The organism is Hydrogenophaga sp. T2, assembly GCF_049843535.1.
Taxonomy (GTDB): Bacteria; Pseudomonadota; Gammaproteobacteria; order Burkholderiales; family Burkholderiaceae_C; genus Hydrogenophaga; species Hydrogenophaga crocea.
In genome coordinates, this window is the sequence record NZ_JBBHZJ010000006.1 from 1 (window position 1) to 55,476 (window position 55,476).

53 protein-coding genes (1 of these 53 only partly in view) are annotated in these 55,476 nt (G+C 70.3%); 15 read left to right on the top strand and 38 right to left on the bottom strand.

From position 1 onward, the window contains the following. Together WDZ95_RS14645 and WDZ95_RS14650 are read left to right on the top strand one after the other, a co-directional pair. Positions 1–654 (top strand): TonB family protein (locus WDZ95_RS14645; RefSeq protein WP_425779419.1); only part of this gene is annotated, 654 nt, incomplete at its 5' end. A 286-nt stretch (positions 655–940) separates the two neighbouring features. Further along, complete coding sequence (locus WDZ95_RS14650; RefSeq protein WP_166228745.1) at positions 941–1,600, top strand: peroxiredoxin; 660 nt, start codon at positions 941–943, stop codon at positions 1,598–1,600. On the opposite strand, the gene WDZ95_RS14655 is transcribed toward WDZ95_RS14650, so the two are convergent. From WDZ95_RS14655 to WDZ95_RS14710, 12 genes are all read right to left on the bottom strand, one after another. Further along, on the bottom strand, positions 1,601–2,047 hold the full coding sequence (locus WDZ95_RS14655) for a hypothetical protein (RefSeq protein WP_425779422.1): 447 nt from the start codon (positions 2,045–2,047) through the stop codon (positions 1,601–1,603). A gap of 82 nt (positions 2,048–2,129) precedes the next feature. Further along, the gene (locus WDZ95_RS14660) at positions 2,130–2,912 is read right to left on the bottom strand and encodes a trypsin-like peptidase domain-containing protein (protein ID WP_425779423.1); all 783 of its coding nucleotides are present in this window, start codon (positions 2,910–2,912) and stop codon (positions 2,130–2,132) included. Next, positions 2,909–3,859 (bottom strand): glutathione synthase, encoded by a 951-nt coding sequence (gshB, locus tag WDZ95_RS14665; RefSeq protein WP_425779425.1) that lies wholly within the window; start codon positions 3,857–3,859, stop codon positions 2,909–2,911. Before gshB ends, WDZ95_RS14660 begins: the two co-directional genes overlap by 4 nt. Next, positions 3,856–5,046, bottom strand: a complete 1,191-nt coding sequence (locus WDZ95_RS14670) for a benzoate/H(+) symporter BenE family transporter (protein WP_425779427.1) — start codon at positions 5,044–5,046, stop codon at positions 3,856–3,858. The genes gshB and WDZ95_RS14670 overlap by 4 nt, the downstream gene beginning before the upstream one ends. A gap of 112 nt (positions 5,047–5,158) precedes the next feature. After that, on the bottom strand, positions 5,159–7,030 hold the full coding sequence (locus tag WDZ95_RS14675; protein WP_166228755.1) for a potassium transporter Kup: 1,872 nt from the start codon (positions 7,028–7,030) through the stop codon (positions 5,159–5,161). 138 nt (positions 7,031–7,168) lie between these two features. Further along, positions 7,169–8,461: a glutamate--cysteine ligase gene (gene gshA, locus WDZ95_RS14680; protein ID WP_166228757.1), complete on the bottom strand. Its 1,293-nt coding sequence runs from the start codon at positions 8,459–8,461 to the stop codon at positions 7,169–7,171. A gap of 58 nt (positions 8,462–8,519) precedes the next feature. Next, positions 8,520–9,674: an acyltransferase family protein gene (locus tag WDZ95_RS14685; protein ID WP_425779430.1), complete on the bottom strand. Its 1,155-nt coding sequence runs from the start codon at positions 9,672–9,674 to the stop codon at positions 8,520–8,522. A gap of 2 nt (positions 9,675–9,676) precedes the next feature. Further along, the gene (locus WDZ95_RS14690; RefSeq protein WP_425779432.1) at positions 9,677–10,066 is read right to left on the bottom strand and encodes a RidA family protein; all 390 of its coding nucleotides are present in this window, start codon (positions 10,064–10,066) and stop codon (positions 9,677–9,679) included. A gap of 2 nt (positions 10,067–10,068) precedes the next feature. Beyond that, the gene (locus WDZ95_RS14695) at positions 10,069–10,428 is read right to left on the bottom strand and encodes a DUF1304 domain-containing protein (RefSeq protein WP_425779434.1); all 360 of its coding nucleotides are present in this window, start codon (positions 10,426–10,428) and stop codon (positions 10,069–10,071) included. 69 nt (positions 10,429–10,497) lie between these two features. Beyond that, complete coding sequence (locus WDZ95_RS14700) at positions 10,498–10,989, bottom strand: GNAT family N-acetyltransferase (RefSeq protein ID WP_425779436.1); 492 nt, start codon at positions 10,987–10,989, stop codon at positions 10,498–10,500. 11 nt (positions 10,990–11,000) lie between these two features. Further along, positions 11,001–11,615: a DUF6151 family protein gene (locus WDZ95_RS14705; protein WP_425779438.1), complete on the bottom strand. Its 615-nt coding sequence runs from the start codon at positions 11,613–11,615 to the stop codon at positions 11,001–11,003. Between the two features lie 7 nt (positions 11,616–11,622). Continuing rightward, positions 11,623–12,903, bottom strand: coding sequence for a glutamate-5-semialdehyde dehydrogenase (locus tag WDZ95_RS14710; RefSeq protein ID WP_166228767.1), 1,281 nt, complete (start codon positions 12,901–12,903; stop codon positions 11,623–11,625). A gap of 180 nt (positions 12,904–13,083) precedes the next feature. Between WDZ95_RS14710 and WDZ95_RS14715 the strand changes: the two genes are divergently transcribed. From WDZ95_RS14715 to WDZ95_RS14735, 5 genes are all read left to right on the top strand, one after another. Next, positions 13,084–16,749 carry an Ig-like domain-containing protein gene (locus WDZ95_RS14715; protein WP_425779440.1) on the top strand — a complete coding sequence of 1,222 codons (3,666 nt, stop codon included), beginning with the start codon at positions 13,084–13,086 and terminating at the stop codon, positions 16,747–16,749. 133 nt (positions 16,750–16,882) lie between these two features. Continuing rightward, positions 16,883–17,368: a MarR family winged helix-turn-helix transcriptional regulator gene (locus tag WDZ95_RS14720; protein WP_166228771.1), complete on the top strand. Its 486-nt coding sequence runs from the start codon at positions 16,883–16,885 to the stop codon at positions 17,366–17,368. Beyond that, positions 17,365–18,807 (top strand): efflux transporter outer membrane subunit, encoded by a 1,443-nt coding sequence (locus WDZ95_RS14725; RefSeq protein WP_425779442.1) that lies wholly within the window; start codon positions 17,365–17,367, stop codon positions 18,805–18,807. Before WDZ95_RS14720 ends, WDZ95_RS14725 begins: the two co-directional genes overlap by 4 nt. A gap of 42 nt (positions 18,808–18,849) precedes the next feature. Then, positions 18,850–20,079, top strand: a complete 1,230-nt coding sequence (locus WDZ95_RS14730) for an efflux RND transporter periplasmic adaptor subunit (RefSeq protein ID WP_425779444.1) — start codon at positions 18,850–18,852, stop codon at positions 20,077–20,079. A gap of 2 nt (positions 20,080–20,081) precedes the next feature. Next, positions 20,082–21,665 carry a DHA2 family efflux MFS transporter permease subunit gene (locus tag WDZ95_RS14735; RefSeq protein ID WP_425779446.1) on the top strand — a complete coding sequence of 528 codons (1,584 nt, stop codon included), beginning with the start codon at positions 20,082–20,084 and terminating at the stop codon, positions 21,663–21,665. A gap of 21 nt (positions 21,666–21,686) precedes the next feature. Here WDZ95_RS14735 and WDZ95_RS14740 read toward each other — a convergent pair whose 3' ends face one another. From WDZ95_RS14740 to WDZ95_RS14770, 7 genes are all read right to left on the bottom strand, one after another. Next, a complete protein-coding gene (locus WDZ95_RS14740; protein WP_425779448.1) occupies positions 21,687–22,151 on the bottom strand; it encodes a CreA family protein in 465 nt (154 codons plus the stop codon). Positions 22,152–22,212: 61 nt separating this feature from the next. Beyond that, a complete protein-coding gene (locus WDZ95_RS14745) occupies positions 22,213–23,814 on the bottom strand; it encodes a gamma-glutamyltransferase family protein (protein ID WP_425779450.1) in 1,602 nt (533 codons plus the stop codon). A 28-nt stretch (positions 23,815–23,842) separates the two neighbouring features. After that, positions 23,843–25,159: a TRAP transporter large permease gene (locus tag WDZ95_RS14750; protein WP_425779950.1), complete on the bottom strand. Its 1,317-nt coding sequence runs from the start codon at positions 25,157–25,159 to the stop codon at positions 23,843–23,845. A 1-nt stretch (position 25,160) separates the two neighbouring features. Next, positions 25,161–25,682 (bottom strand): TRAP transporter small permease subunit, encoded by a 522-nt coding sequence (locus WDZ95_RS14755; protein WP_425779452.1) that lies wholly within the window; start codon positions 25,680–25,682, stop codon positions 25,161–25,163. 19 nt (positions 25,683–25,701) lie between these two features. Further along, positions 25,702–26,787 (bottom strand): TRAP transporter substrate-binding protein, encoded by a 1,086-nt coding sequence (locus tag WDZ95_RS14760; RefSeq protein WP_287469225.1) that lies wholly within the window; start codon positions 26,785–26,787, stop codon positions 25,702–25,704. A 339-nt stretch (positions 26,788–27,126) separates the two neighbouring features. Beyond that, positions 27,127–27,609, bottom strand: a complete 483-nt coding sequence (locus tag WDZ95_RS14765; RefSeq protein ID WP_425779454.1) for an Lrp/AsnC family transcriptional regulator — start codon at positions 27,607–27,609, stop codon at positions 27,127–27,129. Between the two features lie 45 nt (positions 27,610–27,654). After that, positions 27,655–27,843 (bottom strand): DUF6496 domain-containing protein, encoded by a 189-nt coding sequence (locus WDZ95_RS14770; protein WP_425779456.1) that lies wholly within the window; start codon positions 27,841–27,843, stop codon positions 27,655–27,657. A gap of 159 nt (positions 27,844–28,002) precedes the next feature. Between WDZ95_RS14770 and WDZ95_RS14775 the strand changes: the two genes are divergently transcribed. Beyond that, positions 28,003–28,482 carry a type III secretion system chaperone gene (locus tag WDZ95_RS14775; protein ID WP_425779458.1) on the top strand — a complete coding sequence of 160 codons (480 nt, stop codon included), beginning with the start codon at positions 28,003–28,005 and terminating at the stop codon, positions 28,480–28,482. A gap of 170 nt (positions 28,483–28,652) precedes the next feature. Next, a complete protein-coding gene (locus tag WDZ95_RS14780) occupies positions 28,653–30,158 on the top strand; it encodes a hypothetical protein (protein WP_425779460.1) in 1,506 nt (501 codons plus the stop codon). A 14-nt stretch (positions 30,159–30,172) separates the two neighbouring features. On the opposite strand, the gene WDZ95_RS14785 is transcribed toward WDZ95_RS14780, so the two are convergent. From WDZ95_RS14785 to WDZ95_RS14810, 6 genes are all read right to left on the bottom strand, one after another. After that, positions 30,173–31,627, bottom strand: a complete 1,455-nt coding sequence (locus WDZ95_RS14785; RefSeq protein ID WP_166228793.1) for an aldehyde dehydrogenase — start codon at positions 31,625–31,627, stop codon at positions 30,173–30,175. Positions 31,628–31,652: 25 nt separating this feature from the next. Continuing rightward, positions 31,653–32,471 (bottom strand): ABC transporter ATP-binding protein, encoded by an 819-nt coding sequence (locus WDZ95_RS14790; RefSeq protein WP_166228795.1) that lies wholly within the window; start codon positions 32,469–32,471, stop codon positions 31,653–31,655. Then, positions 32,468–33,259, bottom strand: a complete 792-nt coding sequence (locus WDZ95_RS14795; protein ID WP_425779463.1) for an ABC transporter ATP-binding protein — start codon at positions 33,257–33,259, stop codon at positions 32,468–32,470. The genes WDZ95_RS14790 and WDZ95_RS14795 overlap by 4 nt, the downstream gene beginning before the upstream one ends. Before the next feature lie 140 nt (positions 33,260–33,399). Then, positions 33,400–34,428, bottom strand: coding sequence for a branched-chain amino acid ABC transporter permease (locus tag WDZ95_RS14800; RefSeq protein WP_425779465.1), 1,029 nt, complete (start codon positions 34,426–34,428; stop codon positions 33,400–33,402). A gap of 6 nt (positions 34,429–34,434) precedes the next feature. After that, positions 34,435–35,337 carry a branched-chain amino acid ABC transporter permease gene (locus tag WDZ95_RS14805; protein ID WP_425779467.1) on the bottom strand — a complete coding sequence of 301 codons (903 nt, stop codon included), beginning with the start codon at positions 35,335–35,337 and terminating at the stop codon, positions 34,435–34,437. Then, positions 35,337–36,533 (bottom strand): amino acid ABC transporter substrate-binding protein, encoded by a 1,197-nt coding sequence (locus tag WDZ95_RS14810; RefSeq protein ID WP_425779469.1) that lies wholly within the window; start codon positions 36,531–36,533, stop codon positions 35,337–35,339. The genes WDZ95_RS14805 and WDZ95_RS14810 overlap by 1 nt, the downstream gene beginning before the upstream one ends. A gap of 205 nt (positions 36,534–36,738) precedes the next feature. Here WDZ95_RS14810 and WDZ95_RS14815 point away from each other — a divergent pair, with 205 nt between their 5' ends. Next, positions 36,739–37,707, top strand: coding sequence for a helix-turn-helix domain-containing protein (locus tag WDZ95_RS14815; protein WP_166228805.1), 969 nt, complete (start codon positions 36,739–36,741; stop codon positions 37,705–37,707). On the opposite strand, the gene WDZ95_RS14820 is transcribed toward WDZ95_RS14815, so the two are convergent. Beyond that, positions 37,698–38,243 (bottom strand): glycine zipper 2TM domain-containing protein, encoded by a 546-nt coding sequence (locus WDZ95_RS14820; RefSeq protein WP_425779471.1) that lies wholly within the window; start codon positions 38,241–38,243, stop codon positions 37,698–37,700. The two genes, WDZ95_RS14815 and WDZ95_RS14820, sit on opposite strands and share 10 nt — an antisense overlap. A gap of 208 nt (positions 38,244–38,451) precedes the next feature. On the opposite strand from WDZ95_RS14820, the gene WDZ95_RS14825 reads away from it, so the two are divergent. Next, positions 38,452–39,366 carry a sensor histidine kinase gene (locus WDZ95_RS14825; RefSeq protein ID WP_425779473.1) on the top strand — a complete coding sequence of 305 codons (915 nt, stop codon included), beginning with the start codon at positions 38,452–38,454 and terminating at the stop codon, positions 39,364–39,366. On the opposite strand, the gene holA is transcribed toward WDZ95_RS14825, so the two are convergent. The 5 genes from holA to WDZ95_RS14850 are packed head-to-tail and all read right to left on the bottom strand — an operon-like array spanning position 39,358 to position 44,952. Next, entirely contained in the window at positions 39,358–40,416 is a 1,059-nt protein-coding gene (holA, locus tag WDZ95_RS14830; RefSeq protein WP_425779475.1) for a DNA polymerase III subunit delta, read from the bottom strand. The genes WDZ95_RS14825 and holA overlap by 9 nt on opposite strands. Before the next feature lie 7 nt (positions 40,417–40,423). After that, positions 40,424–40,918, bottom strand: coding sequence for an LPS assembly lipoprotein LptE (gene lptE / locus WDZ95_RS14835; RefSeq protein ID WP_425779477.1), 495 nt, complete (start codon positions 40,916–40,918; stop codon positions 40,424–40,426). A 2-nt stretch (positions 40,919–40,920) separates the two neighbouring features. Further along, on the bottom strand, positions 40,921–43,596 hold the full coding sequence (leuS, locus tag WDZ95_RS14840) for a leucine--tRNA ligase (RefSeq protein WP_425779479.1): 2,676 nt from the start codon (positions 43,594–43,596) through the stop codon (positions 40,921–40,923). Positions 43,597–43,609: 13 nt separating this feature from the next. Next, the gene (gene dapB, locus WDZ95_RS14845) at positions 43,610–44,425 is read right to left on the bottom strand and encodes a 4-hydroxy-tetrahydrodipicolinate reductase (RefSeq protein ID WP_425779481.1); all 816 of its coding nucleotides are present in this window, start codon (positions 44,423–44,425) and stop codon (positions 43,610–43,612) included. After that, a complete protein-coding gene (locus WDZ95_RS14850; RefSeq protein ID WP_287469237.1) occupies positions 44,422–44,952 on the bottom strand; it encodes an outer membrane protein assembly factor BamE in 531 nt (176 codons plus the stop codon). The genes dapB and WDZ95_RS14850 overlap by 4 nt, the downstream gene beginning before the upstream one ends. A gap of 100 nt (positions 44,953–45,052) precedes the next feature. Between WDZ95_RS14850 and fur the strand changes: the two genes are divergently transcribed. Further along, positions 45,053–45,490, top strand: coding sequence for a ferric iron uptake transcriptional regulator (fur, locus tag WDZ95_RS14855; protein WP_166228821.1), 438 nt, complete (start codon positions 45,053–45,055; stop codon positions 45,488–45,490). A gap of 49 nt (positions 45,491–45,539) precedes the next feature. Here fur and hprK read toward each other — a convergent pair whose 3' ends face one another. The 3 genes from hprK to hpf all read right to left on the bottom strand — a co-directional run bounded on the left by hprK (position 45,540) and on the right by hpf (position 47,448). Beyond that, complete coding sequence (hprK, locus tag WDZ95_RS14860) at positions 45,540–46,490, bottom strand: HPr(Ser) kinase/phosphatase (protein ID WP_166228823.1); 951 nt, start codon at positions 46,488–46,490, stop codon at positions 45,540–45,542. A gap of 13 nt (positions 46,491–46,503) precedes the next feature. Then, a complete protein-coding gene (locus WDZ95_RS14865; protein ID WP_166228825.1) occupies positions 46,504–46,974 on the bottom strand; it encodes a PTS sugar transporter subunit IIA in 471 nt (156 codons plus the stop codon). A gap of 144 nt (positions 46,975–47,118) precedes the next feature. Next, positions 47,119–47,448, bottom strand: coding sequence for a ribosome hibernation-promoting factor, HPF/YfiA family (gene hpf / locus WDZ95_RS14870; RefSeq protein WP_166228827.1), 330 nt, complete (start codon positions 47,446–47,448; stop codon positions 47,119–47,121). Between the two features lie 265 nt (positions 47,449–47,713). Here hpf and WDZ95_RS14875 point away from each other — a divergent pair, with 265 nt between their 5' ends. From WDZ95_RS14875 to corA, 3 genes are all read left to right on the top strand, one after another. Continuing rightward, a complete protein-coding gene (locus WDZ95_RS14875; RefSeq protein ID WP_425779485.1) occupies positions 47,714–49,477 on the top strand; it encodes a hybrid sensor histidine kinase/response regulator in 1,764 nt (587 codons plus the stop codon). A 4-nt stretch (positions 49,478–49,481) separates the two neighbouring features. Next, a complete protein-coding gene (locus WDZ95_RS14880; RefSeq protein ID WP_425779487.1) occupies positions 49,482–50,729 on the top strand; it encodes a patatin-like phospholipase family protein in 1,248 nt (415 codons plus the stop codon). A gap of 194 nt (positions 50,730–50,923) precedes the next feature. Further along, the gene (corA, locus tag WDZ95_RS14885; protein WP_425779489.1) at positions 50,924–51,910 is read left to right on the top strand and encodes a magnesium/cobalt transporter CorA; all 987 of its coding nucleotides are present in this window, start codon (positions 50,924–50,926) and stop codon (positions 51,908–51,910) included. Here corA and WDZ95_RS14890 read toward each other — a convergent pair. From WDZ95_RS14890 to WDZ95_RS14905, 4 genes are all read right to left on the bottom strand, one after another. Continuing rightward, entirely contained in the window at positions 51,902–52,654 is a 753-nt protein-coding gene (locus WDZ95_RS14890; protein WP_425779491.1) for a 5'-methylthioadenosine/adenosylhomocysteine nucleosidase, read from the bottom strand. The genes corA and WDZ95_RS14890 overlap by 9 nt on opposite strands. 16 nt (positions 52,655–52,670) lie before the next feature. Beyond that, positions 52,671–54,356: a long-chain-fatty-acid--CoA ligase gene (locus WDZ95_RS14895; protein WP_425779493.1), complete on the bottom strand. Its 1,686-nt coding sequence runs from the start codon at positions 54,354–54,356 to the stop codon at positions 52,671–52,673. Continuing rightward, on the bottom strand, positions 54,350–55,117 hold the full coding sequence (locus WDZ95_RS14900) for an FkbM family methyltransferase (protein ID WP_425779495.1): 768 nt from the start codon (positions 55,115–55,117) through the stop codon (positions 54,350–54,352). Before WDZ95_RS14900 ends, WDZ95_RS14895 begins: the two co-directional genes overlap by 7 nt. A 62-nt stretch (positions 55,118–55,179) precedes the next feature. Beyond that, on the bottom strand, positions 55,180–55,476 hold the final stretch of the coding sequence (locus WDZ95_RS14905) for an NAD(P)(+) transhydrogenase (Re/Si-specific) subunit beta (RefSeq protein ID WP_166228841.1). Its footprint extends 1,128 nt past the window's final position; the window shows 297 of its 1,425 coding nt (coding positions 1,129–1,425); its start codon lies off the right edge, out of view; it ends in the stop codon at positions 55,180–55,182.

Consider the following 55,476-nt stretch of genomic DNA (forward strand, 5'->3'; position numbering starts at 1 on the left):
GCCCGTCAAGAAGCGGCCCGTCAAGAAGCGGCCCGTCAAGAAGCGGCCCGTCAGCAGGCCGCTGCAGCGCAAGCCGCACGGGCGGAAGCCGCACGCCAGAAGGAGGCGCAGGCCGCTGCCGCCCAGGCCGAGGCGGCCCGCGCAGAGGCTGCTCGCGCCGAGGCCGCCGCCCGGGCCCAGGCCGAGCGCGACGAGCACGAGGCCCGGCGCGAGGCGCGGCTGCGCGAGATCGGGCGCCAGCTCAACGAAGAGGCCGCGCGGCGCGAGGCCGAGTCGCGGCGCGATCCCTCGGCCAGCCCGCTGCGCCGCGCGCGCCTGCTCGGGCGCGTCGACGCCAACGAAGACCTGGTTCGCTATGGCGAGGCCTTCGCTCAACGCATCCAGATGAACCCCTCGGCCCTGGACCCGGTGCGCGAGGCCATCCGGCAGCGCCACACCGACCCGGTGGTCACGGTCGCGGTGCGCAGCGACGGCTCGGTGGAATCGGTGACCCTGGTGCGCTCGAGCGGCGTGCCCGCGATCGACGAAGCCATCGCGCGCATCGTGCAGGGCCTGGCCAACTACCCGCCCTTCCCGCCCAACCTCGCGCGCCAGTACGACGTGGTCGAGATCCGCCGCAGCTGGCACTTCGACGTCGCGGTCCGTCTGTACTGACGCCCCCACGCTCCGCCGCTGCGCGGGTCGCGAGGCCTTGCAGGCCGCGGCGCTGCCGGAGTCAGCGCCTCTTCGCCCCGTCCGAGCCTGCGCAGGCAGGCTCGGAGCCGCGGGGCTCAGCCCCGAGGGGGCTGATCTGCCTTGGGGCGGCCCGGCGGCAGATCCCGTCGGCCGATCCCAGCGCCAAGCACCTGCCGTGCGCAGGGTTGCCCGGCCCGCGGCGTCGACAGCGGCGTGCGATCTGCGCAAACTGGTGGGCTCCATCCACCGCCGCCAGGAGCCCGCCATGTCGCTTCGCATCAACGACACCGCCCCGAATTTCACCGCGCTCACCACGCACGGCCCGATCGACTTCCACGAGTGGATCGGCGACCAGTGGGCCATCCTGTTCTCGCACCCCAAGGACTTCACGCCGGTGTGCACCACCGAGCTCGGCTACATGGCGCGCATCGAGCCCGAGTTCACCAAGCGCAACGCCAAGCTCATCGGCCTGTCGGTCGACCCGGTGGACAGCCACGGCAAGTGGGTCGCCGACATCGAAGAAACGCAGGGCGCGGCGGTGAAGTACCCGATGATCGGCGACGTCGACCTCCAGGTGGCCAAGCTCTACAACATGCTGCCTGCCGAAGAGCCCGGCACGGCCGACGGCCGCACCGCGGCCACCAACGCCACGGTGCGCTCGGTCTTCGTCATCGGCCCCGACAAGAAGATCAAGCTGATGCTCACCTACCCCATGACCACGGGCCGCAACTTCGACGAGATCCTGCGCGTGCTCGACTCGATGCAGCTCACAGCGAAACACAAGGTGGCCACCCCGGCCAACTGGACCCAGGGGCAGGACGTGATCATCGCGGGCTCGGTGAGCGACGAGGACGCCAAGAAGCTCTTCCCCGATGGCTGGAAGGCGCCCAAGCCCTACCTGCGCATCGTCAAGCAGCCGCGCTGATCAGGGCTGGTAACAGGCGCCGCTGGCGTCGTGGTGGATGCCGATCAGGTCACCGCCCGCGCCGCCCCAGACGTTGCCGCCCGTGAAGATCAGGCAGCCTTCGCCCCGGTAGAGCACCTGCATGCGGCGCGCGTCGTTGCCGAAGTAGAACGGGATCCAGCGCTTGCCCGATTCGTAGGTGTGCAGCCGGTCGGGCGCACGCCCCAGCAGCGCTTGCGTCTCCTGCATGTCCATGCCGATGCGCAGTTGCGCGAAGCGGCTGCCCGGGCGCGCGGCGCCCGTGATCTCACCCTGGTAGGAACCGTCGCGCGAGGTGGCGGTCTGCGTGTCGGGCCCGCTTCGGGCCGCGGAGGCCTCGCTGGCCACCGGGGCCTGGCGGGTGCCGCACGCGCTCAGCACGAGGGACGAAAACAGCACGGTGAAGGCAAGGCGGGTGTGAAGGCGCATGGGCAGACCCGGAAGTGGAAAGGGCCTGCAGTGTGTGCGACGCCCCGCGCCGCCCCATACCCCGGTATGGGCGCGCCTGCGCTCAGGCGCCAGGGGCCGGCGCGTCGGCGGCGGCCGGCGCGGGCGGGTCTTCGGTGAGCGTGAGCAGGATGTCGGCGTACCAGGCGCAGTTCAGGCCCAGCGATTCGTCGAGCTCGCGGTCGCGGTTGCCCATGTCCATGCGCGACGAATGCACGCCGAGCAGGCGCCAGGGCAGCGGCACGGTGGCCGCGCGCGGCGCCGGGTCGCGCATGACCACGGGCGCGCCGCTGATGCCGCGGTGCGCGCGGGCGTCGGTGAGGAACAGGCCCTGGCCCTGGAAGCGGATGCCGAAGGGCGAGGCCATGGCCGCGCGGCGCAGCACGGGCAACTGGTGCACCGTGTCCTGGAAGCCCAGCGGAAAACCCACGATGAACAGGTTGGCGTCCACCGGCACGGTGTCGAAGTCGCGCACCAGGTGCTCGGGCGTGAACGCATAAACGATCGCGTTCGCCGGCAACGCAGACTGGTCGAGTTCGATCACCGCCACGTCGATGTCGCCGCCACCGTCCTGGCCCTGGTGCCACACCGCGGTGCCGTCGGCGTAGAGCGGGATGGAAAACGCGGTGCACTGCGTGAGGTCCTGCGCGTCCAGGTGCAACACGATCTCGATGCGGTCGGGGTGGTGCTGGCTGTCCTCGTCGATCAGCACGTGGCGGCTGGTGGCCAGGAACAGGCGGTCGTTGCGCCGGAAGAAGAAGCCGCTGGCATGGGTTAGCCCCTGCCCGCCCTTGAAGGTCGAGATCCGGGGCGTGGCCAGGAACAGCGGATCGACCGGCGGGTTCATGCCAGGGCGCGCTCCAGCGCGTCGACGAACATGGCCGGCACGTCGAAGCCGGTCTGTTGCTGGATCTCCTGGAAGCAGGTCGGGCTGGTGACGTTGATCTCGGTCACGCGGTTGCCGATCATGTCCAGCCCCACGAGCAGCAGGCCGCGCGCGGCCAGCACGGGCGCCATGGCCTCGGCCACGGCACGGTTGTCGTCGGACAGCGGCTGCGCCACGCCCTTGCCACCCGCGGCGAGGTTGCCACGCACCTCGGTGCCCTGCGGGATGCGCGCGAGCACGAAGGGCGCCACCTGGCCGCCGATGAGCAGCAGGCGCTTGTCGCCCTGCGCGATCTCGGGCAGGTAGCGCTGCACCATCACGCTCGTGGCGCCACCCTGGTTGAGCGTTTCCACGATGGCGCCGAGGTTCAGGCCATCGTCGCGCACGCGGAAAATGCCCATGCCACCCATGCCGTCGAGCGGCTTGAGGATCACGTCGCGGTGCTCGGCGTGGAAAGCGCGCACGTCGTCGGCCGAGCGCGTGACCAGCGTGGGCGGCGCGAACTGCGGCCATTCCATCAGCGCGAGCTTTTCGGGGTGGTCGCGCAGCGCCGAGGGCTTGTTGAACACGCGCGTGCCTTCGCGCTCGGCCTGCTCGAGCAGGTGGGTGGCGTAGAAGAACTCGCTGTCGAAGGGCGGGTCCTTGCGCATGAGGACGGCGTCGAAGCCCGCCAAGGCCTCGCGGCCCTCGCCCGTCACCTCGAACCAATGGTCCAGAGCACCGGTGAGGCGCAGGTGGCGCACGGGCGCCGTCACGCGGCCGCCGCTGACCCATTGCAGGTGGCGCGGCTCGCAGGCGGCGAGCGCATGGCCGCGCCGCTGCAGCTCGCGCATCATGGCGAAGGTGCTGTCTTTGTAGGTCTTGAAGGCTTCGAGCGGGTCGGCAACGACCAGGATCTTCTTCGTCATGGGCGGGTGGGTTTTTGGGGGACGCCGTACTGTTGCACAAAGAGCGCGAGGGCACCGGCCACCACCCCCCAAAAGGCCGATCCGATGCCGGCGATCACCACGCCGCTGAGCGTGACGAGAAAGGTGATGAGCGCGGCCTCGCGGTGCCGCTCGTCCTGCAGCGCGGTGTGCAAGCCACCGCCGATGCTGCCCAGCAGGGCAATGCCCGCGATCGCCATCACGAGTTCGCGGGGAAAGGCAATCAGCATGCCCGTGACCAGCGCGCCCACCAGGCCCACGGCCAGGTACAGCCCGCCGCACACCACGGCCGCGGTGTAGCGCTTGTCGCGGTCGGGGTGCGCCTCGGGCCCCATGCAGATGGCCGCGGTGATGGCCGAGAGGTTGAGCGCGAAGGCGCCGAAGGGCGCAAGCACCAGCGTGGCGATGCCCGTGACCGTGAGGATGCGCGAGATCGGCATGTCGTAGCCCGCGGCCCGGATGGCCGCCACACCCGGCAGGTTCTGCGAGGCCATGGTGACGATGAACAGCGGCAGCGCCAGGCTGGTGAAGGCCGCGACACTGAACTGCGGCGCGGTGAACACCGGTACGGCCCATTCGAGCGTGAGCGCGCCCGCGTTGAAGCGGCCCGTGGCCAGCACCTGCACCACACCCGCCACCAGCGTGAACACCACCGCGTAGCGCGGCGCGAGGCGGCGCGCCAGCAGGTACACCAGCAGCATCAGCACCACCAGCGTCAGCGCGGTCTGCGCCGCGCCGAAGGCCTGCAGGCCGAAGCGCGCAAGCACCCCGGCGAGCAGCGCCGCGGCCACCGCCATGGGGATGCGGTTCATCACGCGTTCGAACCAGCCGGTGGCGCCCGCGAGTGTGATGAGCGCGCCGCAGATCAGGAAGGCCCCGATGGCCTCGGCCATGCAGAAGCCGCCCGCCAGCCCCGCGCTCGCGAGCACGGCCGCGCCGGGCGTGCTCCAGGCCACCATCACGGGTTGGCGCAGGATCAGCGAGGGAATGGCCGAGCACAGGCCCATGCCCAGGCCCAGGGCCCACATCCACGAGGTGATCTGCGCGGGTGTGGCGCCGAAGGCCTGGGCAGCCTGGAAGACGATGGCCACCGAGCTCGTGAAGCCCACGAGCACGGCCACGAAGCCCGCGGTGGCGGCGGACAGACTGAGGTCGCGGAAGAAGCGCATCGCGCGATTCTGCCGGCGAACGTGGGGGACAGCGATCCGGCGCCGGGCCGCCCCAAGCCGGATCAGCCCCCTCGGGGGGCAGCGACCCGCGCAGCGGCGGAGCGTGGGGGCCTCAGATCTCGACCTTGGAGCCGAGCTCGATCACCGCGTTGGTGGGCAGGTTGAGGAAGGCCGCGGCACCGGCCGCGTTGTGGTGCATGGACGCGAACAGCTTTTCACGCCAGGGCGCCATGCCGCTGCCCAGCGTGGGCGTGACCACGTCGCGCGAGAGGAAGTAGCTCGTGGTCATGGGCTCGAGCTCGCAGCCGCGCAGGCGCAGGGGCTCGAGCGCCGCGGGCACGTCGGGGTCGTTCTTGAAGCCGTAGTGGATGGTCACGGCCCAGCAGTCGTGCCCCAGCGGCTGCACCTCGAGCCGCTCGCTCAGGCCGATCCACGGCACCGGGTGCGGCCGCACGGTGACGAACAGGTTCTGCTCGTGCAGCACCTTGTTGTGCTTGAGGTTGTGCAGCAGCGCATTGGGCACGATGCCCGGTTCGGCCGTGAGGAACACCGCCACGCCGGGCACGCGCAGGGGCGGATCGACGAACACCGCGTCGAGGAAGCCGCCGAGCTCCAGCGCCTCGGCGTGCTGGGCCTTGGACACCAGCTCGCGGCCCTGCTTCCAGGTCATCATGAGCGTGAACACCGCGCCCCCGATCAGCAGCGGGAACCAGCCGCCCTGGAACAGCTTGAGCATGTTCGAGCTGAAGAAGGCCAGGTCGATCATGAAAAACACGCCGGTGGCGGCCACGCACAGCCACAGCGGGTACTTCCAGCCGTAGCGGATGACGAAGAAGGTCAGCACCGTGGTGATGAGCATGTCGAGCGTGACCGCGATGCCGTAGGCGGACGCGAGGTTGCTCGAGGACTTGAACATCACCACCGCGAGCACGATGGCGGTGAACAGCGCCCAGTTCACGAACGGGATGTAGATCTGCCCGGTGTCGCGCACGCTGGTGTGGCGCAGGTTCAGGCGCGGCAGGTAGCCGAGCTGGATGGCCTGCTTGGTCACGCTGAAGGCGCCCGAGATCAGCGCCTGCGACGCGATCACCGTGGCCAGCGTGGCCAGGCCCACGAGCGGCAGCAGCGCCCAGGCCGGTGCCATGCGGAAGAAGGGGTTGCTCACCGCGCTGGGGTCGGCCAGCAGCAGCGCGCCCTGGCCGAAGTAGTTGAGCGTGAGCGAGGGCATCACCACCGAGAACCAGGCCAGGCGGATCGGCTTCTTGCCGAAGTGGCCGAGGTCGGCGTAGAGCGCTTCGGCGCCGGTCACGCACAGCACCACCGCGCCCAGGATGATGAAGGTGGTGCCCGGCTGCAGCACCATGAAGCGCAACGCGTGGTGCGGGCTGAGCGCACCCAGGATCTCGGGGTGGTCGACGATGTGCGACACGCCGAGCACCGCGATCGCGCCGAACCACAGCAGCGTGATCGGCCCGAAGTAGCGGCCGATGCCGCCGGTGCCGCGCTTTTGCACCGCGAACAGCACGAACAGCACGATCAGCGTGAGCGGCACCACGTAGTGGTGCAGCGCGGGCGAGATCACGGTCAGGCCTTCAACGGCCGAGAGCACCGAGATCGCGGGCGTGATGACGCCGTCGCCGTAGAACAGCGAGGTGCCGAAGATGCCGATGGCCATGAGCGTGCGGCGCAGCGCGGGCTTGTCGTGCACGGCGTTCGCGGCCAGCGCGAGCATGGCGATCAGTCCGCCCTCGCCCGCGTTGTCGGCGCGCAGCACGAGCAGCACGTACTTGAGCGACACGATGGTGGTGAGCGTCCAGAACAGGATGGACAGCACGCCATACACGTTGTCGTGCGTGAAGGGCACGTGGCCGGATCCGAAGACCTCCTTGACGGCGTACAGCACGCTGGTGCCGATGTCGCCGTAGACCACACCGATGGCGCCCAGCGTAAGGGCGGCCAGCGAAGACGGAGCGCGGGAATTCAAGCGAAGAACCCCACCGCGGGGTCGTGGGGCGTGTGCTCAGAGGATGCGGATTCTGCCCTTGCGCCCTGGGCGGCGCCATGGGCAGTCGGCCCTAAACCGCCCGCGGCGTGCGGTTTGTTGCGCCGCAGCAACCGCCGCTCAATCGAGGTTCTCGGCCTCGGGGTCGGTGGCTTCGAGCTCATAGCTGGCCGCGAGCATGGCCAGGCGGCCGATCACGCCGTACATGTAGAAGCGGTTGGGCACGCTGGCGCCGGGCTTGACGCCGGGCTGCGGCAGTTGCGCGCTCTGCTCGAAGGCCAGCGGCACGAAGCTCGAGCCCGGCGCGTTGAGGTTTTCGTCCTCGCCGCGCTCGGCGTGGATGCGGTAGAAGCCACCCACCACGTAGCGGTCCATCATGTAGACGACCGGCTCGGCCACGGCGCTGTTGATGCGCTCGTGCGTGAGCACGCCTTCCTGGATGATGACCTCGGTGACGGTCTGGCCGGCCTGCCCCGTGCCCATGCGCGCGCGCGCCTTGGGCGTGAGGTTGTCGATGTCCTTGACGTCGCGCACGGTCATGATGCCCATGCCGCCCGTGCCGTTGTCGGCCTTGACCACCACGAACGGCTTTTCGTTGATGCCGTATTCCTTGTACTTGCGGCGCACCTTGGTGAGCAGCGCGTCGGTGTTGCTGCGCAGGCATTCCAGGCCGGCGTCGGACGAAAAATCGACCTCGCCGCACTGGTTGAACAGCGGGTTGATGAGCCACGGGTCCATGCCCAGCAGCTTGCCGAAGCGCTTGGACACCTCTTCGTAGGCCTTGAAGTGCGTGCTCTTGCGGCGCGTGGGCCAGCCCGCGTGCAGCGGCGGCAGCAGGTACTGCTCGTGCAGGTCTTCGAGGATGCCGGGCACACCGGCCGAGAGGTCGGTGTTGAGCACGATGGTGCAGGGGTCGAAGTTCTTGAGCCCGAGGCGGCGCTTGCCGCGCTGCAGCGGCTCGAGCGTGACCTGGCTGCCGTCGGGCAGGTCGATCTTCGTGGGCGCGGTGATCTCGTTGGACAGCGAACCCAGCCGCACGTTGAGGCCGGCCATGTAGAAGATCTTCTGCAGCGTGGCCAGGTTGCTCAGGTAGAAGGTGTCGCGCACGTTCTCGGGCACCAGCAGCAGGCTCTTGGCCTCGGGGCAGATCTTCTCGATCGCCGCCATGGCCGCCTGCACCGCGAGCGGAATCATCTCGGGCGTGAGGTGGTTCCAGCCGCCGGGGAACAGGTTGGTGTCCACCGGCGCAAGCTTGAAGCCCGCGTTGCGCACGTCCACCGAGGTGTAGAAGGGCGGCGTGTGCTCCATCCATTCGAGCCGGAACCAGCGCTCGATCACCGGGGTGGATTCGAGGATGCGCTGCTCGAGCTCGTTGATCGGACCCGTGAGGGCGGTGACGAGGTGGGGAACCATGGTGGGCGTGGGGGACCGGGCGGGAGGGCCAGTGTAAATGGGGTCGGTGAACGGCCGTTCAAGCCGCCGGCCGCGGCGGCCGGCGCGCCAGCCAGGGCGCCAGCAGCCCGGCGAACGCGCGCCGGTACAGGTGGCGCCGGTTTTCGCCCACCGCGGCCAGCAGGCCGGTGACCAGCAGCACCGCGGCCAGCACCCCGGCGTTGCCCCACCAGCCGGCCTGGTGCACGCCGAGCGCGCGCGCCAGCACCAGCAGCGAGAAGTGGATCAGGTAGAAGCTGAAGCTGCGCTCGGCCAGCCAGCGCACGGCCCGCGCCGCGCGCGCGGGCCAGCGCCAGCGCAGGTGGGCGAAGGCCACCACCAGGGCGGCGAACAGCAGCGCCACCACCGCATCGGGCAGCACGTGCACCGTGGAGCCGCCGCTGAAAGGCCGGCCCAGCGCGCCGCCGATGGCGGCGTACAGCGCGCGCGACGCCGCATCGAGCGCGTCGCGCGCACCCGACAGCACAAAGGCGGCGTACGCCCCGGCGCACGCGAGCGCCAGGGCCAGCGCGGCGCGCGGCGACAGCCGCGTGGCCGCCAGCCACCGGCTCAGCGCCACGCCCAGCCACCACATCGGCAACAGCATCAGCACCCAGGGCCCCATGAGCAGCAGCACCAGCGCCGCCGCGGCCCAGCGGGCGGGGCCGCGCACGAAGGCCCAGACGCCGAACAGCAGGTAGTACCAGACCTCGTAGGCCAGCGACCAGTAAGGCTCGGCGGTGAAGGGCTGGGCCACACCCAGCCAGCCCTCGCCCAGGAACAGCCAGTGCATCAGCAGCCGGCGCCAGATGGCCTCGTACTGCCACGCGTAGCCGGCGTAGGTCTCGGGCGACAGCGAGCGGCCCGCGAGGTCGAGCAGCAGCACCAGCAGCAGCGCGGGGACCGCCACCGAGTAGACGCGCGAGAGCCGGGCCAGGGCGTAACCCGCGGCGTCGCCCGGACGCTCGCGCGTGGTGGACGCGATCACGAAGCCCGAAAGCACGAAGAAGGCGATCACGGCGTCGTCGGCCGAGCGCCACCAGGTGAGCGAGAGCGCGGCCGGGGCGACCTCGAGGATCACGGCGTGCCCCAGGTAGACGAAAAACGCCGCGACCACGCGCGACAGGTCGAGCCAGACCGACAGCTCGGGGTCGATCGACCGCGAGCGCTCGCCGACCGCCAGCCCGGCGTGCATGCTCAGTCTCCGCCGCCCTTGAGCGCCGTCACCTCGATCTCGATGCGCATGCGCGGATCGGCCAGGCCGGCGGCGATCATCATGGCCGCGGGGCGGATGTCGCCGAAGAAGCGGCGCAGCACGGGCCAGGTCTTCGGGAATTCGCTGCCGTCGGGCAGCACGTAGGTCACGCGCACCACGTCGCGCAGGCCGGCGCCGGCCTGTTGCAGCGCGGCCTCGATGTTGCGCAGGCACTGCTCGGTCTGCGCCTCGATGCCGTCGGCGATGGTCATGGTGCTGTAGTCGAAACCCGTGGTGCCCGAGACGAACACCCAGTTGCCCTGCACCACGGCGCGCGAGTAGCCGATCTCTTGTTCGAAGGTCGAGCCCGAGGAAATGAGCGTGCGCGCCATGGTCAGACCCCCAGGTAGACGCAGAGCAGGCCCAGCGTGGCGGGCAGCGCCTGCACGAACAGAATGCGCCGGCTCGCCGTGGCCGCGCCGTAGAGCCCCGCCACCAGCACGCACAGCAGGAAGAACACCTTCACCCCGCCGTCGACCGGGCCCAGCCAGAGCCCCCAGAACAGGCCCGCGGCCAGGAAGCCGTTGTACAGGCCCTGGTTGGCCGCGAGCGTGCGCGTCTGCTCGGCGAATTCGGGCGTGAGGCCGAAGGCCTTGCGGCCCCGGGGCGTGTTCCACAGGAACATCTCGAGCACCAGGATGTAGACGTGCAGCAGCGCGATGAGCAGCACGACGGCGTTGGCCAGGGTGAACATGGTGAAAAGCCTCCTCCAGTGGTGCGCGCGATGCTAGCGCCAACGGCCGCCGGGGCGGGTCGCGTCGGTTCAGGGGCGCTCGCGCACGAACAGCTGCTCGTTCACCGGCGTGCCCCACTGCGCGCCGCGCTCGGTGCGGGCCAGCGCGAAGCCGTGCGCTTCGTAGAGGTGGCGCGCCGCCAGCAGTTGATCGAAGGTCCACAGCCGCGTGCGGGGGTAGCCGCGCGCGTCGCACAGCGCCAAGGCCTCGCCGAGCAGTTGCCGCCCCACACCCCGGCCCCGCAGCGCATCGGATGCGATGAACCAGCGCAGCTGCGCGCCCTCGCGCTCGGCCTGGCGGCCGTCGATGGCGATCGAGGCCTCGACGCGTCCGTCCAGCAGCGCGAGCCACAGGCCGTCTCGGCCGTCTTCGTAGCGGGTGCAGAAGGCCGCGAGCTCGCTCGCCACCTGGGCCTCGAAGGCCAGGCCGAAACCGCTGGCGCCGGCGTAGTAACGCGCGTGCAGTTCGGCGATGCGGCCGATGCAGCCCGGCAGGTAACCGCGGTGGATCGCGAACGCCATGCTGCGCGCGCTCAGCCCTCGCCACGCAGGGCGCGGCGCTGCTCGGCCGACAGCACCAGCGGCGCCACGATGGGCGCGCCGGTGTCGGCGCGGCGGAACGGGTTCTGGCGGTAGCGGCCGCTCAGCCGCTCGGGAATGGCCGCGCGCAGGATCTTGAGCACCGCGAACAGCGTGGCCACGGGCGTGGCGCGCACGGGCGCCGATGCCCCCTGGGTGTTCACCGCCACCTCGCAGGGGCCGAACACGGCGTCGAGTTCGGCCTTGCTGCCCGGCAGGCAGGTGCGCACCAGACCCACGTAGGGCACCCGGGGGTCGGGCGGCAGGTTGCCGATGGGCGTGTGGCAGCACGCGGTGTACCAGCGCAGCAGGCCGCCGGGCTTGAGCGACATGCAACGCAGCTGCTCGACACCCTGGGTGAAGTGCACGTGGCGCGGCCGCGTGGCCACCACCTCGGTGCCGCCGCGCGCGTCGAGCACGGTGTCGGCGCGCTCGAGAAATCGCGCGAAGGCCTGGCAGTCGCGGCAGTAGCAGACCGCGCGGCCCGCGACCTGCGGCGATTCGATGTGGCCCTGCACCGCGCCACACGCGCAACGCAGGGGGTGAACCAGATCGACCCGGCGCAGCATGGACGCCTCAGCCGCGCACCTCGCCTTCGCCCAGCACCACGTACTTGAGCGAGGTCAGGCCCTCCACGCCCACGGGGCCGCGGGCGTGGAACTTGTCGGTGCTGATGCCGATTTCGGCGCCCAGGCCGTACTCGAAGCCGTCGGCGAAGCGCGTGCTGGCGTTGACCATCACGCTCGCGGAATCGACCTCGCGCAGGAAGCGCTGCGCGTGCACGTGGTCGGTGGTGAGGATGGCGTCGGTGTGGTGGCTGCTGTAGCGGTTGATGTGCGCGATGGCCTCGTCCACGCCCTCGACCAGCTTGATGCTGATGACCGGCGCGAGGTACTCCTCGAACCAGTCCTGCTCGGTGGCGTCGACCAGTTTCGCGCCGGCCACGCCCGCGAGCAGGGCCCGGCTCCCGGCGCAAACGCGCATCTCCACGCCCTTGGCCGCGAAGATCGCGCCGATCTGCGGCAGGAAATCGGCGGCCACGCCGCGCGCCACGAGCAGGCTCTCGGTGGCGTTGCAGGGGCTGTACTTCTGGGTCTTGGCGTTGTCGGTCACCTTGACCGCCAGGGCCAGGTCGCAGGGGTCGTCGACGTAGGTGTGGCAGTTGCCGTCGAGGTGCTTGATCACGGGCACTTTGGCCTCGGCGCTGATGCGCTCGATCAGGCCTTTGCCGCCGCGGGGAATGATCACGTCCACGTACTGCGGCATGGCGATGAGCTGGCCCACGGCGGCGCGGTCGGTGGTGGGCACGAGCTGCACCGCGTCGGCCGGCAGGCCGGCCTCGAGCAGCGCCTGCTGCACCAGGGCCGCGAGCGCGCGGTTCGAGTCGATGGCCTCGGAGCCGCCGCGCAGGATGGCCGCGTTGCCGCTCTTGATGGCGAGCGAGGCGGCCTCGATGGTCACGTTGGGCCGGCTCTCGTAGATCATGCCGAACACGCCGATGGGCACGCGCATCTGGCCCACGCGGATGCCGCTGGGCATCTGCTTCAGGCCCGAGACCTCGCCGATGATGTCGGGCATGGCCGCGAGCTGCTCGCAACCCTGGGCGCAGGTCTCGAGCACCTTGGGCGTGAGCTTGAGCCGGTCGACCATGGGCTCGGCCAGGCCGTTGGCGCGCGCGCGTTCGAGGTCTTTGGCGTTCTCAGCCGCCAGTGGCGCACCGCTCTCGCGCAGCAGGGCGGCCAGGCGGCGCAGGGCGCGGCCCTTGGTGGCCGCACTGGCCCGCGCCATCAGGCGCGAAGCCGCCAGGGCCTGCTGGCCCAGGGTGTGCATGAGTTCGGTGGTGTTGGTGGCGTTCATGGGCGCGATTTTCGCACCGGGGCGCCAAAGCCCCCAAGCGTGACCAGGGCGTGGTCCCGGGGCGCACCGGATCCTCCTCCAACCGGTGGACGCCACCATGACTTTCGGCACTGGTGGCGCCGCCCCGTCGCTGCGCCAATGGCCTCTTCGGCGCCCATGCGCCTGACAGGAGCCATCGCCATGAAACTCAGGGTCTTCGTCTTGTCGGCGCAGGGCAACCGCGCCGTGGCGGGCGCGCCGGTGAGCCTGGTGCTCACCGTGGCCAAAGCACAGCGCTTCGAACTCGCCACGGCCTTCACCGATCGCCAGGGCTACGCCCGGCTGGAGCTGCGCCAGAACGACAAAGGGCAGCGCCTGCTGGCCGCGCTCGCGGCGGCGGGCGAGCAGGCGGCGAACCAGCCTGTCGCGCTCACGCTGGAGGTGCCCGGCAACCCCGAATGCTCGCGCCTGCTGTTCGAACGCGAGGCCCGCGACCCGCAGCTCGCGCCCAACGCGCCGGTGGCGAGCGCGCCCTGGAACGCGCTGGGCCTGGTGCTCGATGCCGACACGCCCGTGGTGCTGCGCGCCGACAAGCCCGTGGCACGCGGGCCCGAGGGCCGCGTGAGCGAGCCCGACGCCACCGACTACGCGCTGTCGCCGCAGTCCTTCCTGATGCAGCCGCTGGTGCGCACCGGCGACGGCAGCTGCGAACACCTGATGCCGGCAAGCCTGCCCCTGCGCGAGTACACGCTGCACGAGGTGGCGGTGCTCACGCCTGCGCGGGGGCGCGAGCCCGTGAGCGCGCTGCCCAGCGTGGGCGCCGAGCCGGCACAGGACACCCACATCCTCTGGGGCCAGTTGCTCGAGTTCCGCCAGACCTGGCGCTCGCTCGGCCATTCCCTGGGCGAGATCAAGTACAGCCTCACCCTCGCGCCCGGCGAAGCGGTGAAGGTGGCGGTGATCGACTGGAAACGCAGCGACCAGGCCCGGCGCGAGGGCAGCAACAGCAGCAGCGAAGGCCTCACCCACGAGCAGACCGCCGAGCGCGACATCGACGACATCGTGAGCGGGCGCGTGGAGGAGATGCAGCGCGGCGCGTCCATCATGGGCGGGCTCGCAGGCGCCATGGACTTCACCATCCCGCAGTACGGCATCTCGGCGGCCGGACGCCATTCCATCGGTGCGGGTATGGCCTACACGGAGGGCACGCGCGAGGTCGCGGCCTCGGCGCACGAGAACATCCACCAGCAGGTCATGCAGCGCTCCAACCTCGCGCGCACGCAGAACAGCACGGTGGTGGTGCAGGCCACCCAGGCCGAGAGCGACCAACTGGCCACGCGCATCGTGGCCAACATGAACCGCGGCCATGCCCTGTCCATCCTCTACTACGAGATCCTGCGCCATCTGGCCGTGCGCACCGAGTACGTCCGGGCCGACCCCTGCGTGCTGGTGCCGGTCTCGCCCATCGGCTTCGACCGCGGCCTGGCGCGCCGCTACCGCGCGCAGCTCGAGCCCGCGCTGCTCGACCGCCGCCACGCCGCGGGCTTCGACGCGATCGAGCGCATCGCCGCGGGCGCGGGCCAGACCGGCGCGGCGCCGTCCGTCACCCCAGCCGCCCCCGCCGCACCCGACGCGCCTTCGCCGGTGGCCACGCGCTTCGTGGTCACCTTCAGCACCGAATGGCGGCGCAACTACCTGCTCAATGAGTTCGTCGCCCCGGCCGACACCGCGGGCGCCATCCGCGTGCTCGCCGAGCTGGCCGACGGCACGCAAGTGCCCCTGGTGTCGCTCGACAGCCGCCCGCCGGTGCTCGAGCAGTTCACCAACATCTCGCAATTCCCCGCGCAATGGCCGGGCTGGAACGTGGGTCTGGAAGCGCGCAGCGGCGCCAACGGCCCCGCGGGCCGCATCGTCGCCAGCTTCGTGAACACCGCCGCCACGCTGGACCTGCGCCAGTTGCGCCGCATCGTGCTGCGCTGGCGCCGCGTGGGCCCCAACATCCCGGGCGCCGAGCTCGACGGCTGGAACCTGCGCGCGCTCAAGGTCACCGCCCGCACGGTCGACCGCGAGCACGTGCTCGTGGACCACACCTACGCGCTGGCCGACGGGCAGCACGAGCTGTTTCCGCCCACCGCCTCCGACCAGTTCATCGAGAACACCAGCGCGCCGCTGCGCACGCCCGATTTCGGCGCGCCGGCGCCCGCGCCCGGTCCGACGCCGGCGCCCGCGTCGGCAACGGCCGCGGTGCCCGACGAGGTGCTCGCGACCGCGCTTGTCAACCACCTCAATGACAACCGCTTCCACTACGGCGCCCAGGTGTGGCTCAACATGGATCCGCGCGAGCGGCGCATGCGCCTGATGCCCTACGCCGGCCACGTGATGGCGCGCGCCGGCGACCAGCCGCTGGCCATGTCGGGCAACCACCTGGCCTTCCGTTACCACGGCGAACTTCCCGAGGAGCTGCGCGCGGCCGCCGAGGTGGGCACGCCGCCCGCGCCGCGGGAGAGCATCGCCTCGCTGCCCACGCGCGGCGTGTTCGCCGAAGCCCACCTGGGCCAGTGCAACGCGGCCGAGGAGCGCGACATCACGCGCTACTGGGCGTTCGACGAACTGCCCGTCTCGCTGCTGCCCAACATCGACGCGCTCAAGGGGGGTGCACGCGGCAGCATGCCCACCATCACGCCCGACAGCCTGGGCCAGGGCGTGCTCGGCGTGCAGAACTGGCCGGGCTTCCCGGGCGTGGGCGAGGCCGTGGCCAAGGCCCTGGAGCTCATGGGCAAGAGCGACATCTTCCGCGACATGTCGGCCAGGCAGGAGGTGGCGCAGGTGATGGCCAAGCTGATCGAAGCGGCCAAACCACCGGCCCTCAGCGGCGCGGGCGTGGGGGCGGCCTGGGGCGGCACCAGCCCTGCGCCATCGGCCGCGCCGGCCGCGCCGGCCGCAGGCAAGACCGACGCCCCTGCCTCGGGCGTGTCGCTGGACCCGGGCCGCTACGCCGGCAGCCTCGCGCCCACGCAGGCCTTCGACCAGGGCGTGGTCACCGACCGGCTGCTCGACAAGCTCGATCTGCCCCAGCCGGAGAAAGACGAGATCAAGGCCGACCACCTGCGGCAGAACCTCGCGGCGCCGGCCGCGCCGCCCGCCCCGCGCACGGTGGACGTGTTGCTGAGCGCGCGCGTGGCCGACAGCGTGGGCGCCACGCGCGCGCTCAATGGCACCGTCACGCTGTACTTCTTCGGCCCCGGCCATGCGAACCAGACCGCCGGCCCGGTGGCCTCGGCCGTGCTGCAGGTGGAGCGCGGCGTGGCCGTCGGGCGTTCGGTTCAGCTGCCGCCGGCGAGCTACAGCGTGCGCGCGCACTACGAGCCGATGTACGCCGAGAGCGACCTCGCCTTCCTCAACGAACCGCAATTCGCGAGCACCGGCGTGAACCTGCGCGGTCTGGTGAGTCTGGTGCATGACCTGATGCAGCGCGACCTGGGCAGCGAGTTCGCCGAGCTCATCCGCGGCGACAACGTGGTGGTGCAGGGCAAGACCCGCCGCTTGCAGGTGGAACTGAGCGTGGACCTCGCGCCCGATGGCCAGCACAAATTCAGCGCCACGCTGGGCAGCAACGCCGGGGTGACGGTGGACGCCAGCCGCAAGATCGGCTTCGACAGCGACGGCCTGGCCAAGACCGCGGCAGGCATCGCGGGCGCGCTCAAGGGCGCGGGGGCGGCCGCCACGGCGCTGCTGTCGCTGGTACGGCTGCAGTCCAACCTCGACATGGGCGGCAAGCTCAGCAGCAGTGCGGACACCGAGCTCCGGCTCGAATTCACGCCGCGCTACGTGCGCGACGCCTTCATCAAGGTCACCCCTTCGACCTGAGACCCGCCAGCGCACCGCCCGGGGCAATGCCCCTGGCCGCAGCCCCGTCTTTGCCCCGCCGCCGACCCGCGGGTCGCTTCGGCCGTGATTTAATGCCGCGACAATATCTGCCTAGGCAAGTAAATTCACGGCCATGAAATCCCGTCCTCCCGCCACCGCCTTCTACCGGCCCGACTCCCTGCAACCCGACGAAGCCGTGGGCCGGCTCATGCGCCAGATCCTGCTCGCCACCACCGCCGAGGTGGAACGCGAGATGGCCCCGCTGGGCCTGACCGAGGCGCAGTGGATGCCGCTGTTCAAGCTGCACCAGGGCCACGCCTCCACCACCACCGAGCTGGCGCGCGAATGCCGCATCGACACCGGCGCCACCACGCGCATGGTCGACCGGCTCGAAGAAAAGGGCTTCATCGAGCGCGAGCGCTCGGCCGAAGACCGCCGCGTGGTCAAGCTCGCGCTCACCGAGCAGGGCCGCGCCACCGCCGAGCACATCCCGGCCAGCCTGTGCCGGGTGCAGAACGAGCTGCTGCGCGGCTTCACACGCGAGGAGTTCAACACCCTCAAGGCGCTGCTGCGGCGCATGCTCGACAACGCCACCTCGCTGCAGGAGGCCGGCCAATGAACACCGCTGCTTCCTTCACGCGCTGGCTGCTCGCGCCGATCGCGGCCGCCGCGCTGCTCGCGGGTTGCGCGAGCCAGCAGGGCATCGTGCCTTCGAGCGCGCAGCTGCGCGACGCGGCCTCGCTGGGCCTGAGCGCCGAGCAGGCCGCGGCCGAGGTGGCGCCGGTGGCGCCCCAGTGGTGGCACGCGCTCGGCGACGCGCAGCTCGACCGCCTGGTGGACCAGGCGCTGCAGGGCAACCCCAACCTGCGGATGGCGCAGGCCCGCGTGGCGCGCGCGCTGGCGGCCGCCGACGGGGCCGACGCCGCGCGCGGCCCGCAGCTCAATGGCGCCTTCGACGCCACCCACCAGCGCTTCACGGCCAAGGGCATGATCCCGGCGCCGCTGGCCGGCCGCATCGAAGACACCGCCACGCTGCAGCTCAACGGCAGCTGGGAAATCGACTTCTTCGGCAAGCACCGCGCCGCGCTCGACGCCGCGCTCGGCAACGCCCAGGCCGCGCAGGCCGACGCCGCCGCCGCGCGCACCCTGCTCTCGACCAACGTGGTGCGCAGCTACGTGCAGATCGCCCGCCTGCAGGAACAGCGCGCGCTGGCCGAGCGCGCGCTCGCGCAGCGCGAGGCCATGCTGGGCCTGGTGCGCGAGCGCGCCGCGGCCGGCCTCGACGGCGTGCTCGAACTGCGCCAGAGCGAAGGCACCGTGCCCGAGGCGCGCCAGCAGCTCGAGGCCGTGAACGAACAACTGGCGCTGGCGCAGAACGCGCTCGCCGCGCTGATCGGCCAACCCGCGCAGAACCCGCTGCGCTCGCCCGCGCAGCTGGCCGCGCTGCAGCCGCTGCCGGAGCCGCAGGCCCTGCCGGCCGACCTGCTCGGCCGCCGCGCCGACATCGCGGCCGCGCGCTGGCGCGTGCAGGCCGCGGGCAGCGAGGTCGACGCCGCGCGCGCCCAGTTCTATCCCAACATCAACCTCGTGGCCACCGTAGGCCTCTCGAGCATCGGCCTCAACCAGCTGCTGAGCAGCGGCGCGCAGCAATGGGGCATCGGCCCGGCAGTGCGCCTGCCCATCTTCGACGCCGGCCGCCTGCGCGCCAACCTGCGCGGCAGGAACGCCGACCTCGACGCCGCGGTGGAGAGCTACAACGCCGCCGTGATCGAGGCCGTGCACGAGGTGGCCGACCAGCTCGCCTCGGCGCGTTCGGTGGCGCTGCAGCGCGCGCAACAGCAGCAGGCGCTGCAGGCCGCCGAGTCGGCCTACGACATCGCGGGCCAGCGCTACCGCGCGGGCCTCTCGAGCCACCTGCAGCTGCTGTCGGCCGAATCGGCCGTGCTCGCGCAGCGCCGGCTCGACGCCGACCTGCGCGCGCGCACCCTGCAGGCCCAGGTGAACCTGGCACAGGCCCTGGGCGGCGGCTGGCAGGCCGACGCGCCCCAAGCCCGCTGACCCACGCCCCACCGCACACCCCCTTTCTTCCGGACGCTCCCCATGGACCAGAACACCGCCCCCACCCCCGCTCCCGGCAACCCGAACCGCAAGAAGGCGCTGCTCGCCATCGCCGCGGTGGTCGTCTTCGGCGGCCTCGCCGCCGGCGGCTACGAATGGCTGGTCGCCAGCCAGTACGAAACCACCGACAACGCCTACGTGCAGGGCGACCTGGTGCAGATCACGCCGCAGATCGGCGGCACGGTGCAGGCCATCCTGGCCGACGAGACCGACTTCGTGAAGGCCGGCCAGCCGCTGGTCAGGCTCGACCCGGCCGACGCGCAGCTCGCGCTCGAACAGGCCGAGGCCCAGCTCGCGCAGACCGTGCGCCAGGTGCGCAAGCTCTACGCCGACAACGGCGCCTTCGACGCCCAGGCCGCGGCGCGCCAGGCCGACGTGGCGCGCGCGCGCAACGAGGTCGCGCGCGCCAGCGACGACCTGCAGCGGCGCCAGTCGCTCGCGGGCAATGGCGCGGTGTCCAAGGAAGAGCTGCAGCACGCCGAGGCCCAGCTGGCCGCCGCGCGCAGCGCGCAGGCCGCGGCCGAGGCCGCGCTCAACGCCGCGCGCGAACAGCTCGCGAGCAACCGCGCCATGACCGACGGCACCTCGGTCGAACAGCACCCCCTGGTGCAGACCGCCGCCGCCAAGGTGCGCGAGGCCTGGCTGGCCACGCAGCGCCTCACGCTGCCCGCGCCGGTCGACGGCTACGTGGCCAGGCGCACGGTGCAGCTCGGTCAGCGCGTGGCCGCGGGCGCGCCGCTGCTGTCGGTGGTGCCGCTGCAGCAGGTCTGGGTCGACGCCAACTTCAAGGAGGTGCAACTGCGCCACCTCCGCATGGGCCAGCCGGTGGAGCTCACCGCCGACGCCTACGGCAAGCAGGTGCGCTACACCGGCCACGTGGCCGGCCTGGGCGCGGGCACGGGCGCGAGCTTCGCGCTGCTGCCGGCGCAGAACGCCAGCGGCAACTGGATCAAGGTGGTGCAGCGCGTGCCGGTGCGCATCGCGCTCGACCCCGGACAGCTCGAGGCGCACCCGCTGCGTGTGGGCCTCTCCATGGACGTGAAAGTGGACGTGCACCAGCAGAACGGCCGCACGCTGGCCACTGCGCCCGCGAGCAACCGCAGCAGCACGCAGGCCTTCGACCACGCCGCCGGCGACGCCGAGGCGCGCGTGCAGCGCATCATCGACGCCAACCTGGGCCACACCCGCCTGGCCGCGAACAAGGCGGGCTGACCATGGCCAGCGCCCCACCCGCCGCCACCGCGGCGGCGCACACGCCCATTGAAGGCCGCACGCGGCTGTGGGCCACGCTCGCGATCTCGGCCGCCACGTTCATGAACGTGCTCGACACGTCCATCGCCAACGTGTCGCTGCCCGCCATCGCGGGCGACCTCGGCGTGAGCCCCAACCAGGGCACCTGGGTCATCACCAGCTTCGCGGTGGCCAACGCCATCGCGGTGCCGCTCACGGGCTGGCTCACGCAGCGCCTGGGCCAGGTGCGGCTGATGGTGGCCAGCGTGCTGCTGTTCGTGATCGCCTCGCTGCTGTGCGGCCTGGCGCCCAACATGCCCATGCTGATCGCGTTCCGCGTGCTGCAGGGCTTCGTGGCCGGGCCCATGATCCCGCTGTCGCAGGCGCTGCTGCTGCAGAGCTACCCGCGCGAGCAGGCCGGCCGCGCCATGGCGGCCTGGGCCATGACCACGCTGGTGGCGCCCGTGATGGGCCCGCTGCTGGGCGGCTGGATCACCGACAACATCGACTGGCCCTGGATCTTCTACATCAACGTGCCCGTGGGCCTGCTCGCGGCCTTCTTCGTCTGGCGCATCTACCACCGCCGCGAAAGCCCGGTGCGCAAGCTGCCGATCGACCGCGTGGGCCTGGCCCTGCTGGTGCTGTGGATCGCCGCGCTGCAGATGGTGCTCGACCTCGGCAAGGAGCACGACTGGTTCGCCTCGCCGCTGATCACGGGCCTGGCCGTGGTGGCCGCGGTGGGCTTTGCCTTCTTCATCGCCTGGGAGCTCACCGACGAACATCCGGTGGTCGACCTCAAGCTGTTCCAGCGGCGCAACTTCTGGGCCGGCACACTGGCCACCTCGGTGGCCTACGGCCTGTTCTTCGGCAACGTGGTGCTGCTGCCGCTGTGGCTGCAGCAGTACATGGGCTACACCGCCACCGACGCCGGCATGGTGACCGCGCCCGTGGGCCTGCTGGCCATCGTGCTCTCGCCCTTCGTGGGCGCCACCGTGGCCCGGGTCGATCCGCGGCGCTACGTGACCTTCGCCTTCGGCGTGTTCGCGCTGGTGATGCTGCTGCGCTCGCACTTCTCCACCCAGGCCGATTTCGCGACCATCCTGGTGCCCACGATCGTGCAGGGCGTGGCCATGGCCTTCTTCTTCGTGCCGCTGAACACGCTCACGCTCTCGGGCCTCGCGCCCGATCGCATTCCCGCGGCCGCGGGGCTGTCGAACTTCGTGCGCATCACCTTCGGCGCGGTCGGCACCTCGGTGGCCACCACGGTGTGGGAGAGCCGCGCCACGCTGCACCATGCGCAGCTGGCCGAGGCCGTGAACCTGGGCAGCCCGGCCACGCAGGCCACGCTGACCCAGCTCATGGGCGGCGGCATGACGCAGCAGCAGGCGCTCGCCGCGATCGACCGGCTGGTGCAGCAGCAGGCCTTCACGCTCGCGGCCACCGACATCTTCTGGCTGTCGTCCATGCTGTTCCTGGCGCTGATCCCGCTGGTGTGGCTCACGCGCGCGCCGCAGCGTCAGGGGCTGGCATCGGCCGCCGCGGCGGAAGCCGCCGCCGGCGCGCACTGAGCGGGGCCGCGCCGGCGTCCTTCAGCGCAGGGGGATCGGCGTGGCCCGGTCCACCGGCACCACGGTCACCGAGTTCTGCGGCGAGCCTTCGATCAGGCGGTCGGAGTAGGTGAGGTAGACCAGCGCGTTGCGTTTGGGATCGACCATGCGCACGATGCGCTGGCGCTTGAAGACCAGGCTGGTGCGCTCGCTGAAGATCTCTTCCTGCGGCTTGAGCGGCTTGGCGATGGCGATGGCGCCGACCTGGCGGCAGGCGATCGAGGCCTCGGCCTTGTCCTCGGCCAGGCCCAGCGCGCCCTTGATGCCGCCGGTCCTGGCGCGCGAGAGGTAACACGTGACACCGCTCACGCCCGGGTCGTCGTAGGCCTCGACCACGATCTTGTGGTCCGGGCCGATGAACTTGAAGACGGTGTCGACCGAACCGATGTCTTCGGCGTGGGCGGCGAAGGCGAGGCTGGCGGACAGGGCGAACAGATAGCGGCGCATACGGCTCCCGGGGCGGTGCGGTGTTGAGGATGCCCCGACGGTAGCAGCCCCGCGCCCGCGCTCACACCGCGGCCACCGCGCCGTCGCTGCGCGGGTCGGCCGCGCCTTCGATCAGGCCGTCGGCGTGGCGCACCAGCGCACCCGCGTGGCCCATGGTGTCGCTGAAGGCGTCGCCCAGCACTTCCACCACGTGACCGGCGTCGGCCAGCGCGCGCACCAGGCCGGCGTCGAAGCGGCTTTCGAGCTTGAGCGAGGTGCTGCTCGCGCCCCAGGTGCGGCCGAGCAGCCAGCGCGGCGCGCTCACCGCCTGCTGCAGGCCCTGGCCGAAGCGCGCGTAGCGCGTGAACAGCGCGGCCTGCGTCTGCGGCTGGCCTTCGCCGCCCATGGTGCCGAAGGGCATCACGCGGCCGTCGTCGAACAGCGCGAGCGAGGGGTTGAGCGTGTGGAAGGGCTTGCGGCCGGGCTCGAGCGCGTTGAGCGCGGCCGGCTCGAGCGAGAAGCTGGTGCCGCGGTTCTGCCAGCAGACGCCCAGGCCATCGAGCACCGTGCCCGAGCCGAACTCCCAGTACACGCTCTGGATGAAGCTCACCGCGCGGCCTTCGCGGTCGACCACGCCCATCCAGATGGTGTCGCCCGGGCGGCTCGGTTCGGGCCAGGGCAGCGCGCGTTGGGGGTCGATGTCGGCGGCCAGTGCGTCGAGCGCGGCGGGCGTGAGGTGGGCGCGCGGGTCGCCGGGCAGGCGGTCGGGGTCGGTCACGAGGCGGTCGCGCACGCGGAAGGCGCGCTTGGTGGCTTCGACCAGGCCATGCACGTGGGCGAAGGACTCGCCCTGGTCCGCCGCCACGCCCAGGCGCTCGAACAGGCCCAGGATCATCAGCGTGGACAGGCCCTGGGTGGGCGGCGGCAGGTTGTAGACCGTGCTGTCGCCCAGCCGCACCGCAAGCGGCTCGACGAAGCGCGCGCGGTAGGCCGCGAGGTCGGCCGCCGTCACCGGGCTGCCCACGCGCTGCAGCGCAGCGCCCATGCGCGCGCCGATTTCGCCGCGGTAGAAGTCGTCGAGGCCGCGCGTGGCCAGGTGCTGCAGCGTGTCGGCCAGCGCGGGCTGGCGCAGGCGCTGGCCGGGCTTGGGCGGCTCGCCGTCGACCAGGAAGGTGGCGGCGAAGCCGGGCGCATCGCCCAGGCCGTCGCCGAGTTTGGCGCGGGTGAGTCCGGCCTGGCTCGCGGTGACGGCCACGCCCTCGCGCGCGTGCCCGATGGCGGGCGCGAGCAGGCGCGGCAGCCCGAGCGCGCCGCCCCAGCGCGACGAGACCTCGAGCGCACGCGCCCAGCCGCCCACGGTGCCAGCCACGGTGAGCGCGGCCAGCGGGCCGCGCGCGGGGATCGCGCCCAGGCCCTGGTCGCGGTAGAAGCCTGGCGTCGCGGCCTGGGCCGCGGGGCCGCAGGCCTCGATTGCCACCGGCGCCTGCCCGGGTTCGTGGATCAGCCAGAAGCCGTCGCCGCCGATGGCGTTCATGTGCGGGTAGACCACGGCGATGGTCGAGGCCGCGGCCACCATGGCCTCGACGGCGTTCCCGCCGTCGCGCAGCACGTCGCGCGCGGCCTGCGCGGCCAGGTGGTGCGGCGCCACGGCCATGCCGCCGTAGGCCCTGAGGGTGTGGATCATGGTGAAAAGGTCTCCGGGGTGTTCGGGTTCACCAGCCGATCGCCTTGGGCAGCCAGAGCGCGATCTGCGGGAACAGGAACACGAGTATCAGCGTGAGCGCCTGCAAGCCGATGAAGGGCACCACGCCTTTGTAGATGTCCTTGATGTTCACCTCGGGTGGCGCCACCCCCTTGAGGTAGAACAGCGCCCAGCCGAAGGGCGGCGTGAGGAAGCTCGACTGCAGGTTGACCGTGATGAGCATGGCCAGCCACACCGGGTCCACGCCCATGCTGGTGAGGATGGGCAGGAACAGCGGCACGGCGATGTAGCTGATCTCGATCCATTCGACGAAGAAGCCCAGCACGAAGATGATGGCCATGAGGAACCAGATGGCGGTGTTCACGCCACCGGGCAGCTGGTCGAACAGGGCGGCGATCAGGTCTTCGCCGTGCAGGCCGCGAAAGGCCAGCGCGAACACCTGCGCGGTCATCAGGATGAGCATCATCACCGCGGTGATCTTGCTGGTCTCGAGCGCCGTGTCTTTGAGCACCTTCATGTTGAAGCGGCCCGAGAACAGCGTGACCAGCACCGCGCCCACGGCGCCCATGCTCGCGGCCTCGGTGGGCGCGGCCACGCCACCCACGATGGAGCCCAGCACCGCCACCACCAGCATCACCGGCGGCACCAGGACCTTGAAGAAGCGCGTCCACAGCTCGCGGCGCGACACCGCATCGCGCTCGGCCTGGGGTATGGCGGGCATGGTGGCCGGGCGCAGCCAGCCCGTCACCACCAGGTAGGCGATGTAGACCAGCGCGAGCAGCAGGCCCGGGCCCACCGCGGCCGCGAACAGCGTGCCGACCGAGAGCTGCATGATGTCCGAGAGCAGGATCAGGATCAGGCTGGGCGGGATGATCTGGCCCAGCGTGCCCGAGGCGCAGATGACGCCGCAGGCCACGCCCTTGTCGTAGCCGCGCCGGATCAGCGTGGGCAGGGTGAGCAGGCCCAGCGTGATGATGGTGGCGCCCACGATGCCGGTGGTGGCGCCCATGAGCACGCCGAACAGCACGATGCCGATGGCCATGCCGCCCTTGAGCCCGCCCGCGAGGTGGCCCATCACGTCGAGCAGGTCGTCGGCCAGGCGCGATTTCTCGAGCATCACGCCCATGAACACGAACAGCGGAATGGCCATCCACTGGTAGCCGCCGACGATGCCGTAGAAGCGCGCGGGCAGCAGACTGAACAGGGTCTCGCCAAAGCCCAGCCAGCCGAACACGAAGCCCGAGACCGCCAGGCTCACGGCCACCGGAATGCCCAGCATGAGCAGCACGAAGAAGCCGCCCAGCATCATGAGCGCGTAGGTGGACATCTCAAACACGGCTGTCCTCCGCGGTGTCGTGGCCGGCCAGCAGGCGCACCAGGTGCGCGAGCTGCTGCAGCACCAGCAGGCCGTAGCCGACCGGGATCAGCGCCTTGATGGCCCAGCGGTACGGCAGGCCGCCCGGGTCGGCCGAGCGTTCGTCGATGGCATACGACTGGCCCACGTAGGCGATGGACAGCTTGATGAAGGCCAGGCTCACCGCGATCAGCAGCAGCGCGGCGGCCACATCGACCGCACGCTGCAGCGGCTTGGGAAAGCGCGCGTAGAACAGGTCCACCCGCACCTCGCCGCCGCGCTGCACCGCGTGGCTCATGCCCAGCAGGATCAACGCCGCGAGCAGGTGCCATTCGAGCTCCTGCGCCCACACCGAGCCCACGCTGAAGGCATAGCGCAGCAGCACGTTGACGGCCACCAGGCCGATCATGACCAGCGCGATCCACGCGGTGAGCGAACCCACGCGGTCGATCGCGCCCTCGACGAACCCGGCCAGCGGGCGCAAGGGCTTGAACATGGAAACCGCCTTTCTGCGCTCAGCCGCGGACCTTGATGTGGTACGCCTCTTCGCTGATCTCGCTCCAGCGGTCGTACTTGGCCTTGAAGGCGAAGTAGGAGTCGTGCACTTTCTTCACCAGCGGGTCTTTCACCGCATCGGCCAACACCTTGTCGGTCTCGGTGCGCAGGGCCTTGATGACGTCGTCGGGCAGCGGGCGCGCGATCACGCCCTGGTTCTTCACCAGGTCCTCCATGGCGTCGGAGTTGGCCTTCTGGCACCAGCCTTCGCTGATCACGTTGCAGGCCGCGGCCGCGTTGCTCACGATGGCCTGCAGGTCCTTGGGCAGCTTGTCCCAGGCGGCCTTGTTGATCAGCAGCTCGGACACAGTGGACGACTCGTGCCAGCCGGTGGTGTAGTAGAACTTGGCCGCCTTCTGCAGGCCCAGGCGGCGGTCCTGGAACGGGCCCACGAATTCGGCCGCGTCGATCACGCCGCGCTCGAGCGCGGGGAAGATCTCGCCGCCCGGCAGCACCTTCACGTCCACGCCCAGGTTGGCGTATACCTTGCCGGCCAGGCCGGGGATGCGCATCTTCAGGCCCTTGAAGTCGGCCACCGACTTGATCTCCTTCTTGAACCAGCCGGTCATCTGCACGCCGGTGTTGCCGCAGGGCATGGCCACCATGCCGAAGGGCGCATACACCTCGTTCCACAGGTCGATGCCGCCGCCGTCGTAGAGCCAGCCGTTCATGCCCTGGAAGTTCATGCCGAAGGGCACGGCGGTGAAGTACTGCGCGGCAAAGGTCTTGCCGGTCCAGAAGTAGCTGTTGGCGTGGTTCATCTCCACCGTGCCGGCGCGCACGGCGTCGAAGCCCTCGAAGGCCGGGATCAGCTCGCCCGCGCCGAACACCTGGATGTTCAGGCGCCCGTCGGACATCTCGCGGATGCGCTTGGCGAGGTCGGTGGCGCTGCCCGGGCCGTCCATGTAGAAGGGCGAGCCCTTGCCATAGGCGCTGGTCATCTTCCAGTTGAAGCGCGCGCTCTGCGCGTTGGCCACGGCGGGCGCACCGACCACGCTGGTGGCAAGGGCGGCGCGGGTGAGGAATTGGCGGCGGATCAGGCTCATGGTCAGGCTCCAGTCGGTTCGGATGGAAGGGACGGCGTGCCGTTTGTTCGGCGACGGAAGCGCCTGTTCGCAAACCCTGTGCCACGCGGTTTTCCCCGCCCGCGCGGCCGTCGATGGCGCCTCGGTGGGGCAAATCGGTACGCATGCTTCCGGTTTTGGTGCACACCGGCGGGCGGCGGCGGCCGGCCTGGCCGCCGAATGTTCAGTGCAATCGCCTGCTGCCGCCGTTTGTCATGCAACAAGCGGCATCCCGTGCCGCGATGGCCGACGTTTGTGCGCCCCGGGCCCCGCGCGCGAACGATTGGCAAGCGGGCACAGCGCCGGTGCACCCGCGGCGCGTCACAAACGGGCGCCGCCGCGGCGGTTCTTCACGCGCGTGAGCAGGGTCTTGCAGTCCACCGCGGTGATCTCGGGCCGGTTGAACACGTGGCGGTGCACGAAGGCCTCGAAGCTCGCGGGGCTCTCGGTGAGCACGTGCACGTGCAGGCTGCGCAGGTCGCTCATGATGTAGAGGCTCACCACCTCGGGGCAGTCGGCCAGCTCCTGCGCCACGCGCTCGATGGCCGAGGGCAGCACCACGATGTCGAGGAAGGTGGAGTTCACCTGTCCGAGCTTCTCGGGGTTGATGACGGCCGCGAACAGCTCGATCACCCCGCTGGCCTGCAGGGCCTGCACGCGGGCGCGCGCATGGGCGCGCGAGATGCCGAGCTGGCGCGCCAGGTCGGCGAACGAGGCGCGGCCGTCCTTGATGAGGATGTTGAGCAGCGCGCTGTCGAGCTTGCTCAGGCCGAGGTCGGGGGCAGGGGCGGCGGGGTGGCTCATGGCCAGCGCCCAAGCAACCCCCAGGCCAGGCCGCGGCGCGGCCGCTCAGCGCTTGGCGGCCGGGCGCTTGGGCACCTGGGCGCCCGCGCGCCGCGCTTGCGACAGGCCGATGGCCACCGCCTGCTTCGGGTCGGTGACCTTCCGGCCCGAGCCGCCGGAGCGCAGCTGGCCGCGTTTCATCTCGTGCATGGCCTGCTCGACTTTCTCGGCCGCCTTGGGACCGTACTTCGCCATGGTGTTCTCCACGGATCAACAGACCCGCCCCAGGCAATCGGCGTACCGGCGCGCCGCGCCGGCCGGCCGGGGGAGGCCGCCCGCCGTGCTGCCTAGACACGGAACGGCCCGGGCGGCCCCGACGACCCACGGCATCCGGCCTCTCCAGGAGCTCGTCGCATGCACCCCCTTCAAGACGCCCAGGATGTCCAGCGCCTGCTCGAACAGGCCCGGGACCGGCTCGGCCAGATCGCCGAGGTGGACGGCACCGACGACGCCAGCTGGTGGGTCGGGTTCCACCACGGCGGCGGCTTCGCCGTCGAGTGGTCCGGCCCCTGGGCCTGCGTGGTGTTCACGGCCGGCCTCGGCCTGCCGCCCCCGGGCGGTGAGCTGGCCGCGCTCAACCTCGCGCTGTCCTACAACGCGCTGTGGCGCGAGGTGGGCCACCTGCGCATCGCGCGCGACGGCGACCAGGGCGAGCTGATGCTGATCGGCGAGCTCGGGCCCGACGACGGCGACCCCGACACCTTCAACGCGGCCCTGCTGCACTTCGAATCGCTGCAGCGCTGGTGGAGCGACGCGATGGCGCGCGCGGCACAGCCCGCGGGCCCGGGCGCCGCCGCGGGCATCGACCAGGCCTTGCTGCTCGGCCGTATCTGAGCCGAACGGTTTAGGGCGGGAACAAGGGTATCCGGGCCACCACACAAACCCGTCGTTGATCGATCCGTCAACAGGCGGTCGAGGGAGGCAACGGCGTTGCGTCGGGGCCTTGGCCCGATCGTCTCGACTTCATCTGTCTGCGTTCCTGCAACCCATCACGTTCTTGCACCATGGCCAATCCTCCCAGCCTGTCGCTTCCTCCTCAGCGCGCCCTGCCCCCGCTGCCCGACGCCAAGAGTCCTCTGCGCCCGCAAGTCTCTGCCGCCCGCCTCCCGGGCAAAACGGCCACCCTCATCCAGCAGCGCCAGCAGGTCAGCAGGTCTTACCTGCCCCGCGAGCTGCGAGCGAGGCTGGCTGCCGAGCCAGGCGCTTCGGACCATCAGCCCGTTGGCGCGCAACAGACCGTGGCCCTTGCCGTGAAGAACAGTGCGGCAACCGCGACGCTACCGCTGGGCCCCATGCCCAGCGGTCCTGCTGCCGTACCGGGTTCGGACGCGCCCACGGCCCAGCGCCCAACCCAGGCCCAACCGCAATCCCAATCCCGGCCCAGTTCGGCACAGGTTCGCGCACACCTGACCCAACTCGCGCCGGTGCAGGGTGCGTTCAAGTCCTACGTTCGGACCTTCAACAATGAACTGCGTGACCAGCGAACCCTGAGCACGATGAACTACCTGCACGGCATGAACCACGGCGGCGTTGCCGAATTTGCGGAGCGCGCCGCCATGGGAGAAGAAGGACGGCTCAGAACCAATTTCAAAGCCGAGTTCAAAGCGCAGGTCGCGAAAGAAGCCCAGAAACTTGAACGCCAACCCAATCTGAGTGCCGCCGCCAAAAGGTCGGCACTGAAGAACTTCAAGGCGGGGCTGAAAGAGCGACTCACCGAAAAGCTCCGCAACATGGAACGGGTCGACATTGCCCCCCTCCAGCGGGCATCCGAAACGATCGGCCCATTCAATGGCGTCAACCGGCAAGAAGAGGATGCGGTCAAAGAGGCCATGGAGCGCATGTTCAGCAGCCACCTCCAACTCTTGTCGGTGCTGTCGGTGGGTCACCGGAACGACAGCAAGGCCAAAGCCATTGCGGCCCTGGAAAAGACCCTCGACGAAAAGCTGGAACTGGTCAGCAGAAAGCGCTCGAACGGCGAGGGCGCGTTGCCCATCGTCGTCAAGGTCAAGGCCAAGGACATCGGAGGCCGATTGGCCGTGGAGATCTTCACCCGCCTGGAGATCTTGCTGCAGACCTATGAGAAGCACTGCGCCGATCTCGATTCCCCCGATTTCGAGGCAGCCAGCCGCATGAGAGGTCGTACGGTGACGGAGATCAGGGAGCAGATCGAAAGCTTCCCGATCAAACTGGAGATGACCATTGAGCTGCTGTTGCAGGCCGCCCAGTCGGATGCCATCAAGAACGTGCCGGATGCTCGAAGCGCATTGAGTGAGCTCGCCTACGCCCTCCAGAACTTGAAAGTCGCGCTGGAAAAGCCGCTCCAACGGGTGCTCGACGTTGTGGACGCGCCCGTGCAGGACGTCGTTGCGCACAGGGCACTGACGCGCCGGACCCACTCGCCAGATCGCGCAGCGGCCAAAGCCGCCTGGGAAGCCGTTCAACGCACCGCGGCCCCTGCCGAGAAGGCGCTTCAGCCGTTGACGGCCAGCCAGCACGCCAAGGCCGCCTGACGGCGGCGTGCTGCTCAGAACGGATAGTGCCGCGGCGTCGTCTGCACCGTGATCCAGCGCAGCTCGGTGAACTCGGCGATGCCGGCCTTGCCACCGAAGCGGCCCAGGCCCGAGCCCTTCACGCCGCCGAAGGGCATTTGCGCTTCGTCGTGCACCGTGGGGCCGTTCACGTGGCAGATGCCGCTGTCGATCTTGCGCGCCACGTTGAAGGCGCGCGCGATGTCCTTGCCGAACACGGCCGCGCTCAGGCCGTACTCGTTGTCGTTGGCGCAGGCGATGGCCTCTTCGACGCCCTTCACGCGCACGATGCACTTGAGCGGGCCGAAGGTTTCTTCGCGGTAGACGCGCATCTCGGGCGTCACGTGGTCGAGCACGGTGGCGGGCATCAGGGTGTCGGTGCTCTTGCCGCCGCACACCAGCTTCGCGCCCTTGGCCAGCGCGTCGTCGATCAGCTCGTTGCAGAAGTTCACCGTGGCCATGCCGATCACCGAGCCGAGCACCACGGGCTCGGGCTTGCGCGGGTCGCCCACGGGCAGGTTCTTCGCCTTGTCGCCGAACTTCTTCACGAACTCGTCGGCGACCTTCTGGTCCACGATGATGCGCTCGGTGCTCATGCAGATCTGGCCGCTGTTGGCGAACGCACCGAAGGCCGCGCCGTTCACCGCGTCGTCGATGTCGGCGTCGTCGAGGATCACCAGCGGCGCCTTGCCGCCGAGCTCCAGCACCACGGGCTTGAGGTATTTGGCGCAGGTCATCGCGATGATCTTGCCCACCTTGGTGGAGCCCGTGAAGTTCACGCGCCGCACCGCGGGATGGGCCACCACGGCCTCGACCACGGCGCCGGCGTCGGCCGGGGCGTTGGTGATGTAGTTCACCACGCCCGCGGGAAAGCCCGCGTCCTGGAACGATTCGACGATGAGCTGGTGGGTGCGCGGGCAGTTCTCGCTGCCTTTGAACACCACGGTGTTGCCGCAGGCCAGCGGCACGCAGATGGCGCGCACGCCGAGGATGATGGGCGCGTTCCAAGGCGCGATGCCCAGCACCACCCCCGCGGGCTGGCGCACGCCCATGGCGAGCGAGCCCGGCACGTCCGAGGGGATCACCTCGCCCGAGATCTGCGTGGTGAGCGCGGCGGCCTCGCGGATCATGCCCGCGGCCAGGAAGCAGTTGAAGCCGGCCCACATGGCGGTGCCGCCGGTCTCGGCGGCCACGGCCTCGATGAACTTGGGCGTCTTGGCCTCGAGCGCGTCGGCGGCTTTCAGCAGCAGCGCGCGGCGCTCGCCGGGACCGGTCTCGCTCCAGGTCTTGAAGGCCTCGGCGGCGGCCTCCACCGCCATCACCGCGTCGGCCGGGCTGGCCGCGGGCGCGCGCGTGGCCACGCTGCCGTCGAGCGGGTTGCGGCGCTCGAAGGTGGCGCCTTTTTCGGCCGTGACCTTGAGGCCGTTGATGAGCATGGACAGATCGGACATGGGTTCTCCTTGCGTTCGTGTGGTTTCAGGCGGGGGTGGCCGTGGCCTTGCGGCGGTTCACGGCGTCGGCGGCATTGGTGGTGCCGCTCGCGGGGTCCTTGTCGGCGCCGAGGTAGGCCTCGCGGATGACGGTGGAGCGCGCGAGCAGCGCCGCGGGGCCGCTGGCCACGATGGCGCCGCGCTCGAGCACGTAGCCGCGGTCGGCCACGGCGAGCGCCTTCTTCACGTTCTGCTCCACCATGAGCACGGTGGTGCCGGCGTCGGCGATGCGGCGCGCGATGCCCAGCAGTTCGTCGACCATCTTGGGCGCCAGGCCCAGCGAGGGCTCGTCGAGCATGAGCAGGCGCGGCGCGCTCATCATGGCGCGCGCCACCGCCACCATCTGCTGCTCGCCGCCGCTCATGGTGCCGGCGAGCTGCGAGGCGCGTTCGCGCAGCTTGGGAAAATCGTTGAAGGCCTGCTCGATGCGGCGCGCGCGCTCGGCCTTGGGCACCAGCCAGCCACCAAGTTCGAGGTTCTCGGTGACCGTCATCTGCGGGAACAGCTGCCGGCCCTCGGCCACGAGCGCCACGCCGCTCTGCACCGTCTCGTGGGTTTTCTCGGGCAGTTCCTCGCCGTTGAGCAGCACCGCGCCCTGGCGCGGGATCAGGCCGTTGAGCGCCTTGAGCAGCGTGGTCTTGCCCGCGCCGTTGGGGCCCAGCACCACGGTCAGGCCAGGGCGCGCCTCGAGCGTGAGGTTGCGCAGCACCAGGAAGGCGCCATAGCCTGCGCTCAGGCCGTCGATCTTCAGGTGCGCGCGTGGCGCGCCGCCGAGGCGGAAGGGTTCGGGGCGGTGCCACATCATGCGGTGGCCTCCGTGTCGGTCTCGCTCATCTCGTCGCCCAGGTAGGCCTCGATCACCTCGGGGTTGCGGATCACGGCGCGCGGCACGTCGTCGGCGATCTTGCGGCCCTGGTGCAGCACGATCACGCGCTCCACGTGGCGCAGCAGCGTGCTCACCGCGTGCTCGATCCACACCACGGTGAGGTCGAGCTCGTCGCGCAGGCGGCGGATCAGGCGCGCCATTTCCTCCACCTCGTTCTCGGTCAGGCCCGCGGCCACCTCGTCGAGCAGCAGCAGCCTGGGCCGCGTGGCCAGCGCCATGCCGATCTCGAGCAGGCGCTGCTGCGAGGGCGTGATGGCCGCGGCCGGCAGGTCGGCCTGCGCCGACAGGCCGATCAGGCCCAGGATGCTCTCGGGCGTGCGCAGCACCCAGGGCACGCCGACCTCGTCGCCCCAGAACAGGTACTCGCGCCGGCGCTTGCCCGCGAACTTCAGGCCGAAGGCGATGTTGTCGCGCACGGCCATGTCGCCGAAGGTGCGCGGGGTCTGGAAGGTGCGCGCCAGGCCCTGGGCCGCGAAGCGGTGCGGCGCCTGGCCCGCCAGGCCGCGGCCGCGCAGCTCGAGCCGGCCGCTGGTGGGTTTGGTGACGCCCGAGATGGCGTTGAAGAAGGTCGTCTTGCCCGCGCCGTTGGGGCCGATGATGCCCACGAGCTCGCCGGGCATGAAGACCGCGCTCACCCGGTCGACGGCGGTGAGGCCGCCGAAGCGCACGGTGATGTCCCGGGCTTCGAGAAGTGCTTGAGTCGACATGTCAGCCACCCCATCCGTCGACGCAAGCCATGCCGCGCGAACCGAAGCCCCACCCAGGGATGCCGAGGCACCGGCTTTGCCGGGCCTCTGGCATCGCCCCCTTGAGGGGGTCGCGCGCAGCGCGGCAGGGGTGATTCCGATCAATACACATGGCGGGCCTCGCGTTGTTGCTTCTCGCGCTGCTTGCGCCGCTCGGTCTCGCCGCTCAGGTCGTCTCTGGTTTCGCGCCACCAGACCTTGCTGTCGCGCCACCAGCCCTTGAAGGTCTCGGCGCGCACCGAGGCGAGGCCGCCCGGCAGGTACAGCACCGACAGGATCAGCAGCAGGCCCAGCGACATCATGTAGACCTGCGGCACCTGCAGGCGCAGGGTCTCGGCGAGCACGCTGAACACGATGGCCGCGATCAGCGGGCCCCACAGCGTCATGGCGCCGCCGATGAGCGCGATCAGCACGGTCTGGAAGCCGATGAAGGGGTTGAACACGGTGTGCGGGTCGATGTAGGTCCAGCGCACGCTCATGGCCGCGCCCACGGCCCCCGCGATGGCCGCGGTGAGCGCGAAGCCCGCGGTCTTCACCAGCCGGGTGTTCACGCCCAGGGTCTGGGCGCGCTGCTCGTCGGCGCCGATGCCCTGCATGGCCAGGCCGAAGCGCGTGCGGCGGATGCCGATGGACAGCGCCACCGCCAGCACCGCCAGCAGCAGCACGGTGAAGTACACGGTGTCGCGCTCGGGCACCACCATGAGCACGCGGCCCACGGTGCCGGTCACGCTTTTCTCGAAGTAGCTGATGGCGTGGCGGATCAGCTCGGTCATGCCGAAGGTGAGCACCGCGAAGTAGGTGCCGCGCAGGTGCAGCACGGCCGCGCCCATGAGCACCGCGATGCCCGCGGCGATGGCCGCGCCGAGCGCGATCGCCACCGGCCAGCTCAGCGATTCGAGGCCGATGGCGCTGGTGTAGGCGCCGATGCCGAAGAAGGCCGAGGTGGCGAGCGAGAGGTAGCGCGTGGTGCCGCAGAACAGCGCCCAGCTCGAGGAGAGCGCCACGTACATCAGGCAGGTGAGCGCCATGGAAACCACGAACTCGCTCGCGAAACCGGGCAGGGCCACGGCCCAGCCGGTCAGGCCGAAGAGCACCAGCAGGTCGCGGATGAGGAACTGTCGGGAGGTCATGCGGGTTCAGGCCTTGCGGGTCTTGCGCGCGAACAGGCCTTCGGGTCGCAGCAGCAGCACGCCGATGAACACGATGTAGCTCAGCAAGGCCTTGAGCGAGGGGTTGGTGAAGTGCATGCCGATGGCCTCGATGACGCCCAGCAGCAGGCCGCCCGCGAGCGCGCCGCCCATGCTGCCGAAGCCACCCAGCGTGATGACGATCAGCGCCGTGACGGTGTAGGGCTCGCCCATCGAGGGGCTGATGGTGTAGGCCATGGACAGCAGGCAGCCCGCCACGCCCGACAGGCCCAGGCCGATGCCGAACATCAGCGGGTGCAGGCGTTTGGTGTCGATGCCCACGAGCTGCGCGCCGGTGGGCGATTGCATGAGCGCGCGCACGCCCTTGCCGAGCAGCGTGGTGCGCAACAGCACGATGAGCGCGCCCGCGAACAGCAGCGCGAGGCCGAACACCAGCAGCTTGTTCACCGCGAACTGCGCCTGGCCGCCGGGCAGCGGGATGGCAAAGGGCTGGGTGAGGAAGTCGTAGCCGCGCAGATCGCCGCCCCAGATCCAGCTGATCGCGTTCTGCACCAGGAACATCAGGCCGAAGGCCACCATGAGGCCGCGCGCCTCGAACACGTCGAGGTTGGGCGAGGTGGCGGTGAGGCGGCGAAAGCACAGCCAGTGCACCGCCACGCCGATGCCGAACAGCAGCGCGAACGAGACCGGGATCATCCACAACGGCGAGAGCCCGAAGCTGGCCGCCACCATCCAGGTGACGAAGGCGCCCACCATCAGGAACTCGCCGTGCGCGATGTTGAGGATGCGCATCAGCCCGTACTGCAGGTTCAGGCCGAGCGCGACGAGCGCATAGATGCCCCCGGTGATGAGACCGGAGGCGATGAGCTCGATCCAGGCGGAAAACGACATCACTTCCAGGCGGGCTTGTTCGGGTTGAGCTTGGCGGTGGCGAGCTTTTGCGGCCACACCACCTCGAACTCGCCGTTCTGCCACTGGCCCACGGTGCCTGGCGTGCCCACGTTCTCGCTGCCCTGAAATTTGATGTCGCCCAGGATGGTCTTGTGCGTGGTGTTGGCCACGTAGTCGCGGATGGCCTTGCGGTCCAGGCCGTGGGCCTTCACCGCGTTGGTGAGGATCTCCAGGCCGGCCCAGCAGGCGCCGCTGGCCCAGCGGTCGGGTTCCTTCTTCTGGCTCGCCACGTGGGCGTCGAAGTAGGCCTTGGCGCCCGGGCTGGTCTTGCTGTTCCACGAGCCCATGCCCAGCACGCCTTCGGCGCCGGCGGCGGTGATCACGTTCTTGTAGAGCGGGAAGGCCGTGCCCACCGAGGCGTAGAAGAACTTCGGGTTGAAGCCGATCTCCTTGGCCTGGCGGCTCGCGAGGATGGTGTCGGGCGGGTAGGTGAAGCCCACGAACGCGTCGGGGTTCTTGTCCTTCATCGAGCGCAGCACGGGCGAGAGGTCTTTCACGCCGCCGGGGTAGCTCTTGTCTTCGACCATGTTGATGCCGCTGCCCTGCAGCGCCACCTTAAGGGCCGCGTAGTTCTCCAGGCCGAACAGGTCGTCCACGTAGATCACGGCCACGCTCTTCACGCCGTTGGCCTTGAACATGTCGACCAGCGCGTCGCACATGGGCTTGGGCTGCTGCAGCAGCAGGAAGAAATACGGCAGCTTGAGCTCCACCAGGCGGCGCGAGAGCGCGGTGGGCGCGAGGAAGGGGTACTGGAAGCGGTTGGCCAGCGGTGCGACCGCGAAGTTGGCGTTCGAGCCCCAGGGCGGCAGCACCAGGTCCACCTTGTCGCTGCCCATGAGCTTTTCGTAGGTGCGCACCACGGTTTCCACGTCGCTGCGGTCGTCGCTGCTGATCAGCTCGATCTTGCGGCGCACGCCCTTCACGTCGAGACCGCCCGCGGCGTTCTGCTGCTCGGCCCAGAGCAGGAAGTTGGGCTCCTGGCTGGTCTGCGCGCCGCCCGTCCAGGGACCGGTGCGCGACATGCTGTAGCCGATGCGCACGGGCGCGTTCTGGGCCATCAACTGCGGGGCCACCGCCATCGCGCCCACGGCGGCGGCGGTCTTCTGCATCATCACTCGGCGGTTGCTCAAGGCCATGGCTTGTCTCCTGTGTGTGGGGGGTCCTCGGACGCGGCCATGGTAGGAAAAGCCGTCATGGGCCGCTATGCCGAAGGCGCACTGTCGGCTTGACCAATCGCGCATGGCGATGCGGGTTTTCCCGCAATGCCGGGGCCGCGCAGGGGCTTGGGCGGCACGGGACAATGTTTCCCCCTGCCCGCCCGCCCCGCCCACGGAGACCTGCATGAGCGCCACCCCCCCGATGAGCACCGACGCCGTGGCGCCCAAGGAGCGCGCCGCGATCTGGCGCGAATGGGTGTGGACGCACTTCGGCGGGCTCGACTCCGACCTCTACGGCGACACCGACTTCGAAGGCCACATGAGCGCTTCGCGCGCGGGCGAGGTGATGCTCACGCGGCTCGAGGCCAACCGCCACCGTGTGATCAAGAGCGACCGCCAGGCGCGCGCGGGCGAGCGGCCCTACCTCAAGATCGTCGCGCCCTGGCGCGGCAGCGCGGGTGTGCAGCAGTCTGGCCGCGAGGCCTGGGTGCGGCCCGGCGGCTGGGCCATCTACGACACCACCGGCACCTACGCGGTGGCCAACCCCGAGCAGGTCGAGCACCTGATCGTGATGCTGCCGCGCGAACAGCTCAGCGAGCGCGGCCTCGCGCTCGAGCCGCTCATGGCGCGGCAGATCGGCGGCGTGAGCGGCATTGCGCGCGTGGCGCTCGAGACCATGCGCACCACCTACCAGGAGCTGCCCGGCATGAGCGAGGCCGCGGCGCGCGGCGCGGGCGAGGCCATCGTCGAGCTGGTGCGGCTGTCACTGCTCGAGCTCGCGGGCCGCGCCGACGGCCGCACCCAGCTCGAGGCCTTCCGCGACCGCATCCGCGTGCACATCGGCCACCACCTGCGCGACCCCGCGCTCTCGCTCGACCACATCGCCAGCGCGATGAACTGCAGCAAGCGCCACCTGCACAAGGCCTTCAGCGCCGAGGACGACACCCTGGCCCACTACATCCAGCGCCAGCGCGTGGAGGCCTGCATGCGCGAGCTGGCCGATCCGCAGCGCGCGGGCCGCACCATCACCGAGATCGCGTTCTCCTGGGGCTTCAACAACACGGCGCACTTCAGCCGCGTGTTCCGCGAGCACACGGGGCTCACGCCCTCGGCGTTCCGCGCCCGTGCCTCGCTCGCACCCGCTCAGGACTGAGCGGGCGGGGTCGTGTCGACCTTGCCGTCTTTCACGGGCAGCGTGGCGCCCGGTTTGAAGTCGGTGCGCACCACGGCCTCCTGGCCGTTGAGGCGGTAGGTCACGTCGTAGCCCAGCAGCTTCTGGCTCTTGTCCTGCACCGTGCGGCAGCGCTGCTCGGTGGTGGTCACGGTGTCGCTCTGCTGCATGTTCTTCTGCACCTGGTTGCCGGCGTAGCCGCCCGCCACCGCACCGGCCACCGTGGCCACGGTGTTGCCGCTGCCCTTGCCGATGGTGCTGCCCAGCAGGCCGCCGGCCACACCGCCGATCAGGGTGCCGGCCACGCGGTGCTCGTCCTTCACCGGCGCCTGGCGGCGCACGGCCACGTTCTCGCACACCTCGCGCGGCGTGGAGACGGTGGTCGTCACCTCCTTCACGGCCAGCACGTCGGCGTGCCGGGGCTGGGTGAGGGTCTGGTAGCCGCCCACGGCGCCCGCGCCGAGCACCACCATCGCCAGCCCGCCCAGGGCCATGCCTTTGATCATTGACTTGTCCATGTGCTCACTCCTTTCGCCGCGAATCTAGGCGCGGCCGCGGCAGTGCCTGTTACCGGACGTGTCGAGTGTCCGAAGCCTGAAACAGATGGCTGCGGGGCTTTACCGATGCGCCACACGCCGGGCCCGTGCGGACATGCGCACCGGCGCACACGGCGCCGATACCGGGGGGGAGATCCGGGCCTTCGACTTGCCTAGCATGCGCCGCTCCATGCCCCGCCCAAGCGCCCCCCGCCCCCTCGCCACCGGCTTCCTGCTCGGCTGGGCCGGCCTTGCGGTCGTGGGTGCGGCCCGGCTGCTGTTCGACGCCGGCCCGCTGCCGGCCAGCGAATGCCTGCTGATCGGCGCGCTGCTGGTGGAGCGTATCCACGCCGAGCGGTGCGCGGGCCGGCAGGCCGAGGCGCAGCGGGCGCGCGCGCGGGCCGCACGCGAATCGGCACAGCGCGCGCTGGACGAGAAGTCGCGCTTCATGGCCGCCGTCACGCACGACCTGCAGCAGCCGCTCTACGCGCTGCGCATGGCCACCGACGTGCTGGAGCGTCAGGCGCTGCGCGCGGCCGATGCCCAGGCGCTGGTGCAGATGCGCTCGGCGCTGCACGCGGCCGACGAGCTGGTGACCTCGATGCTCATGGCGGTGCGGCTCGAACACAGCGAGCTCGACCCCCGGCCCGAGACGTTCTCGGTGCAGGAGATGCTCGAGCGCATCGAGGCGCTGTTCGCGGCGCAGGCACGCCACAAGGGCCTGAGCTGGCGCGTGCGGCCCAGCCTGGCGCTCGTGCACACCGACCCGCTGCTGCTGGAGCGCATGTTGAGCAATCTGGTCTCCAACGCCCTGCGCTACACCGACCGCGGCGGCGTGCTGCTGGCCTGCCGCGAGCGCGGCGATGTGCTGCTGGTCCAGGTGTGGGACACGGGCCGCGGCCTCACGCCCGACGAGCGGGACACGGTGTTCCAGCCGCACGTGCGCGGCAGCGCCGCGCGGCGCCACGATCAGGGCCTGGGCCTGGGCTTGTCGATCGTGGCGCGCTGCGCGCAGTTGCTGGGCATCGGCGTGGCGCTGCGCAGCGCACCGGGCCGCGGCTCGTGCTTCGAGCTGCGCGTGCCGCGCGCGCGGCCCTCAGCGTGAGGGCTGCGCACAGGCGCGCGCCACCTTCATCGCAAGCTGGTGCAGGGCCTGCCAGGGGTCGGCCGGCCAGTCGGGGAACTTCAGGCCCTTGACGATGCCGTCCACGGTGTGGGCGTCGTCGAGCCAGCGCGCGAGCTGCGCGTTGCCCAGCAGCGGCAGCACGCGCTCCACGAGCTTTTCTTTCAGGCCCCAGACGCGGCTCTCGCGCAGCGCGAGCGGCAGCGGGCGGCCCCCGTCCATGGCGGCACGCACGCGGTTCAGGGTGCGGATGTCTTCGGCCAGGGCCCAGTGCACCAGCACCGGCGCTTCGCCCTCGGCCTGCAGGCCGTCGAGCATGCGCTGCACGCGCGCGATCTGGCCGGCGAGCACCGCCTCGGCGAGCTTGAAGGCGTCGAAGCGCGCCACGTTGAGCACGGCCGCTTCCACCTGCTCGAAACCGAGCTCGCCCGGCGGGTGCAGCAGGCCGAGCTTCTGGATTTCCTGGTGCGCAGCGAGCAGGTTGCCCTCCACGCGGTCGGCGAAGAACGCCAGCGTGCGCTGCCCCTCTTCACCCGCGGCCACGCGCTGGCCCTGGGCCTGCAGGCGCTGCGCGATCCACTGCGGCAGCGCCTTGCGGTCGACCGGGTCGATGCGCACCGTGACGCCATGGGCGTCGAGCGCGGCGAACCAGGCGCTCTTTTGCGTGGCCATGTCCAGCCGGGGCAGCACCACCAGCGTGAGCGTGCTGTCGTTGCCGTCGGCGGCCTCGGCGAGCTGCTGCAGCGCGACAGAGCCGTCCTTGCCGGGCTTGCCCGTGGGGACGCGCACCTCGATGAGCTGGCGGTCGGCGAACAGGCTCAGCGAGGCGCCGCTGGCCAGCACCGAGGACCAGTCGGCGTGCGCGCCGGTCATGAGGTGCACGGTGCGCTCGGTGTACCCCTGGGCGCGCGCCGCGGCGCGGATCGCGTCCCCGGCCTCCTGGATCAGCAGCGGCTCGTCGCCGTGCAGGGTGTAGAGGCTGCGCAGGCCGCGCTGCAGTTGGGCGGCAAGTTGGTTCGAAGCGACCTGCATGGGCCCTTCACACCTTGTCGAGCGCCGCGATGCGGCGCACCACCTGCTGCACGATGTCGGCGGTCATGTCGCGGTAGAGCAGCTGCTCCTCGGCGTCCTTGGCGAGCACCTGGGTTTCGTTGAAGCTCAGGTCGCGCTCGAGCAGCAGCTCGGTATCGTCGATGAGGATGCGCTCGTCGTGCGTCTGCAGGTTGAAGCGGAAGCGCTGGCGCAGCTGCAGTTCGCGCACCTGGCCCGAGGCGGTCTGGCCCACCACCGCGCGCTCGCGCTGGTCGAGCAGCACGCGCAGCACCACGGCATCGGGCGCGTCCTTGGGGTCGGCGGTGGTGATCACGCGCAGACCGTAGATCTGCAGTTCGCGGCGCAGCGCCGGCATCACGTAGGCACCGGCGCCGGCCAGGCGCAGCGCCGAGAAGCCGAACCGGGGCGCCTGGCGCAGCTGGAAGCCGCAGGCCGACAGGCCGAGCGCGGCGAAGGAGGCGAGCGCAAGACGCCGTTGCATGGTCAGACCACCAGGTTCACGAGCCGGCCCGGCACCACCACCACCTTCTTCGGAGCGGCGCCCGCGGCCTGTTTCACGAAGGCCTCGCTCGCGAGCGCGGCGGCCTCGATGGCGGCCTTGTCGGCGCTCGCGGGCACGGTGATGCTGCCGCGCAGCTTGCCGTTGATCTGCAGCATGAGCTCGATCTCGTCGCGCTGCAGCGCGGCCTCGTCGGCCTGCGGCCAGGGCGCGTCGAGCAGCTCGCCCAGCGGCGTGGTGTAGCCGAGTTCGTTCCACAGCACCTGCGCGATGTGCGGCGTGGCCGGGTACAGGCAGCGCAGCAGGATGCCGAAACCCTCGGCCGCGGCGGCCTCGTCGGCCGCGCCCTCGGGCTTGAAGCCTTCGAGCGCGTTGAGCATCTTCATCGCGCCCGAGACCACGGTGTTGTACTGCATGCGCTGGTAGTCGTAGTCCACCTGCTTGAGCACGGTGTGGATCTCCAGGCGCAGCGCCTTGGCGGCCTTGGACAGCGCGGCCGTGCCCACGCCGGCCGCGAGTGCGCCCTGCGCGCCCGCGGCCGAGCGCTGCTGGCCGTGGGCCCACACGCGGCGCAGGAAGCGGTAGCTGCCTTCCACCGCCGAGTCGTTCCATTCGAGCGTGGCCTCGGGCGGCGCGGTGAACATGGTGTACAGGCGTGCGGTGTCGGCGCCGTACTTCTCGATCAGGTCCTGCGGGTCGACGCCGTTGTTCTTGGACTTGGACATGGTGCCCACGCCCTCGTAGTCGATCGGCGTGCCCGCGGGCAGATCGCCCACGGCGTGCTTGAGCTTCGCGCCCACGATCTTGCCGCCCTCGTCGAACACGTTCTCGACGTCGTGCGGCCAGAAGTATTCCTTGCCGCCCTTGTCGGTGCGCCGACTGTAGATGTGGTTGAGCACCATGCCCTGCGTGAGCAGCTGCGTGAAGGGCTCGTCGACCTTGACCAGGCCGAGATCGCGCATGACCTTGGTCCAGAAGCGGGCGTACAGCAGGTGCAGGATCGCGTGCTCGATGCCGCCGATGTACTGGTCCATGGGCATCCAGTAGTCGGTGCCGCCGGCCACCATGGCGTCCGGGTTCTTCGGATCGCAGTAGCGCATGAAGTACCAGGACGAGTCCACGAAGGTGTCCATGGTGTCGGTCTCGCGCCGCGCCTTGGCGCCGCACACCGGGCACACCACGTTGGCGTGGAAGCCTTCGTGGTGCTGCAGCGGGTTGCCGCTGCCGTCGGGCACGCAGTCTTCGGGCAGCACCACGGGCAGGTCGCGCTCGGGCACGGGCACCGCGCCGTGCTCGGGGCAGTGGATGATGGGGATCGGCGTGCCCCAGTAGCGCTGGCGGCTCACGCCCCAGTCGCGCAGGCGCCAGGTGGTTTTCTTCTCGCCCAGGCCTTTGGCACCCAGCGCCTCGGCCACGCGGTCGACCGCGGCCTGGTAGGCCAGGCCGTCGAGGAAGCCGCTGTTCACGCACACACCGCGCTGCTTGTCGCCGTACCAGTCGGCCCAGGCCTCGGTGCTGAAGGTTTCGCCGTCGACCGCGACCACCTGCTGGATGGCCAGGCCGTACTTCTTCGCGAAGGCGAAGTCGCGCTCGTCGTGCGCGGGCACGCCCATGACGGCGCCGTCGCCGTAGCCCATGAGCACGTAGTTGCCGACCCACACGGGCACCTCGGCGCCGGTGATGGGGTGGGTCACGGACAGGCCCGTGGGCAGGCCTTCTTTTTCCTTGAGCGCGAGTTCGGCCTCGGTGGTGCCGCCCTTCTTGCACTCTTCGATGAAGGCCGCGAGCTGCGGGTTGCCGGCCGCCGCGTGCGTGGCCAGCGGGTGCTCGGGCGCCACGGCACAGAAGGTCACGCCCATGATGGTGTCGGCGCGCGTGGTGAACACGAAGAGCTTGCCGTCGCCGATCAGGGCGCCGCTGGCGTCGCGGATCTGGTGCGGGAAGGCGAAGCGCAGGCCCTCGCTCTTGCCGATCCAGTTCTCCTGCATCAGCCGCACCTTGTCGGGCCAGCCGTTGAGCGTGGCCTTGGGGTTGCCGATCTGCACGTGGTCGAGCAGCTCACCCGCGTAGGCGGTGATGTTGAGGTAGTAGCCCGGGATCTCGCGCTTCTCGACCAGCGCGCCGGTGCGCCAGCCGCGGCCGTCGATCACCTGCTCGTTGGCCAGCACGGTCTGATCGACCGGGTCCCAGTTGACGACCTGGGTCTTGCGGTAGGCGATGCCCTTCTCGAGCATCTTGAGGAACAGCCACTGGTTCCACTTGTAGTAGTCGGGCGAGCAGGTGGCGACCTCGCGGCTCCAGTCGATGGCCAGGCCCATGGCCTGCATCTGCCGCTTCATGTAGGCGATGTTGTCGTAGGTCCACTTCGCGGGCGGCACCTTGTTCTTGATCGCCGCGTTCTCGGCCGGCAGGCCGAAGGCGTCCCAGCCCATGGGCATGAGGACGTTGTAGCCCTTCATGCGCAGCTGGCGCGTGAGCATGTCGTTGATGGTGTAGTTGCGCACGTGGCCCATGTGCAGCTTGCCGCTGGGGTAGGGCAGCATGGAGCAGGCGTAGAACTTCTTCTTGCCGGCGTCTTCGGTGACGCGGTAGGCGTCGGCGGCGGTCCATTGCGCCTGGGCCTGGCGCTCGACGTCTTGGGGGGCGTACTTCTCTTGCATGGGGTGGGATGGCTCAGCGCAGGCCGAGCACGTCGAACATGTCGTAGAGGCCGCTCTTGCGGCCCGCCAGGAATCGCACCGCGCGCAGGCTGCCCTGCGCGTAGGTGGCGCGGCTGCTGGATTTGTGCGTGATCTCGATGCGCTCGCCCGTGCCCGCGAACAGCACCGTGTGGTCGCCCACGATGTCGCCGCCGCGGATGGTGGCGAAGCCGATGCTGGAGGGATCGCGCTCGCCGGTGACACCTTCGCGCGCGTAGACCGCGCAGTCCTTGAGGTCGCGGCCGAGCGCGCCGGCGATCACCTCGCCCATCTTGAGCGCGGTGCCGCTGGGCGCGTCGACCTTGTGGCGGTGGTGGGCCTCGATGATCTCGATGTCGTAGCCGGTGGCCATGGCCTTGGCCGCCATCTCGAGCAGCTTGAGCGTGACGTTCACGCCCACGCTCATGTTGGGCGCCATCACGATGGCGATCTGCTGGCCGGCTTCGGCGATGCGTGCCTTCTCCTCGTCGGAAAAGCCGGTGGTGCCGATGACCAGGTTCACCCCGTGCGCCACGCAGGCGTCGAGGTGGGCCATGGTGCCCTCGGGGCGCGTGAAGTCGATCAGGCAGTGGCTGCCACGCAGCGCGGTGGCGAAGTCGGCGGTGATGGTCACGCCCGTGGCCTGGCCCGCGTAGGCGCCGGCGTCCTGGCCGATCGCGGGGCTGGCGGCCACGTCGAGCGCACCGGTGAGCGCGCAGTCGCCACTGGCGCGCACGGCCTCGATCAGCATGCGGCCCATGCGGCCGCTGGCGCCAGCCACGCTGACGCGGTGGGGTGCGGCGGCGTTCATCGGCTGCTCCCGGTGCCGCTGTCGATGGGCGGGAAGCTCGTGGTGGCCGGGCGGGGCGCTGCGCTCGCCGGCGTGGGCGGGTTCTGCGGCTTGTTGCGCTCGGCAAAGGTCTTGAGCTGCTCGTCGGTGGCCTGCAGCACCGGCGGCTTGGCGCCGCGCTGGCCGCGCCGCGCGTCGAGCGAGGACACGAATTCGAGCTCGCTGGGCAGCTCGTCGGCCTCGTGGCGCTCGAGCACGCCGTCCTTGAAGAACACCGCGACCCGGCGGCGCACCGGCGCCTCGCCGCGGCGCTGCAGCGTGAACACGTAGTCCCAGCGGTCGGCGTGGAAGACGCTGGTGAGCAGCGGCGAACCGAGGATGTCGCGCACCTGCTCGCGCGCCATGCCCGGCTTGAGGGCCTCGACCTGCTCGCGGGTGACGACGTTGCCCTGCAGGATGTCGATCTTGTAGGGCGTGATGAAGGAGCACCCCGACACGGCCAGCACGAGGGCCAGCGCGGGAAGCAGTCGATGACGGACGAGGGACATGTGGGACACCCTGGACAGCGCATGGGCAATGGCCCTGGCGCGGGCGGCGTGCAGCCGGCGATAATCGGTCGGCCATTGTAGTGAGCCTGCCCCCACCGCCATGTCTACCAACCTCGAAGAACTCAAGAGCACCGGCCTCAAGGCCACCCTGCCGCGGCTGAAGATCCTCGAGGTCTTCCACAACGCGCAGCAGCGCCACATGACGGCCGAAGACGTCTTCCGGGTGCTGCTCGAAGACCGCAGCGACATCGGCCTGGCCACCGTCTACCGCGTGCTCATGCAGTTCGAGCAGGCCGGCCTGCTCACGCGCAGCAATTTCGAATCGGGCAAGGCCGTCTACGAGCTCAACGAGGGCCAGCACCACGACCACCTGGTCTGCCTCGACTGCGGCCGGGTCGAGGAATTCTTCGACGCCGAAATCGAGCGGCGCCAGCAGATGGTGGCCAAGGCGCGCGGTTTTGCGCTGCAGGAACACGCGCTGTCGCTCTACGCGAATTGCACCAAGAGCGAGTGCCCGCACCGCGGCGCGAAGAAGTAACGGATACGGGATCCGCCGCCGGGCCGCCCCGGGACGGCGCGCGGGTGCATCACTCGTCGCGCGACATGGCCGCGCGGTGGCGCAGCACGAATTCCTGGTAGGTGTCGATGCCGCGCAGCTGCAGGATGGTGTTGCGCACCGCAGCCTCCACCAGCACCGCGATGTTGCGGCCGGCCACCACCTGGATCACCGCCTTGCGCACCGGCACGCCGAGCACGTCCTGGTACAGCGGCTCGTAGGGCATGCGCTCGTAGTCGCGCTCCATAGTCTCGCGGCGCACCAGGTGCACGATGAGCTGCAGCCGCATCTTGCGGCGCACCGCGGTCTCGCCAAAGATCGCCTTGATGTCGAGCAGGCCGATGCCGCGCACCTCGAGCAGGTTCTGCAGCAGCTCGGGGCAGCGGCCCTCCACGCTGGTCTGGTTGATGCGGTAGAGGTCCACCGCGTCGTCGGCCACCAGGCCATGGCCGCGCGAGATCAGCTCCAGGCCCAGCTCGCTCTTGCCCAGGCCCGACTCACCCGTGATCAGCACCCCCATGCCCAGGATGTCCATGAACACGCCGTGCATGGTGGCGCGGTCGGCGAAGTGGCGCGACAGGTAGGCGCGCAGCACGTCGATGACGAACGCGGCCGACTCCTTGGTCGCGAACATCGGGATCTGCGCGCGCTCGCACATGGCGAGCAGCTCGTCGGGGGCGGGCTGGCCGTCGGCCACCACGAGCACGGGCGGCTCGAGCGTGACGATGCGCGCGACGCGGCGGCGGTTGTCTTCGGTGCTCGGGCTCGTGAGGTAGGCGACCTCGCGCTCGCCGATGACCTGCAGCCGGTAGGGATGGATGTAGTTGAGGTAGCCGACCAGGTCGGCGCCCGAGCGCGCGGCGCGGATCGCGACCTCGTCGAAGCGCCGCTCGGACGCGCCGAGCCCGGCGATCCACTGCCACTTCAGCGAATCCCGATGGTCCTCGAACAGGACGTCGGCGCTGACGACGGTGGGTTTCAAGGGCTGGCGGGCGTCAGGCGGCCGCGTGGGCCGATTGCCAGTGGGCGATCAGGCCGTGCAGCGCGGCGGCGTCGGCCGAGCCCTTCATCTGCTCGCGCAGCACGCTGTCGCTGAGCAGTTCCGCGATCTCGGAGAGGATCTCGAGGTGCTTCTGCGTGGCCGCCTCGGGCACCAGCAGGAAGATCATGAGCTGCACCGGCTGCTCGTCGGGCGCGTCGAAGCCGATGGGGTTGGCGAGCTGGAACACCGCGGCCAGCGGCTGCTTGAGGCCCTTGATGCGACCGTGCGGAATGGCCACGCCGTGGCCCAGGCCGGTGGAGCCGAGCCGCTCGCGCGCGAACAGGCTGTCGGTGATCAAGGCGCGGTTGAGGCCGTGCAGCGTTTCGAACAGCAGGCCCGCTTCCTCGAAGGCGCGCTTCTTGCTCGTGGCATCGACGCTCACGAGCACTTGTGCGGCAGGCAGGATGGCAGAAAGACGGTTCATGGCGGCCCTTTCGGACCGCGGATTATGCGCCTCTCACTTCCCACGGCCAGATGAAAGGGACAAAAAAGCCGCTTGACAATTCAAGCGGCTTGTTGCATTGCAGCAAGGCCACAAACCCACGCGTGGCGCGGGTTGTGACGGTTTTCACGCCAGGCGCTTGAGCGCGTCGTGGTGGTGTTCCTTGGTCTTGGTCTTGTAGCGCAGCACCTGCCGGTCGAGCTTGTCGGCGAGGTCGTCGACCGCTGCGTACAGGTCGGCGTCGGCGCTCTCAGCGAACAGGTCGCGGCCTTTGACGTGGATGTTGCACTCCGCGCGCTGGCGCAGGTCTTTCTCCTTGAGGTTGTCCACGGTGAGCAGGACCTTGATGTCCACCACCTGGTCGAAGTGCCGGGAGATGCGTTCGAGCTTGCTCGTGACGTAACCGCGCAGGGCGTCCGTGACCTCGAGGTGGTGACCGCTGATCGTCAGATTCATGGATGAGCCTCCTATGCTCCGGGTTGACACAGGCCGCCGGTGGCAGGGCCACCCGGCGACCACGGGATGGCTTGCGGACCACTATGCCCACGAACCCTGGCCGGCGCAAGGCGCAAACGTCAGAAAACGTGACTTCCTGACCAGCGTCAAACCGGCGGGCCGCCCGCCACATGGCCGACACCAGCAGGCCGAACGGCGCATCGCGCCTGCCGTCGTCTGCCATCGATGCTTCCCGCCGCACACGCCGGTGACCTATGCTCCACGCATGGACGGCCCCGGTGACCTGCAGGTGCGGCAGCGGCGCGAACAGATCCGCCTGCTGGCGCGCAACGTGCCGGCGCTGGTGTTCGGTTCGCTGATGCTGGGGACGGGCGCGACCGTGCTGCTCTGGGCCAACCAGCAACCCCACGCCCAGGTGGCGGGGTGGGCCATCGCCCTGCTCGCGCTCAGCGCGTGGCGCCTCTGGATGGCGCGGCGCTTCTGGCGCCGCACCGCGGCCGGCGATCCGCCCGAGCGCTGGGGCCCGTCCTTCGCCCTGACCTCGGCGGTGGCCGGCCTGTGCTGGGGTTTGCTGGCCTGGCTGTTCTTCACGCCCGACAACCCCCTGAACATCGCGGTGGTCTCCATCCTGATCACCGCGATCCTCTCCAGCGCCACCCAATCGCTGGGGCCGTACTTCCCGGCCTACGTGGCCTTCGCGGTGCCCTGCGCCGTGCCGTTCGCCACACGTTGCCTGAGCTCGGGCAACACGGCGCTGGTCACCCTGGGGCTGCTGGCGACCGGTTTCCTGGGCATGTCGCTGGTGTTCTCGCGCCGCATCTCCCGCGCCATCGCCGAGGCCTTGCAGCTGCGCTTCGAGAACGAATCGCTGATCGGCCAGCTCACCGCCGAGAAGGAGCGTGCCGAAAGCGCCAGCGTGGCCAAGACACGCTTCCTCGCGACCGCCAGCCACGACCTGCGCCAGCCCATCCACGCCATGAGCCTGTTCGTGCCGGCGCTGCAGGCGCTCTCGGAGCGCACCGAGATCAGCCCGCGCACCGTGGGCAGCATCGCCGAGCGCATGCAGGGCGCACTCGACACCATGGCCCAGTTGCTCAGCCGGCTGCTCGACATCTCGCGACTGGACGCGGGCGCGCTGCAACCGCGACCGCAGGCCGTGTCCCTGGGGCCCGTGCTGCGCCGCGTGAGCGACGAAGTGGCCCAACAGGCGCGCACCAAGGGCCTGCGCCTGCGGGTGCGCGGCGGCCACCTCGCGGTGCACGCCGACCCCGCGGTGCTGCACACCATCCTCAGCAACCTGGCGGGCAATGCGGTGCGCTACACCGAGCGCGGCGGCGTGCTGCTGGCCGCGCGCCGCCGCGGCGACCGCGTGAGCATCGAGATCTGGGACAGCGGCGTGGGCATCGAGGCGCACGACCTGCCGCGCGTGACGGAGGAGTTCTTCCAGGCCGGCAACGTCAAGCGCGACGCCAGCCAGTCGCGCGGCTTCGGGCTGGGGCTGGCCATCGTCAAGCGCTCGGCCGACCTGCTCGGCGGGCAACTGGTGCTGCGCTCGCGCCCGGGGCGCGGTTCGGTGTTCTCCATCGCGCTGCCGCGCGCCAGCAACCCCGAAGCCGACCCCGAAGGCAGTTCCCCGCCCTTGCCGCCCTGCACCACGCGCACGGTGCTCGTGGTCGACGACGACGAGCACATCCTCATGGCCATGGCCCTGCTGCTGCGCGGCTGGGGGCACGAAGCGCTCACCGCCACCAGCCGCGAGGACGCGCTGACCGTGCTCGGCGCCGCGCCGCGGCGGCCGGACATCGCGCTCATCGACATGCACCTGCGCGGCGGCCAGAACGGCGTCGACGTGATCGCCGCGCTGCACGAGCGCCTGGGTCCCCCGGGTCTGCACACCGCGATCGTCACGGGCGACACCAGCCCCGAGGTGCTGGCCACCATCCGCGCGGTCGGCGTCACCGGGCTGCACAAGCCGGTCGATCCCGACACCCTGCGCCGCTTCATCGACAACGCCCCGACGCCCCCCTGAACCCATGTCGCTTGACACCGTGCTCACCCACAACACCGTGCTGGCGCCGCAGGCCGCGCTGCGGCCCGACGGCTGCGCGCTGGTGCTCATGGGTGGCGGCGCGCGCACCGCGTACCAGGCCGGCGTGCTCAAGGCGCTGGCGGCCATGTTGCCAGCCGGCCACACGGCTTTCCCCTTCCATTGGCTGTTCGGCACCTCGGCGGGCGCGCTCAACGCCAGCTACCTGGCCAGCCAGGCCGGCAACGGCGCGGCCGCGCTGCCGCGGCTGGCCGAGTTCTGGCATCGGCTGCGCTCGCACCAGGTCTATCGCCTCGAAGCGCCGAGCTGGGTGCGCGCCAGCCGCGTGCTCGCGGGCTGGACGCTGTCGCGCCAGGTGCGGCGCCACCGCGCGCTGCTCGACACGCTGCCGCTGGTGGACACGCTGCACCGCGCGATCGACCTGCGCGGGCTCGAGACCGCACTGGAGCTCGGCGCGCTTGATGCCCTGGGCGTGACCGCTTCGAGCTACACCACGGGCGAGCACTGGACCTTCTGCCAGACCCGCGCCGACTGCGAGCTGAGGCCCTGGCACCGGCCGGGCCGGCGTGCCGACTTCCAGCCCATCACCATCGAGCACCTGATGGCGTCGAGCGCCATTCCCTTTCTGTTCCCCGCGGTGCCGCTGTGGGTCAACGGCCGCCGCGAGCACTTCGGCGACGGCTCCATGCGCCAGCTCTCGCCGCTGTCGCCGGCGATCCATTTCGGCGCCCGCCGCGTGCTGGTGCTGGGCGTGGGCCAGCCGCAGCGCGCGGGCCTGGCGCCGGGCAACGCCGACGAGCCCACGGCCGGCACCATCGCGGGCCACGCCATGGCCAGCGTGTTCCACGACACCCTGCAGGCCGACGTGGAGCAGACCCAGCGCGTGAGCCAGACGCTCGCGCGGCTGCCGCCCGCGCTCGCAGGCATGCTGCCCTACCGCCCGGTGGACGTGCTGGCCCTGCAGCCCAGCGTCTCGCTCGACGAACTCGCCATGAAGCACGTACACGAGCTGCCCACCCCGACGCGCCACACGCTCAGCGGCCTGGGCGCGCTCGACACCCGACGTGGCGCCAGTGCGAGCGCCGCGGCCCTGGCGAGCTACCTGCTGTTCGAGCCTGGTTTCGTGCAGGCGCTGATCGCCCTGGGCGAGCACGACGCCTGGCGCAAAGAGGCCGAATTGCGGGCCTTTCTCGCGCCGGCTGTCACAGACGCCGCACGGGGTGCGATGCCATAATCGCGCCCACCCACCGGAGTCCCCCCATGGAAAGCACACCCCCCAGTCGTGTGCTTTCAGCCTCCTCCGTCACCGTCTGAGCCCGCGCTCGCCGCAGCGCACCGCCCGGCGGTCGGCCGGCTGAAAGCGCCACCGAAACCGCCGGCCGGCCCACCGGCCTCCCCGTCCAACGCATCGTCTGCCGGGAGCGCGCCATGCTCAACGTCTTCACCCTGGCCAACGGCCGCCTGTTCCAGGAAGAAATCGAGTCCCTGGAAGAACTCGCGAAGTTCAAGCCCATCTGGGTCGACCTCGAATCGCCCACGCCCGAAGAGCGGCGCTGGGTCAAGCAGCACTTCGGACTGTCCATCCCCGAAGACGCGATGGACGAGGACATCGAAGAATCGGCGCGCTTCTTCGAGGAAGACAACGGCGAGCTGCACGTGCGCAGCGACTTCCTCATCGACGACGACGAAGACCCGCGCGCCATCCGCGTGGCCTTCATCCTCAACGAGCACAACGACTCGCTCAAGAGCCGCGGCGTGCTGTTCTCGATCCACGACGAAGACGTGCCCGTGTTCCGGCTGCTGCGCATGCGCGCGCGCCGCATGCCCGGCCTGATCGACGACGCCAAGGACGTGCTGCTGATGCTGTTCGACGCCGACGCCGAGTACTGCGCCGACACGCTCGAAGACATCTACGACGACCTCGAGGCCGTGAGCGCCAAGGTGCTGTCGGCCGAGGCGAGCGACTCGGCACTCGGCGAAGCGCTGTCGGCGATCGCGCGCCACGAGGACATGTCGGGCCGCATCCGCCGCAACGTGATGGACACGCGCCGCGCGGTGAGCTTCATGATGCGCAGCCGCCTGCTCAGCGCCGAGCAGTTCGAAGATGCCCGCCAGATCCTGCGCGACCTCGACTCGCTCGACGGCCACACCGCGTTCCTGTTCGACAAGATCAACTTCCTGATGGACGCGACCGTCGGCTTCATCAACATCAACCAGAACAAGATCATCAAGATCTTCTCGGTGGCCAGCGTGTCGCTGCTGCCGCCCACGCTGGTGGCGAGCAGCTACGGCATGAACTTCCAGTTCATGCCCGAGCTGGGCTGGACGTTCGGCTACCCGTTCGCGATTTTCCTGATGGTGGTGTCGGCGGTGGTGCCGATGCTGTACTTCCGCAAGCGCGGCTGGCTACGCTGAACCCGCGAGCAGAGCGGCCACGATGACCGCGCTGTAGCGGCTCGCGACCTGCGTGAGAAAGCGCGGAAAGTCCACGTGGGCCGCATCGTCGGCGCGGTCCGAGATGGTGCGCACCACGGCCATGGGCACCCCCCAGTCGGCGCACACCTGGGCCACCGCCGCACTCTCCATGTCGACCGCGAGCGCGTCGGGCAGCTCGGCCTGCAAGGCCTGGCTTTCGCTCGTGCGCGAAACGAAGCGGTCGCCACTCACGATCAGGCCCTGGTGCACGCGGGGCGCCGTCAGGCCGAAGGCGGCCACGGCCTCGGCGCCGGGCATGGCGAGGGGATCGCGCAGGCTCGCCTCGCAGGCGCGCACCAGCGCATCGCCGAGCGCCGCGTCGGTGGCGAAGCGCGAGCGGCCGTAACCGGGCACCTCGTGGCGCGGAAAGATCGGCGAGGCGTCCATGTCGTGCTGCAGCAGCGCGCGCGCCACCACCACGTCGCCCACCTTCACGCCAGCGCCCAGGCCACCGGCCACGCCCGTCATCACAACGCGGCTGGCCTGAAAGCGCTCGATCAGCAAGGCCGTGGTGGTGGCCGCCGCCACCTTGCCGATGCCCGAGAGCACCGCGACCACGGCCTGGCCGTGCAGGTGCCCCTGCCAGAAGGCGCGGCCCGCGACGGTGGTGCGCTGCTCGTCGGGCAGCAGGTCGAGCACGGCCTGCAGCTCTTCGGGCAGGGCGCTGATCAGGGCGAGCGTCATGCGTCGCGCGATGCCTTCACTTGTCGCGGAGTTCGCGGCGCAGGATCTTGCCCACGGGCGTCTTGGGCAGCTCGGTGCGGAACTCGATCACGCGCGGCTGCTTGTAGCCCGTGAGGTTGGCGCGGCAGAAATCGCGCACCTGGGCCTCGCTGAGGGCCGGGTCCTTCTTGACGATGACCAGCTTCACCGCTTCGCCCGTCTTGTCGTCGGGCACGCCGACCACGGCGCATTCGAGCACCCCGGGCAGTTGCGCCACCACGTCCTCGACCTCGTTCGGGTACACGTTGAAGCCGCTCACGAGCACCATGTCCTTCTTGCGGTCGACGACCTTGAAGTAGCCGCGCTCGTCCATCACGCCGATGTCGCCGGTCTTGAAGTAGCCGTCGGCCGTCATGACCTTGGCGGTTTCGTCGGGGCGCTGCCAGTAACCCGCCATCACCTGCGGGCCGTGGATCGCGATCTCGCCGCGCTCGCCCACCGGCACTTCCCGGCCCTCGTCGTCGAGGCACTTCATGCGCGTGCCCGGCAGCGGCACGCCGATGGTGCCGCTGAAGCTCTTGCTGGTGGTGGGGTTGCAGCTCGCCGAGGGGCTGGTCTCCGACAGGCCGTAGCCCTCGCAGATGGGGCAGCCGGTCTTGTCGAGCCAGAGCTTGGCCACCGCGCTCTGCACCGCCATGCCGCCGCCCACCGACACCCGCAGGTGGCTCCAGTCGACGGTGTTGAAGTCGGGGTGGTTGGCCAGGCCGTTGAACAGCGTGTTGACCGCGGGGAAGCTGTGGAATCGGTGCTTGCTCAGCTCCTTGAGCACCGCGGGCAGGTCGCGCGGGTTGGGGATCAGGATGGTCTTGCCGCCCACGCGCAGGCTCAACATCATGTTCACCGTGAAGGCGAAGATGTGGTACAGCGGCAGGGCGCACACGGCCGTGGGCTGTTCGCCCGGCGGCAGGGTCTTCATCACCGGGTCGTTCCAGGCCTCGGACTGGAGCACGTTGGCGATGATGTTGCTGTGCAGGAGCACCGCGCCCTTGCTCACACCCGTCGTGCCGCCGGTGTACTGCAGCACCGCCATGTCGTCGGGCCGCAACTCGGGCTTGCGCAGCGTGGCGCGTGCGCCGCGCGACAGTGCGTCGTTGAAGCGCACGGCCTGCGGCAGGCTGAAGGCCGGCACCATCTTCTTCACGTTGCGCACCACGTGGTTTACCAGCATGCCCTTGAGCAGGCCCAGCTGGTCGCCCATGGCCGCCAGCACCACGTGCTTGACCGGCGTCTGCGCGATGCACTGTTGCAGCGTGTGCGCGAAGTTCTCGATGATGACGATGGCCTTGGCGCCCGAGTCCTTGAGCTGGTGCTCGAGCTCGCGCGCGGTGTAGAGCGGGTTGACGTTGACCACCACCAGGCCCGCGCGCAGGATGCCTGCCACCGCGACCGGGTACTGCGGCACGTTGGGCATCATGATCGCGACGCGATCGCCCTTGACCAGGCCCAGCGACTGCAGGTACGCGGCGAAAGCCTGCGACTGGGTGTCGGTCTGCGCGTAGCTGATCTCCTTGCCCATGAAGCTGTACGCGGTGCGGCTGGCGTGGCGGCGAAAACTCTCCTCCATCAGGTGCACCAGCGACGGGTACGGGCTGGTATCGATGTCGGCAGGCACGCCTTCGGGGTAGGCGGACAGCCACGGGCGTTGGTCGGTCGCGGTCAGCATTGCTTGCTCCTCTGGTCGAAACGGGTCAGCGCCTGCAGCGCGGCCGTGTCGTCGTTGCGCACCGCCACGTAGTTCGGGCCCGACCGGAAATCGTTCATCTTGTAGTGCCACGGCCCGAAAGCGACGCCGCGGCGCTCGAGCCGGCCCACGGCGTAACCATGGCGCGCGAACAGCTCGTGGAAGTCGCGCATCAGGAACTTGGCATCACCGTGCGTGTAGCCGTACTCGAACTGCACCACACGCACCGCGCGGGCACCGAGCATGCGCTCGAAGCCCGCGAGCACCAGGTGGTCCGCCCCTTCCACGTCGATCTTGAGCAGGTCGATGGACGCGATGCCGTGCTGCTCGCAGTAGCGGTCACCGGTGACGATGTGCGCCTCGGAGACCACGGCGGCCTGCTGCGCGTCGTGGTAGGTGGCGTTGGACAGGATGGTGTTGACGGTGGAGTTCTCGCCGTAGTCCTTGAAGGCGATGCTGCCGTCGCGGTCGCCCATGCCGCAGTTGTTGACGGTGAAGCGCGGGCCGCTCACGCGCTGGCTCAGCGTGCGCCAGGTGCGTGGCGAAAGCTCGAAGCTGTGGATGTGCGCCTCGGGCATGAGCTGCGCGGCCGCGAGCGTCCAGTCGCCGACATTGGCGCCCACGTCAAACACGGTGCGCGCGCCCAGCGTGCCCATGCGTTCGAGCAGGCGCCGTTCGCCGTTGCGGTCGAAGTCGTAGGAGTAGCCGCGCAGGTGGTCGATCGCCCCCTGAAGCAGCTTCACACCGAGGGCACGCGGATCTTCCAAGGCCTTCGCGAGACGCTGCCCAAAGGTCTTGCGCGGCTTCACTCCACCGCCTTGGTCATGTCCTCGACCACCTTCTTCGCGTCGCCGAAGACCATCATGGTCTTGTCCATGTAGAACAGCTCGTTGTCCAGGCCCGCATACCCCGCGGCCATGGAGCGCTTGTTCACGATCACGGTCTTGGCCTTGTAGGCCTCCAGAATGGGCATGCCGTAGATGGGCGAGCCCTTCTGCAGCGCGGCCGGGTTCACCACGTCGTTGGCGCCGAGGATGATGGCCACGTCGGCCTGGCCGAACTCGCCGTTGATGTCTTCCATCTCGAACACCTGGTCGTAGGG

Bases quoted from the DNA above. Each gene is read 5' to 3' on its own strand.
- WDZ95_RS14650 (WP_166228745.1), top strand. From the start codon at position 941: ATGTCGCTTCGCATCAACGACACCGCCCCGAATTTCACCGCGCTCACC.
- WDZ95_RS14655 (WP_425779422.1), bottom strand. From the start codon at position 2,047: ATGCGCCTTCACACCCGCCTTGCCTTCACCGTGCTGTTTTCGTCCCTC.
- WDZ95_RS14660 (WP_425779423.1), bottom strand. From the start codon at position 2,912: ATGAACCCGCCGGTCGATCCGCTGTTCCTGGCCACGCCCCGGATCTCG.
- gshB (WP_425779425.1), bottom strand. From the start codon at position 3,859: ATGACGAAGAAGATCCTGGTCGTTGCCGACCCGCTCGAAGCCTTCAAG.
- WDZ95_RS14670 (WP_425779427.1), bottom strand. From the start codon at position 5,046: ATGCGCTTCTTCCGCGACCTCAGTCTGTCCGCCGCCACCGCGGGCTTC.
- gshA (WP_166228757.1), bottom strand. From the start codon at position 8,461: ATGGTTCCCCACCTCGTCACCGCCCTCACGGGTCCGATCAACGAGCTC.
- WDZ95_RS14685 (WP_425779430.1), bottom strand. From the start codon at position 9,674: ATGCACGCCGGGCTGGCGGTCGGCGAGCGCTCGCGGTCGATCGACCCC.
- WDZ95_RS14690 (WP_425779432.1), bottom strand. From the start codon at position 10,066: ATGGCGCGCACGCTCATTTCCTCGGGCTCGACCTTCGAACAAGAGATC.
- WDZ95_RS14695 (WP_425779434.1), bottom strand. From the start codon at position 10,428: ATGTTCACCCTGGCCAACGCCGTCGTGCTGCTCATCGCGCTGCTGCAC.
- WDZ95_RS14700 (WP_425779436.1), bottom strand. From the start codon at position 10,989: ATGGCGTTCGCGATCCACCGCGGTTACCTGCCGGGCTGCATCGGCCGC.
- WDZ95_RS14705 (WP_425779438.1), bottom strand. From the start codon at position 11,615: ATGCTGCGCCGGGTCGATCTGGTTCACCCCCTGCGTTGCGCGTGTGGC.
- WDZ95_RS14710 (WP_166228767.1), bottom strand. From the start codon at position 12,903: ATGAACGCCACCAACACCACCGAACTCATGCACACCCTGGGCCAGCAG.
- WDZ95_RS14715 (WP_425779440.1), top strand. From the start codon at position 13,084: ATGAAACTCAGGGTCTTCGTCTTGTCGGCGCAGGGCAACCGCGCCGTG.
- WDZ95_RS14720 (WP_166228771.1), top strand. From the start codon at position 16,883: ATGAAATCCCGTCCTCCCGCCACCGCCTTCTACCGGCCCGACTCCCTG.
- WDZ95_RS14725 (WP_425779442.1), top strand. From the start codon at position 17,365: ATGAACACCGCTGCTTCCTTCACGCGCTGGCTGCTCGCGCCGATCGCG.
- WDZ95_RS14730 (WP_425779444.1), top strand. From the start codon at position 18,850: ATGGACCAGAACACCGCCCCCACCCCCGCTCCCGGCAACCCGAACCGC.
- WDZ95_RS14735 (WP_425779446.1), top strand. From the start codon at position 20,082: ATGGCCAGCGCCCCACCCGCCGCCACCGCGGCGGCGCACACGCCCATT.
- WDZ95_RS14740 (WP_425779448.1), bottom strand. From the start codon at position 22,151: ATGCGCCGCTATCTGTTCGCCCTGTCCGCCAGCCTCGCCTTCGCCGCC.
- WDZ95_RS14745 (WP_425779450.1), bottom strand. From the start codon at position 23,814: ATGATCCACACCCTCAGGGCCTACGGCGGCATGGCCGTGGCGCCGCAC.
- WDZ95_RS14750 (WP_425779950.1), bottom strand. From the start codon at position 25,159: ATGTCCACCTACGCGCTCATGATGCTGGGCGGCTTCTTCGTGCTGCTC.
- WDZ95_RS14755 (WP_425779452.1), bottom strand. From the start codon at position 25,682: ATGTTCAAGCCCTTGCGCCCGCTGGCCGGGTTCGTCGAGGGCGCGATC.
- WDZ95_RS14760 (WP_287469225.1), bottom strand. From the start codon at position 26,787: ATGAGCCTGATCCGCCGCCAATTCCTCACCCGCGCCGCCCTTGCCACC.
- WDZ95_RS14765 (WP_425779454.1), bottom strand. From the start codon at position 27,609: ATGAGCCACCCCGCCGCCCCTGCCCCCGACCTCGGCCTGAGCAAGCTC.
- WDZ95_RS14770 (WP_425779456.1), bottom strand. From the start codon at position 27,843: ATGGCGAAGTACGGTCCCAAGGCGGCCGAGAAAGTCGAGCAGGCCATG.
- WDZ95_RS14775 (WP_425779458.1), top strand. From the start codon at position 28,003: ATGCACCCCCTTCAAGACGCCCAGGATGTCCAGCGCCTGCTCGAACAG.
- WDZ95_RS14780 (WP_425779460.1), top strand. From the start codon at position 28,653: ATGGCCAATCCTCCCAGCCTGTCGCTTCCTCCTCAGCGCGCCCTGCCC.
- WDZ95_RS14785 (WP_166228793.1), bottom strand. From the start codon at position 31,627: ATGTCCGATCTGTCCATGCTCATCAACGGCCTCAAGGTCACGGCCGAA.
- WDZ95_RS14790 (WP_166228795.1), bottom strand. From the start codon at position 32,471: ATGATGTGGCACCGCCCCGAACCCTTCCGCCTCGGCGGCGCGCCACGC.
- WDZ95_RS14795 (WP_425779463.1), bottom strand. From the start codon at position 33,259: ATGTCGACTCAAGCACTTCTCGAAGCCCGGGACATCACCGTGCGCTTC.
- WDZ95_RS14800 (WP_425779465.1), bottom strand. From the start codon at position 34,428: ATGACCTCCCGACAGTTCCTCATCCGCGACCTGCTGGTGCTCTTCGGC.
- WDZ95_RS14805 (WP_425779467.1), bottom strand. From the start codon at position 35,337: ATGTCGTTTTCCGCCTGGATCGAGCTCATCGCCTCCGGTCTCATCACC.
- WDZ95_RS14810 (WP_425779469.1), bottom strand. From the start codon at position 36,533: ATGGCCTTGAGCAACCGCCGAGTGATGATGCAGAAGACCGCCGCCGCC.
- WDZ95_RS14815 (WP_166228805.1), top strand. From the start codon at position 36,739: ATGAGCGCCACCCCCCCGATGAGCACCGACGCCGTGGCGCCCAAGGAG.
- WDZ95_RS14820 (WP_425779471.1), bottom strand. From the start codon at position 38,243: ATGGACAAGTCAATGATCAAAGGCATGGCCCTGGGCGGGCTGGCGATG.
- WDZ95_RS14825 (WP_425779473.1), top strand. From the start codon at position 38,452: ATGCCCCGCCCAAGCGCCCCCCGCCCCCTCGCCACCGGCTTCCTGCTC.
- holA (WP_425779475.1), bottom strand. From the start codon at position 40,416: ATGCAGGTCGCTTCGAACCAACTTGCCGCCCAACTGCAGCGCGGCCTG.
- lptE (WP_425779477.1), bottom strand. From the start codon at position 40,918: ATGCAACGGCGTCTTGCGCTCGCCTCCTTCGCCGCGCTCGGCCTGTCG.
- leuS (WP_425779479.1), bottom strand. From the start codon at position 43,596: ATGCAAGAGAAGTACGCCCCCCAAGACGTCGAGCGCCAGGCCCAGGCG.
- dapB (WP_425779481.1), bottom strand. From the start codon at position 44,425: ATGAACGCCGCCGCACCCCACCGCGTCAGCGTGGCTGGCGCCAGCGGC.
- WDZ95_RS14850 (WP_287469237.1), bottom strand. From the start codon at position 44,952: ATGTCCCTCGTCCGTCATCGACTGCTTCCCGCGCTGGCCCTCGTGCTG.
- fur (WP_166228821.1), top strand. From the start codon at position 45,053: ATGTCTACCAACCTCGAAGAACTCAAGAGCACCGGCCTCAAGGCCACC.
- WDZ95_RS14865 (WP_166228825.1), bottom strand. From the start codon at position 46,974: ATGAACCGTCTTTCTGCCATCCTGCCTGCCGCACAAGTGCTCGTGAGC.
- hpf (WP_166228827.1), bottom strand. From the start codon at position 47,448: ATGAATCTGACGATCAGCGGTCACCACCTCGAGGTCACGGACGCCCTG.
- WDZ95_RS14875 (WP_425779485.1), top strand. From the start codon at position 47,714: ATGGACGGCCCCGGTGACCTGCAGGTGCGGCAGCGGCGCGAACAGATC.
- WDZ95_RS14880 (WP_425779487.1), top strand. From the start codon at position 49,482: ATGTCGCTTGACACCGTGCTCACCCACAACACCGTGCTGGCGCCGCAG.
- corA (WP_425779489.1), top strand. From the start codon at position 50,924: ATGCTCAACGTCTTCACCCTGGCCAACGGCCGCCTGTTCCAGGAAGAA.
- WDZ95_RS14890 (WP_425779491.1), bottom strand. From the start codon at position 52,654: ATGACGCTCGCCCTGATCAGCGCCCTGCCCGAAGAGCTGCAGGCCGTG.
- WDZ95_RS14895 (WP_425779493.1), bottom strand. From the start codon at position 54,356: ATGCTGACCGCGACCGACCAACGCCCGTGGCTGTCCGCCTACCCCGAA.